The organism is uncultured Thiohalocapsa sp., from assembly GCF_913063425.1.
Classification (GTDB): domain Bacteria; phylum Pseudomonadota; class Gammaproteobacteria; order Chromatiales; family Chromatiaceae; genus Thiohalocapsa.
Window position 1 is genome coordinate 1 of the sequence record NZ_CAJXYK010000030.1, and the last position, 57,671, is coordinate 57,671.

General features: G+C 66.4%; 51 protein-coding genes (1 of these 51 running past the window's edge). 32 read left to right on the forward strand and 19 right to left on the reverse strand.

Annotated features, from left to right (window positions below):
* The 8 genes from QZ607_RS15870 to QZ607_RS15905 all read left to right on the forward strand — a co-directional run.
* Positions 1–291, forward strand: a 291-nt coding sequence (locus tag QZ607_RS15870; RefSeq protein ID WP_295884528.1) for a HupE/UreJ family protein, incomplete at its 5' end; no start/stop codon positions are given.
* Between the two features lie 32 nt (positions 292–323).
* Entirely contained in the window at positions 324–1,403 is a 1,080-nt protein-coding gene (locus QZ607_RS15875; RefSeq protein WP_295884531.1) for a hypothetical protein, read from the forward strand.
* A gap of 17 nt (positions 1,404–1,420) precedes the next feature.
* Positions 1,421–2,038: a HupE/UreJ family protein gene (locus QZ607_RS15880; protein ID WP_295884534.1), complete on the forward strand. Its 618-nt coding sequence runs from the start codon at positions 1,421–1,423 to the stop codon at positions 2,036–2,038.
* Positions 2,039–2,136: 98 nt separating this feature from the next.
* The gene (locus QZ607_RS15885; RefSeq protein ID WP_295884535.1) at positions 2,137–2,721 is read left to right on the forward strand and encodes a HupE/UreJ family protein; all 585 of its coding nucleotides are present in this window, start codon (positions 2,137–2,139) and stop codon (positions 2,719–2,721) included.
* A 215-nt stretch (positions 2,722–2,936) separates the two neighbouring features.
* Complete coding sequence (locus QZ607_RS15890; RefSeq protein WP_295884536.1) at positions 2,937–4,163, forward strand: cyclopropane-fatty-acyl-phospholipid synthase family protein; 1,227 nt, start codon at positions 2,937–2,939, stop codon at positions 4,161–4,163.
* On the forward strand, positions 4,160–4,366 hold the full coding sequence (locus QZ607_RS15895; RefSeq protein WP_295884538.1) for a hypothetical protein: 207 nt from the start codon (positions 4,160–4,162) through the stop codon (positions 4,364–4,366). Before QZ607_RS15890 ends, QZ607_RS15895 begins: the two co-directional genes overlap by 4 nt.
* A complete protein-coding gene (locus tag QZ607_RS15900; RefSeq protein WP_295884540.1) occupies positions 4,363–5,499 on the forward strand; it encodes an FAD-binding protein in 1,137 nt (378 codons plus the stop codon). Before QZ607_RS15895 ends, QZ607_RS15900 begins: the two co-directional genes overlap by 4 nt.
* A gap of 337 nt (positions 5,500–5,836) precedes the next feature.
* On the forward strand, positions 5,837–6,781 hold the full coding sequence (locus QZ607_RS15905; RefSeq protein ID WP_295884542.1) for a sulfur oxygenase reductase family protein: 945 nt from the start codon (positions 5,837–5,839) through the stop codon (positions 6,779–6,781).
* A gap of 373 nt (positions 6,782–7,154) precedes the next feature.
* Here the strand turns inward: QZ607_RS15905 and QZ607_RS15910 are convergent, their stop codons facing one another.
* On the reverse strand, positions 7,155–7,559 hold the full coding sequence (locus QZ607_RS15910; RefSeq protein ID WP_295884544.1) for an H-NS histone family protein: 405 nt from the start codon (positions 7,557–7,559) through the stop codon (positions 7,155–7,157).
* 351 nt (positions 7,560–7,910) lie between these two features.
* Here QZ607_RS15910 and QZ607_RS15915 point away from each other — a divergent pair, with 351 nt between their 5' ends.
* On the forward strand, positions 7,911–8,555 hold the full coding sequence (locus QZ607_RS15915) for a hypothetical protein (RefSeq protein ID WP_295884546.1): 645 nt from the start codon (positions 7,911–7,913) through the stop codon (positions 8,553–8,555).
* A 114-nt stretch (positions 8,556–8,669) separates the two neighbouring features.
* On the opposite strand, the gene QZ607_RS15920 is transcribed toward QZ607_RS15915, so the two are convergent.
* Positions 8,670–9,698, reverse strand: a complete 1,029-nt coding sequence (locus QZ607_RS15920) for a helix-turn-helix domain-containing protein (RefSeq protein ID WP_295884548.1) — start codon at positions 9,696–9,698, stop codon at positions 8,670–8,672.
* A gap of 131 nt (positions 9,699–9,829) precedes the next feature.
* On the opposite strand from QZ607_RS15920, the gene QZ607_RS15925 reads away from it, so the two are divergent.
* The 16 genes from QZ607_RS15925 to QZ607_RS16000 all read left to right on the forward strand — a co-directional run bounded on the left by QZ607_RS15925 (position 9,830) and on the right by QZ607_RS16000 (position 27,897).
* Entirely contained in the window at positions 9,830–11,815 is a 1,986-nt protein-coding gene (locus tag QZ607_RS15925; RefSeq protein WP_295884551.1) for a DUF3604 domain-containing protein, read from the forward strand.
* Positions 11,812–13,743: a DUF3604 domain-containing protein gene (locus tag QZ607_RS15930; RefSeq protein WP_295884553.1), complete on the forward strand. Its 1,932-nt coding sequence runs from the start codon at positions 11,812–11,814 to the stop codon at positions 13,741–13,743. Before QZ607_RS15925 ends, QZ607_RS15930 begins: the two co-directional genes overlap by 4 nt.
* 193 nt (positions 13,744–13,936) lie before the next feature.
* A complete protein-coding gene (locus QZ607_RS15935) occupies positions 13,937–14,794 on the forward strand; it encodes a phospholipase D-like domain-containing protein (RefSeq protein ID WP_295884554.1) in 858 nt (285 codons plus the stop codon).
* A gap of 234 nt (positions 14,795–15,028) precedes the next feature.
* Positions 15,029–15,610, forward strand: a complete 582-nt coding sequence (locus QZ607_RS15940; RefSeq protein WP_295884556.1) for a YSC84-related protein — start codon at positions 15,029–15,031, stop codon at positions 15,608–15,610.
* A gap of 363 nt (positions 15,611–15,973) precedes the next feature.
* Positions 15,974–17,527: an arylsulfatase gene (locus tag QZ607_RS15945; protein WP_295884558.1), complete on the forward strand. Its 1,554-nt coding sequence runs from the start codon at positions 15,974–15,976 to the stop codon at positions 17,525–17,527.
* 8 nt (positions 17,528–17,535) lie between these two features.
* A complete protein-coding gene (locus tag QZ607_RS15950) occupies positions 17,536–18,360 on the forward strand; it encodes an META domain-containing protein (protein ID WP_295884560.1) in 825 nt (274 codons plus the stop codon).
* Between the two features lie 98 nt (positions 18,361–18,458).
* A complete protein-coding gene (locus QZ607_RS15955) occupies positions 18,459–19,355 on the forward strand; it encodes a peptidyl-prolyl cis-trans isomerase (RefSeq protein ID WP_295884562.1) in 897 nt (298 codons plus the stop codon).
* Entirely contained in the window at positions 19,352–20,377 is a 1,026-nt protein-coding gene (locus QZ607_RS15960; protein ID WP_295884563.1) for a HupE/UreJ family protein, read from the forward strand. Before QZ607_RS15955 ends, QZ607_RS15960 begins: the two co-directional genes overlap by 4 nt.
* Entirely contained in the window at positions 20,374–21,483 is a 1,110-nt protein-coding gene (locus QZ607_RS15965; RefSeq protein ID WP_295884566.1) for a hypothetical protein, read from the forward strand. Before QZ607_RS15960 ends, QZ607_RS15965 begins: the two co-directional genes overlap by 4 nt.
* Positions 21,484–21,488: 5 nt before the next feature.
* Positions 21,489–22,127, forward strand: a complete 639-nt coding sequence (locus QZ607_RS15970) for a HupE/UreJ family protein (RefSeq protein WP_295884568.1) — start codon at positions 21,489–21,491, stop codon at positions 22,125–22,127.
* Positions 22,127–22,726 (forward strand): HupE/UreJ family protein, encoded by a 600-nt coding sequence (locus QZ607_RS15975; protein ID WP_295884668.1) that lies wholly within the window; start codon positions 22,127–22,129, stop codon positions 22,724–22,726. Before QZ607_RS15970 ends, QZ607_RS15975 begins: the two co-directional genes overlap by 1 nt.
* Before the next feature lie 99 nt (positions 22,727–22,825).
* Complete coding sequence (locus tag QZ607_RS15980) at positions 22,826–23,617, forward strand: neuromedin U (RefSeq protein ID WP_295884570.1); 792 nt, start codon at positions 22,826–22,828, stop codon at positions 23,615–23,617.
* Positions 23,618–23,694: 77 nt separating this feature from the next.
* Entirely contained in the window at positions 23,695–24,627 is a 933-nt protein-coding gene (locus QZ607_RS15985) for a transporter (RefSeq protein WP_295884571.1), read from the forward strand.
* Between the two features lie 274 nt (positions 24,628–24,901).
* On the forward strand, positions 24,902–25,480 hold the full coding sequence (locus tag QZ607_RS15990; protein ID WP_295884572.1) for a hypothetical protein: 579 nt from the start codon (positions 24,902–24,904) through the stop codon (positions 25,478–25,480).
* 252 nt (positions 25,481–25,732) lie between these two features.
* Complete coding sequence (locus tag QZ607_RS15995) at positions 25,733–27,055, forward strand: alpha/beta hydrolase (RefSeq protein ID WP_295884573.1); 1,323 nt, start codon at positions 25,733–25,735, stop codon at positions 27,053–27,055.
* 293 nt (positions 27,056–27,348) lie between these two features.
* Positions 27,349–27,897 (forward strand): hypothetical protein, encoded by a 549-nt coding sequence (locus tag QZ607_RS16000; protein ID WP_295884576.1) that lies wholly within the window; start codon positions 27,349–27,351, stop codon positions 27,895–27,897.
* 462 nt (positions 27,898–28,359) lie between these two features.
* On the opposite strand, the gene QZ607_RS16005 is transcribed toward QZ607_RS16000, so the two are convergent.
* From QZ607_RS16005 to QZ607_RS16035, 7 genes are all read right to left on the reverse strand, one after another.
* Positions 28,360–30,207 (reverse strand): V-type ATP synthase subunit A, encoded by a 1,848-nt coding sequence (locus tag QZ607_RS16005; protein ID WP_295884670.1) that lies wholly within the window; start codon positions 30,205–30,207, stop codon positions 28,360–28,362.
* A gap of 125 nt (positions 30,208–30,332) precedes the next feature.
* Positions 30,333–31,019, reverse strand: a complete 687-nt coding sequence (locus QZ607_RS16010; protein WP_295884578.1) for a hypothetical protein — start codon at positions 31,017–31,019, stop codon at positions 30,333–30,335.
* 19 nt (positions 31,020–31,038) lie between these two features.
* A complete protein-coding gene (locus tag QZ607_RS16015; RefSeq protein WP_295884581.1) occupies positions 31,039–31,743 on the reverse strand; it encodes a hypothetical protein in 705 nt (234 codons plus the stop codon).
* 26 nt (positions 31,744–31,769) lie between these two features.
* Positions 31,770–32,216, reverse strand: a complete 447-nt coding sequence (locus QZ607_RS16020) for an ATP synthase subunit C (RefSeq protein WP_295884583.1) — start codon at positions 32,214–32,216, stop codon at positions 31,770–31,772.
* Entirely contained in the window at positions 32,213–34,057 is a 1,845-nt protein-coding gene (locus QZ607_RS16025) for a V-type ATPase 116kDa subunit family protein (RefSeq protein ID WP_295884585.1), read from the reverse strand. The genes QZ607_RS16020 and QZ607_RS16025 overlap by 4 nt, the downstream gene beginning before the upstream one ends.
* Before the next feature lies 1 nt (position 34,058).
* The gene (locus QZ607_RS16030; RefSeq protein ID WP_295884588.1) at positions 34,059–34,676 is read right to left on the reverse strand and encodes a V-type ATP synthase subunit D; all 618 of its coding nucleotides are present in this window, start codon (positions 34,674–34,676) and stop codon (positions 34,059–34,061) included.
* Between the two features lie 13 nt (positions 34,677–34,689).
* Complete coding sequence (locus QZ607_RS16035) at positions 34,690–36,075, reverse strand: V-type ATP synthase subunit B (protein WP_295884592.1); 1,386 nt, start codon at positions 36,073–36,075, stop codon at positions 34,690–34,692.
* Between the two features lie 815 nt (positions 36,076–36,890).
* On the opposite strand from QZ607_RS16035, the gene QZ607_RS16040 reads away from it, so the two are divergent.
* A complete protein-coding gene (locus QZ607_RS16040) occupies positions 36,891–37,220 on the forward strand; it encodes a hypothetical protein (RefSeq protein ID WP_295884595.1) in 330 nt (109 codons plus the stop codon).
* 278 nt (positions 37,221–37,498) lie between these two features.
* Here the strand turns inward: QZ607_RS16040 and QZ607_RS16045 are convergent, their stop codons facing one another.
* From QZ607_RS16045 to QZ607_RS16075, 7 genes are all read right to left on the reverse strand, one after another.
* A complete protein-coding gene (locus tag QZ607_RS16045) occupies positions 37,499–37,951 on the reverse strand; it encodes a DsrE family protein (protein ID WP_295884596.1) in 453 nt (150 codons plus the stop codon).
* Between the two features lie 153 nt (positions 37,952–38,104).
* Positions 38,105–38,863: an AI-2E family transporter gene (locus QZ607_RS16050; protein ID WP_367268206.1), complete on the reverse strand. Its 759-nt coding sequence runs from the start codon at positions 38,861–38,863 to the stop codon at positions 38,105–38,107.
* Between the two features lie 3 nt (positions 38,864–38,866).
* A complete protein-coding gene (locus QZ607_RS16055; protein WP_295884598.1) occupies positions 38,867–39,232 on the reverse strand; it encodes an AraC family transcriptional regulator in 366 nt (121 codons plus the stop codon).
* A gap of 142 nt (positions 39,233–39,374) precedes the next feature.
* Positions 39,375–40,481: a transporter substrate-binding domain-containing protein gene (locus QZ607_RS16060; protein WP_295884599.1), complete on the reverse strand. Its 1,107-nt coding sequence runs from the start codon at positions 40,479–40,481 to the stop codon at positions 39,375–39,377.
* 237 nt (positions 40,482–40,718) lie between these two features.
* Complete coding sequence (locus QZ607_RS16065; RefSeq protein WP_295884601.1) at positions 40,719–43,856, reverse strand: efflux RND transporter permease subunit; 3,138 nt, start codon at positions 43,854–43,856, stop codon at positions 40,719–40,721.
* Between the two features lie 6 nt (positions 43,857–43,862).
* On the reverse strand, positions 43,863–44,987 hold the full coding sequence (locus tag QZ607_RS16070) for an efflux RND transporter periplasmic adaptor subunit (protein ID WP_295884603.1): 1,125 nt from the start codon (positions 44,985–44,987) through the stop codon (positions 43,863–43,865).
* A 262-nt stretch (positions 44,988–45,249) separates the two neighbouring features.
* Positions 45,250–45,375: a hypothetical protein gene (locus QZ607_RS16075; protein WP_295884605.1), complete on the reverse strand. Its 126-nt coding sequence runs from the start codon at positions 45,373–45,375 to the stop codon at positions 45,250–45,252.
* Between the two features lie 477 nt (positions 45,376–45,852).
* Here QZ607_RS16075 and QZ607_RS16080 point away from each other — a divergent pair, with 477 nt between their 5' ends.
* From QZ607_RS16080 to QZ607_RS16105, 6 genes are all read left to right on the forward strand, one after another.
* Positions 45,853–46,035 (forward strand): hypothetical protein, encoded by a 183-nt coding sequence (locus tag QZ607_RS16080; RefSeq protein WP_295884607.1) that lies wholly within the window; start codon positions 45,853–45,855, stop codon positions 46,033–46,035.
* 5 nt (positions 46,036–46,040) lie between these two features.
* Positions 46,041–46,643, forward strand: a complete 603-nt coding sequence (locus QZ607_RS16085) for a transporter substrate-binding domain-containing protein (RefSeq protein ID WP_295884610.1) — start codon at positions 46,041–46,043, stop codon at positions 46,641–46,643.
* 210 nt (positions 46,644–46,853) lie between these two features.
* Entirely contained in the window at positions 46,854–48,362 is a 1,509-nt protein-coding gene (locus tag QZ607_RS16090) for an alpha/beta fold hydrolase (protein ID WP_295884612.1), read from the forward strand.
* 178 nt (positions 48,363–48,540) lie between these two features.
* The gene (locus QZ607_RS16095; protein WP_295884614.1) at positions 48,541–49,041 is read left to right on the forward strand and encodes a hypothetical protein; all 501 of its coding nucleotides are present in this window, start codon (positions 48,541–48,543) and stop codon (positions 49,039–49,041) included.
* Between the two features lie 257 nt (positions 49,042–49,298).
* Positions 49,299–52,247, forward strand: a complete 2,949-nt coding sequence (locus tag QZ607_RS16100) for a caspase family protein (RefSeq protein WP_295884617.1) — start codon at positions 49,299–49,301, stop codon at positions 52,245–52,247.
* Positions 52,248–52,553: 306 nt separating this feature from the next.
* Positions 52,554–53,861, forward strand: coding sequence for a hypothetical protein (locus QZ607_RS16105; RefSeq protein WP_295884620.1), 1,308 nt, complete (start codon positions 52,554–52,556; stop codon positions 53,859–53,861).
* 39 nt (positions 53,862–53,900) lie between these two features.
* Here the strand turns inward: QZ607_RS16105 and QZ607_RS16110 are convergent, their stop codons facing one another.
* The 3 genes in view from QZ607_RS16110 to QZ607_RS16120 are tightly spaced (at most 11 nt apart) and all read right to left on the reverse strand, a layout consistent with a single transcriptional unit that may run on beyond the window.
* Positions 53,901–55,598: a hypothetical protein gene (locus QZ607_RS16110; RefSeq protein ID WP_295884623.1), complete on the reverse strand. Its 1,698-nt coding sequence runs from the start codon at positions 55,596–55,598 to the stop codon at positions 53,901–53,903.
* Positions 55,585–56,619, reverse strand: a complete 1,035-nt coding sequence (locus QZ607_RS16115; protein WP_295884625.1) for a caspase family protein — start codon at positions 56,617–56,619, stop codon at positions 55,585–55,587. Before QZ607_RS16115 ends, QZ607_RS16110 begins: the two co-directional genes overlap by 14 nt.
* Before the next feature lie 11 nt (positions 56,620–56,630).
* Positions 56,631–57,671, reverse strand: the 3' portion of a protein-coding gene (locus QZ607_RS16120) for an alpha/beta hydrolase (protein ID WP_295884629.1). It continues 420 nt past the right edge of the window; 1,041 of the gene's 1,461 nt are visible here — the last part of the coding sequence; its start codon lies beyond the right edge, outside the window; it ends in the stop codon at positions 56,631–56,633.

Consider the following 57,671-nt stretch of genomic DNA (forward strand, 5'->3'; position numbering starts at 1 on the left):
CGCCATCCCTGGGTGGTGGCCTTCGGCTTCGGTCTGCTGCACGGCTTCGGCTTCGCCAGCGGACTGTCCACGGTGGGTATGCCCCACGCCGAGATCCCGCTGGCGCTCCTGATGTTCAACGTCGGCGTGGAGCTGGGGCAGCTGGCCTTCGTGGCGCTGATGCTGCTGTGCCATCGGGCCGCCCGCACGCTGGAATTCCGCTGGCCGCGGCCGGCGGAGCTGGCACCGGCGTATCTGATCGGCACGCTGGGCGCCTACTGGACCATCCAGCGCACGGTGATGATGCTGTGACGAGGGCCGCGGGAATCCGCTGGATTGGGCTCGTGCTGGGGCTGGTCGCGGGCACGGCCGGCGCGTGCCAGGTCTGCATCCCGCTGCCGACCTCGACACTGGCGGATCGGTTGCTCGGCGCCAATGCCGTGGTACTGGCGCGCGAGGACCCGGCACGGCCGTTTCATTATCGCCCCACCGAGGTCCTCGCGGGCAGTCCGGGTGACGCGCCCATCGAGCTGTTCCTGAACAGCCACGCCCGCCGCAGCCTTGCCGCCGATCCGAACCGCGCCATGGTGCTGGCGCAGCGTCCGAACGATGGGCGCTGGTCCGCGCTCGGGATCACCCGCCCCGAGTACGAGCGCGTCGTGCGCGCCATCCTGGCACGCAGAGACATCTGGAAACCGCGCGAGACGGACAACGCAGAGCGTCTGGATTGGTTCGCGCCGCTGCTCGGCCATCCTGATGAACGGCTGCATCAGTTGGCCTATCTGGAGATCGGTCGTGCACCCTATGCGGAGATTCGGCGGCTGGCTCCGCGCATCCCGGTGGAGACGCTCTCGGTGATGCTCGATCATCCGCGCTACCTGGAATGGCGCAGCCTCGCGATCCTGATGCTGGGCGAATCCGGCCGGCCCGCGGACCGGGAACGGGTGCGCGACAACCTGGCAGCAACGGCACGCCTCGGCACCAGTCGGGACCTTGCCGCCTGGGCAACCGCTCTGGTCGCCATCGACGGCGTCGATGGTATCCGCCGGCTCCAGTCCTTGTATCTGTCCGACGCCGGCCGCGGTCGCGAGGAGCTGGACGCGGTGGTTCAGGCCCTCTCGCTCCACGCCGCGGCCGAACCCGATCTGCGCGACCCGGTAGCCGAGGCCTACTCGGCGCTGCTTAAGGCGCATCCCGGCATGGCGCCGAGTCTGGTACACGACCTCATGGCCTGGCGGCGCTGGGACTTTGCCGAGCGCATCCAGCAGGTGAGTGACCGTCTGGCTGAGGATCCGCTCGCACGCTATGCCCTCGGTCTCTACCTGCGCCTGGCTCGGGGCCAACGGGCCTTGCGACGCGCGACCACGGCCGGCCCATCCTCTGTCAGAGGGCCCGCTCAACCTGAAGAGGAAAACGCGAGATGAACCGATCCCGTGAGCGCATGACGACATCCGCAAACCGCATCCTACCGGCCTGTTCCGGCCTCGCGATCCTATGCGCCGCCATGCTGCTCCTACCGCTGCCCGCGTTGGCCCATGTCGAGGCCGGTGCCGCCGGCGGCTTCCTGAGCGGCCTCAGCCATCCGATCTCTGGTCTGGATCACATACTGGCCATGGTGGCGGTGGGTATCTGGGGCGCCCAACTGGGCCGACCGGCCATTTGGCTGCTGCCGGTGGTGTTCCCGCTGCTAATGGCCTTCGGCGGCTTCGCCGGGCTCGTGGGCTGGGAGCTGCCGGCCATCGAGGTGGGCATCGCCCTCTCGGCCGTGGTGCTGGGTGCGCTGATCCTGGGCCAGGCCCGGCTGCCGCTGGGCCTGGCCATCCTGATCGTCGCGTTCTTCGCGGTCTTCCACGGCCACGCCCACGGGACCGAAATGGCTGATGGCGACAGCGCGCTGCTATACAGCATCGGTTTCGTCATCGCCACAGGGCTGCTGCACGCCGCCGGCATCGCGCTCGGGCTGATCCACCACTGGGAGACCGGCCGCGTGCTGCTGCGCGCCGCCGGGTCGGTGGTGCTGGCCGGCGGGCTCTACTTTCTGTGGGGGGCGCTGGCTTGACGACCTGGCCATCGTCGATGCCGTCAGGGAGGCGGTTATGCGCACCCGGCGGGCAGTCCCGGCGGCAGGGGCGGTGCGCATCCTGCGGACCTCTAGCGGTGGCCCTGCTCCTGTTACCGGCCGCCGCACAGGCCCACCTCGTCAGCTCCGGACTCGGTCCCTTTTACGATGGCGCGCTGCACCTGCTGCTTTCGCCGCTGGACCTGCTGGTGCTGCTCTCGGTGGTGTTGTTGGCAGGGCAGAGCGGCAAGGCGCCGGCCCGCTGGACGGTGGTCATTCTGCCCATCGCCTGGGGCCTTGCCTGGCTCGGCGCGATCTGGGTCAGTGATGGGGCGCCCGAGGCCATCCCCGCCCTGGACGCGCTCAAGATCGGGTTGCTCACCCTGTCGGGTATCGCGGTGGCGTCCGGCTTGCGGGTCCCTGCGCCGGTGCTGGCGGCCATCGCTGCGGCGGTCGGGATGATCTGTGGGCTCGGCGGCGAGCTCGCCGCCGCCGATCCCGAAGGCAGGGCCGCCGCCTTCGCCGGCCGCTGGACGGCGGTGCTCATCCTCGGCCTGCTGGTCGCGGCACTGACGGTCTCGCTCAAGCGCCCCTGGATGCGTATCGCCCTGCGAGTCGCCGGCAGCTGGATAGCCGCCATCGGCGTGCTGACGGCGGGCTGGGTCTTGCAGGGTTTCGCTTGAACCTTGGGGCTATGTGTCGAGCGTTCGCTTCTTGGTAACGATCCAGCTCTGCTGCATGGCAATGCAAGGCATGGGGCAAACTTCGGCTGGGCTCGCTCGACGGATCGGAGCTCCTAGCCGCCCTGAGCGTCAAGATTGGCGCAAGACGGGACCCGACTCGATCGCGGCGCCTACAATGGGGTTAAGAAGGCCTGCATCGACCGTGAGAGGGCGCCATGTCGTCGATCCTCCGCCAGCGACTGGAGGCGCTCGGGCGCCGCGCCTCGGCCGCGTTCATGATCGTCTTTGCCGATGGCTCTGAGTACCGCAATCGTCCCGAGCCGCCCACGTTCATCCTGCGCTTCAGAAACCGGGGCGCCGAGCGCCGGGCGCTGCTGTTCGGGCATGTCGGGATGCTGGACGCCTACTTCGCCGGCACATTGGATGTGGACGGGGACTTCAACGCGCTGTTTCGGATCGGCATGGAGAGCGGCTACGACCGGCAGCCGAATCCGCTCATCCGGCTGCGGAACCACTGGCATGAGTGGCGCCACTCCAACCGGACCATCGCGCGGGCAAAGGCCAATGCCCGCTTTCACTACGGCCTCGGCACGGATTTCTACCGCCTGTGGCTCGATGATCCGCTGATGATGTACACCTGCGCCTACTGGAAGGACGGCACCCGGACGCTGGAGGAAGCGCAGCGTAACAAGGTCGAGCACGTCTGCCGCAAGATCCGGCTCCAGCCGGACGAGACCGTGATCGACATCGGCTGCGGCTTCGGCGGTTTCCTGTTCCATGCGGTGGAGCATTATGCCGCCCGGGCGACCGGTCTCAACACGACGACAGAGCAGGTCGATGCGGTCCGTGACATGGTCCGGGCGCGCCGCCTGACCGACCGGATCTCGTTGCGGGAGGCGGACTTCCGTGAGGTGGACCGCCAGTACGATAAGGTCGTGTCGATCGGTGTCCTCGAGCACGCCGGTCGCGACCAGCTGCGTCAGGTCGTTCAGGCACACGCCGATTTCCTCAAGCCCGGCGGTCTCGGCATGCTCCATTTCATCGGTCACGTCGGCGTCCGGGACACCGAGCTCTACATCCGCGATTATGTTTTCCCGGGCGGCTGGATCCCGAGCCTCGCCGAGGCGCTGACGGCCATGGAGGCGAGCGGACTGGAGGTCCTGGACGTCGAGAATCTGCGTCGCCACTACGCGCTGACCCTGGACGTCTGGGCCGAGCGCTTCGAGCGGCGCTGGCCGGAGATCCATGCCATCGATCCTCGGCGCTTCGACGAGCGCTTCCGGCGCATCTGGCGCACCTACCTGATCTCCTGCGCCGAGATGTTCCGCTCGCCGGCCTCGAGTACCTGCCTGTTCCAGGTCTTGTTCTCGAAGGGCAATGTCAGCGCAGACGGCTATCCGATGAGTCGAGCGTTTCTGTACAGCGCGGGGGAGGCGGCGTGAGCACGGCGGAGTACGCGGCGCGAAGGGACCGGCTCATCGAGCAGCTGCGGGCCGGCGGCGGCCCCGTGGGCCTTCGCAAAGGCACGTCGAACCTGTTCCGGGACCGCGCCCGGACGGGCAAGCGGCGGCTTGACGTGCGTGCCTTCCAGCATGTGCTGGCTGTGGAGCCGGCCGCCGGCGTCGTGGACAGCGAGGGCATATGACGACGTACGAGGCCCTGACCGACGCCACGCTCGCCGCCGGCGTCATGCCCGCCGTCGTGCCGCAGCTGAAGACCATCACCATCGGCGGTGCCGCCGCCGGTGTCGGTATCGAGGCATCCTCGTTCCGCTACGGCCTGGTGCACGAGACGCTGCTGGAGCTGGAGGTGCTCCTCGCCGACGGCAGCGTCGTGCTGTGCACGCCGGATAATGCGCACCGGAACCTGTTCTTCGGCTTTCCAAACTCCTACGGCACCCTGGGCTATGCACTACGGGTGAAGGCCGGCACGATCCCCGTAAAGCCCTATGTGCGGCTGGAGCATCGCCACCATGCCGATCCCGCTGCCTTCTTCGCCGACCTGGAAGCACAATGCGCGGGCGATGCGGACTTCGTCGACGGCGTCTGTTTCGGCCCGCGCGAGCTGGTGCTGACCAACGCCCGCTTCGTCGATGATGCGCCTTACACCAGCGACTACGGCTTCGAGCACATTTACTACCGCTCGCTGCGGGAGCGCGGTGAGGACTATCTCCGCGTCCGCGACTTCATCTGGCGTTGGGACACGGACTGGTTCTGGTGCTCGAAGAATCTGTTGGCCCAGCATCCACTGATCCGCCGTCTCTATGGCCGCCGCCGGCTGGGCTCGCGGACGTATACGAGGCTGATGCGCCTGAACAGCAAGTGGGGCCTGACGAAGGGGCTGGACCGCCTCATGGGGCGCCATCCGGAATCGGTGATCCAGGACGTGGACATCCCACTGGAGCACGCGCCGGAATTCCTCGCCTTCCTGCTGCGGGAGATCGGCATCCTGCCCATCTGGACCTGCCCGGTGCGGGCTCGTGACCCGAACGCCCGCTTCGACCTCTATCCCCTGTACCCCGGCGTCCTCTACGTCAACTTCGGCTTCTGGGACGTCGTGCGCAGCCGCGAACACCATCCCCCGGGCCATTTCAACCGGCTCGTCGAGCGGAAGGTCGGCGAGTTGGGCGGCCTCAAGTCGCTTTACTCCGACAGCTATTACCCGCAAGACGAGTTTTGGTCGGTCTTCGACCGCGACGCCTACCGCCGGCTCAAGGCCAAATACGATCCGGATCGGGTCTTCGGCGATCTCTATGAGAAATGCGTACTGCGGCACTGAGGTCGCCTGTCGTCGGTCCATCCGACCGGCGCTGTCCAGTCTCCCCTGCCGGGGGGCAAAGCCGCGAGACTGAACCGCGACGGATGGCAGCTTCACTCGCCGGCTTCAACATTCTGCTTTGACATGGTGGAGAATCGATACAGCATGGCGGCGGTAAGCGTTTGGTGGCAGGCGAGGCCCCCATCCTGAGCTGCGGGAAATGGGTTCGCAAGGCCGGTGCAGTGATGCGGGCGGAGCGCGCAGCCGAAGACCCGATGTCAACACTGCCGGGGAGCTGTACTTGTGCAAGCGGTTGCGCCGTCCGCCGGAATCCAGAGCCAATCTCAGAGGGGTTATCATGACCATTGATCTGAAGGCCGCCTATGAGGCCGAACCTGAATCCCTGCTCTATGTTGCCATCAATAAGGTGTTGGTGGAGAACGATCCGAACCTGATGCGGCTGATGCAGGAAGCCAGCTCGAAGATGTGTCTGGCCACGGCTCTGACCCCGGGGTTCAAGGGCTTTAATCTGATGCGCCAGATCGGCAGCTGTCCGATGGGTTTGCGCTGGGGAGCGGCCTCGGACATGGGGGCGGATCTCTCGCACATCTGGATCGATCAATTCACCTACTGGGACTCGGTCGAGGCGCACGAAGACTTCCATGAGACTTTCGAGGACGTGGTGGTCGACTCCTGCGCCAAGTGCGGCTCGGTGCTGCTCGACGGCCCCGAGGAGCCGGTCTACCGCATCGTCGAGAGCACGCTGCCGAAGCTGATCTCAATGAACCAGATGTGGAGACGCAGCCAATCCGGCGCCGGGACCGAAGGTTATGCAATCGACTCCGGCGAGGCCGTGATGGTGCTCGCCAGCCATATTGTTCGCCCGGGCAAAGAGGCCGAATTCGAAGCCGGCGAGATCAAGACCATGGCGATGCTGATGGAGACGGCCGGGATGCTTGGATACCAGATCCTGAAACGCATCGGCATGTCCACCCTGGGGTCGGGTCACGCCACGGTCGAGTCGATGATGGAGGATCTGAAGGACAGCTCCGGCAACAAATTGAAGCGCACTGCCGAGGTCTGGGAGGGCTATACGGCGCCGGCCGAGTATCTGGTGATGGTCGAGTTTGAGAACCTTGCCGCGGCCCAGCGCGGCATGCCGCACGTCAATGTCAAGCCGGAGATCCTCTTCGTGCACGGCAGCGAGGTGCTGAACAAATTGCTGCGGATCCCGTCCGTTCGGATCTCGAGCTCGATGTTCAGCGAGCACACTTACCGGGAGGTTCTCCAGGGTAACAAGTGACGGCGCCGCTGCTTTGCTGCCGTTGTTGATCGGTGGGCCGGCGACTATCCTGGGTCGCACGCAGGCACCGCCGGCAGTGTGCAAGGGTGGGCGGCGGGGGGCTGGAGACCTCGCCGCCCGAGGCACCACCTCAGAGAGGCGGGAGATCAACCGTGGCGGTGCTGAGGTGGACTGTACGAGCCAGGTAGGCCGACGGCAACCTATCGCCTGTGATGGGTCGTGATCACCCCGCCTACCTCCACTGTTCTCACTGACGTTCCCACGATCGCCCCCGGCTGGAGCTAGACTTTGCCGCAACCCCGGTTGCCGTCGCGGTTTCCATGTCCGTTCCTCTTGAGTATTCGCCCCGCCCCGCGGGGCATTCTGTTGCGTCTTAGGCCGCCAATCGCAGGTAGTTCGCCTTGAACTCGTCACGCTGCGACCTGTCCGCAGGGTCATAACCCGCGGATTCCATTTTCTCCCGTAGCCAGGCGGGCAGCGGTCCGCGTGAGTAGGTCTGTGCCGGGTTCTCCGGATCGACGTACCGCGGGTATCCGTCCGAAGCGCCTTTGGTGGACCGTCCGCGACGACCCTTTCCCAAGGAGGCAACCACATCGTCGAGGCTGTAGCCCCGCGCATCGATCTGCTCGCGAAGCTCGCCGATAAAGGCCGCGAACTCGGCGGCGTGTTGTTCCCGCAATGCCTGTCGCAACGCCGCCTCGTCGGCTTCGAGCTGCGCAAGTTGTGCCTGGATTTCTTCAACGGATTGGGGTTCGGATGTTGGCTTGTTGTTCGGCATGGTTGATCTTGTCAAAGTTCGATTGTTGGAACAGCGCAGATCGCGCGCGCTGTACGAACAGCAGGTCGGTCGTCTGCACTCAGCTTGTCATCAGGGGCTGGAGCAACCGGATGCTCGGATGGCTTGAGGTCGCAACCGATGCGGCCACGTTGTCTCGGCGCCTAAGCAGCGGCTTCGGTCGCCCCGCTGGCTTGTTACGCATAGACAACGATACGGTATATGACGAATTGCTGTCAAAGAAAGCCGCTTCCAACGGTGGGCTTCTGCCGCAGTCTGCCGGTGTTGATCGGCAACATCATGGCGGCTGGGCGTTCCGTCGGAGTCGGTGCAGCCGAAACGCCCGATCTGACGATGACCGTGGGTCCCGCTGCTGAGCTGAAGCGCGCCGACGAACCACCCGTCGCTGTCCCCGAACCTTCGGCGGAGACGTTACCCTACTACCGTAACGGGAATGTCCTTGGGGTCCTCGCGACGCTCTGGGGCCTACTCCCCCCGGCGGTGATCCTCTTCTCCGGCTTTTCGGCGCGGCCACGGGATTGGGCGCGGGCCGACGGCAGAAGCTGGTTCTTCACCATCGCCGTCTACGTGCTCCTGTATCTGGCACTCGTCTCCCTCATCGACCTGCCGCTCAACTGGTATCAGGACTTTGTACGTGCGCATGCCTATGGGCTGTCGAGCCAAACCCTCGGACAGGGGCTCGCCGACTCGCTGAAGGCACTGGCGGTGACCATGGTCATCGGCGTGTTGGTGCTCTGGGTGCCGTATCTGCTGCGGCACTTCTCAAGGCGTTGGTGGCTGTGGACAAGCCTTGCGGCGGTACCCTTTCTGATCCCGATGCTGTTCATGCAGCCGGTGCTGATTGGACCGCTGTTCGATGACGTCGGCTCCTGGCAGGACAAGGCGCTGGAGGCGCGGCTTCTGGCCCTGGCCGAGCGCGCCGGCATCGATGGCGGGCAGGTCTTCGTTCTCGGGCATATCTGGGTCCTGCTGGCGTGACTCTGCGCCCTCGTCTTGGCGATGCTGTACGCGGTGCACTGCAGTCTCGGCTTCCTGATCGCGCGCTTCGGTCACCGCTTCGGCTTCACCGTCCACTTAAGACTTCCTACTGCCTCAGCTCTTGCCGAGGAGCAGGGGACTTACCACCTGCGGCGGCGGCCGCGACAACGTCTGTGATGGCCTCTCGCCGAATAAACTGCCGTATTCGGCTGCGAAACGGCTATGGTGCAGAAGCCCGAAGCGATCGGCAATGTCCGCGACCGTGGTGGATCCACCTTGTGCCGCGGCAAGCTCACGGCGCGCCATGTGAAGTCGCAGGAGTCGCAGAAACCGCAAGGGACTGAGCCCTAGTTCCTCGCGGAAACCATATTCCAACGTACGCGGTGACACGATCGCCGCCCGACACAGATCGCCGACATCGACCGATGCAATGTCGGCATTGCGCAGAAACTCCATCGCCCGGTCGAGGGCTCGGCGCCTTGCGGGAACCTCCCTTCGCGATATGCAAGAGCTATCCACGAGGCAGGCACGTGCCAGCCGCCAGGGAAACTCCTCCTCAACGGCCCGCGAAAAAGCGCTGAGAGAAGCCGGGTCCCCTTGGCGTTTCGCCATATCGATCACGGTCAAGAGCCAACGGCCGAGGGCGGCGGACTCGTGGCCGAGAACCGGCAGCTGGCGCAGCACAGCGCCCTTTTCCAGGGAGTCCGCAACGTCGTCCGGCAGGCTGCGCCGCAGCAGCTCCAGGGCGACCAGGACCACCAGCTGCTCCTGTCCGGCATCCAGGACCACGTCGAGGCCACCCGGCAGGGTGGCCGGAAGGGTACTGCCTGCCGGCGATGTACCCCAGTATCTGGACTTGTCCCCGACGCGCATCGGCAGCGCCACGGCCAACATGCCCTGCGGCGACATGCCTCTGACATGGATCGGTCCGCTAAAGTCCTCTCGGTAGATGATCAGAGACGAGGTGACCAAAAAGTCCTTCCGGTTCGCGAACGACCCACGAGCGATCGGCTCCGCCAGGATCTCCCAGGGCGCGGAGGCGAACTCATACGCACAGGGATCATCGATCTCGAAGCGCCCTGCCGCTGCGGCAGCGGCGGGCGCGCGTTCGGCTGCATCGCTCTGTTCCGGCTTGAACATCATTTGCTGCCTAGTTTGGTGCGGAAACTGGCTAACCCCGACTACAGCAGTCAGCTATGTTTGCCAGTGAGATCGAGAAGGTTGTGGCCGAAGTCTAGCAGCCACATCAACCGATGCCGGAGGCGTAGACACCAATGAAACACCTTCCCAAGGCTGCTGCCATCTTGTTTGGTCTGCTTGCCGCGACCGTCGTCGTCGCCCAAGACGCACCCGGTCCAACCGATAAGAGGGTCGAGTATTCGCCCTATCTGCAAGAAAATTACCCGAACCGCGTCTTCTTCGGCGATACCCACCTGCATACCGCCTACTCGGCCGACGCCGGCATGGTCGGCTGTACGCTCGGTCCGGACGACGCCTACCGCTTCGCCAAGGGCGAGCAGGTAACGTCATCGCAGGGCGTCCCGGCGCGCCTGCAGCGGCCGCTCGATTTTCTCGTGGTCTCGGACCATGCCGAGAACCTCGGGCTGGCCGTCGCGTTGGCGGAGGACAGCCCGGTGCTCAAGGAGAACAACTGGGGTCGGGAGATCGCTGAGATCTATGCGTCGAAGACCACCGAGGCACAGATCAAGTCCTACGAGTTCTGGATGGAAGCGACGTACGGCGGCGAAGACCCGCTAGCGGGCACACCCTTCGGGCAGACGATGTGGCGGCGCGTCACCGAGGCGGCCGAGCGACACAACCAGCCGGGTGCTTTCACGGCCTTCATCGGCTTCGAGTGGACCTCTCAGCCAAACGGCACCAACATGCACCGCAACGTCATCTATCGCGACGGCAAGGATCTGGCGGACCAAGTCGTCCCGATCAGTTCCTACGACACGGATGATCCCGAAAAGCTGTGGGCGTGGATGCAGGACTACGAAGACAAGACAGGCGGCAAGCTGTTGGCTATCCCGCATGGCGGGAACCTCTCCAACGGCCTGATGTTCGACGACACGACGCTGTCCGGCAAGGCGCTGACCGAAGACTACGCCAAGCGCCGGATGAATTATGAGCCGCTCTACGAAATCACCCAGATCAAAGGTGACGGCGAAGCCCATCCGCTGCTGGCATCCAACGACGAGTTCGCGGACTACGGCACCTGGGACAAGGGGAGTTTCGGCCCGGAACCGAAGACCCCGGATATGCTGCCGAAAGAGTATGCGCGCTCGGCCTGGAAGCGCGGGCTCGCCTACGACGCCGAGCTCGGAGCCAACCCGTTCAAGTTCGGCGTCATCGGCTCCACCGATGCGCACACGGGGCTCTCGACGGCCGCCGAGAACAACTTCTTCGGCAAAGTCAGCCTGGTCGAGCCGACGGCGGACCCGATCCGCTTCGAGGAGGCGATCACCGGGCGCTTCACCCCGGACGACCCGAGCGACGACCTGACCCACTCGGACGCGATCGCGGCCGGCCTGGCAGCCGTCTGGGCACGCGAGAACACCCGCGAGGCGCTGTGGAATGCCATGAAGCGCAAGGAGGTATACGCGACCACCGGGACACGTATGCGCGTCCGGGTGTTCGGCGGCTTCGACTTCAGCGAAGAGGACATGGAGCGCTCCGACTTCGCCGAGCGCGGCTATGCCCAGGGCGTGCCGATGGGTGGCGATCTCGCGAATGCGCCAGAAGGGAAGGTGCCCACCTTTATGATTCGCGCCCTTCGGGACCCCGATGGGGCCAATCTGGATCGAATCCAGGTCATCAAGGGCTGGACCACGCAAGATGGCGAGCCGATGGAGAAGATCTACGATGTCGCCTGGTCGGGTGAGCGCAAGCCCGGACCCGATGGCAAGCTCCCGCCGGTCGGCGATACCGTCAATGTGGAGGAAGCCACCTACACCAACGCGATCGGCGCCCCCTATCTCGAAGCCTTCTGGGTCGATCCGGATTTCGATCCCGCCGAGCGGGCCTTCTACTACGTCCGTGTGCTCGAGATCCCTACGCCGCGTTGGACCACCTATGACGCCAAGGTCTTCGGTGTGGAGCGTCCCAAGGACCAACCCGCTTCTCAGCGGGAGCGCGCCTACACCTCGCCAATCTGGTACACGCCCGTGGCCAAGACCGGTGCCGCCGCGAGCGACAGGATTCGGCCATCGCCGACGGTGGCATTGGACCGCACCACCCCGGAGAGATCAGCGCTATGAGACCATACGGGATCATCGCGATTGCCGGCGCCCTCACGGTTTCGCCGTGCCTGGCGCAGGAATTCACGCTGCACGAAGACGACTATGCGGAAAGGGGCAGGAAGTATTCGCCCTACGTCGATGAGCACTTCCCGCAGAATGTCTACTTCGGCGATACGCACCTGCATACCTCATGGTCCGCGGACGCGGGGCTAGCCGGAGCCACGCTGGGACCGGAATTCGCCTACCGCGTCTCGCGTGGCGAGACGGTCACGAGCCAGACTGGGCTGCCTTTCAAGCTGGTCCGCCCGCTGGATTTCCTGGTCGTGGCCGACCACGCGGAGAACATCGGGATCTACGACTACCTCGACCGCGCCGATCCAATCCTCGAGCAGAGCGAGAACGGACGGAAGTGGCTCGAGTATTTCAGGAAGGGAGAGGGCATCAAGGCGGCCTACGAGTGGAGCGCGTTCAACGCCAAGGGGCAGGACCCTATCGACAGCCCCGAGATGAGGTCCCGGGTTTGGGAGCGCGTGATCGAGAACGCGGAGAAATACAACGAGCCGGGCGTCTTCACCACCTTCATCGGCTACGAGTGGACGTCCGGCCCCGGCAGCAACAACCTCCACCGTAACGTCATCTTCCGCGACGGCGGGGAGCGCGCCCGGCAGGTCGTGCCGTTCTCGGCCTTCGACAGCGATGACCCGGAGGACCTCTGGGCCTACCTCAAGGCCTACGAGGACAAGACCGGCGGAAGAGTGTTCGCCATCCCCCATAACGGCAACCTGTCGAACGGCATGATGTTCATGCTCGAGACCTTCGACGGGGAACCCTTCGACAAGGACTACGCAGAGCGGCGCCAACGCTTCGAGCGCGTCGTCGAAGTCACCCAGCCGAAGGGCACCGGCGAGGCCCACCCGCTGCTGTCGCTCGACGATGAGTTCGCCGACTTCGAGCTGATGGACAAGTCGAACCTCACCGGCACCGTCGCCAAGACACCGGAGATGATCAAGACCGAGTATGCCCGCGAGGCGCTGAAGCTGGGGCTGGCCGAGGAGGCCCGTCTCGGCGTCAACCCGTTCAAATTCGGCATGATCGGCTCGACCGACAGCCACAACGCGATCCCCTGGACGCGCGAGGAGAACTGGTTCGGCAAGATCCACTTCGTCGAGCCCTCCCCGCACCGCCGTGACGGCTATTTCATCGAAAGCGCGGTCGACCCCGCATATTCGATCCGCGATGTGGACCTGGGCGCCTCGGGTCTCGCTGCCGTGTGGGCGCCCGAGAACACGCGCGAGGCGATCTGGGACGCCTTTGCCAGACGTGAGGTCTTCGCGACCACAGGCAGCCGGCTCCGGGTGCGTGTCTTCGCCGGCTGGGACTTTGAGGAGTCGGAGGTTCAGCGACCCGACTTCGCCCGACAGGGCTACGCCCGCGGCGTACCTATGGGCGGCGATCTGCGTCCCGGCCCCGAGGGTGCAGCGCCCAGGTTCATGGTCCGCGCCCTGCGAGACCCCGACGGCGCCAATCTCGATCGTATTCAGATCATCAAGGGATGGCTCAATGCCGACGGCAAGACGCGCGAGCGGATCTATGACGTGGCCGTTTCGGGAGACCGAAGCATCGGCGCCGACGGCCGTTGCAAGGAGCCGGTGGGCAACACCGTTGATCTGGCCAATGCGACCTATACCAACGACATCGGGGCGGCCGTCCTTTCTGCGTACTGGAAGGACCCGGACTTCGATCCCACCCGCTCGGCCTTCTACTACGTCCGCGTGATCGAGATCCCCACGCCGCGCTGGACGGCTTACGACGCAAAGTTCTTCGGCATCGACATGCCCGAGGGCGCGGCCATGGAGGTCACCGACCGCGCTTACACGAGTCCCATCTGGTATACGCCCAAGGCGAAAAGTACGGCTGCAGCCCAAGGGGCGATCAGCAACGGCTGATGGATGACGCTGCGCGCCGTTACTGCGCAAGCCGCTGCAATAAGTCTGGTCCCCGGCAGCCCCGTACGCCAGGGTCGGGATCTGCTCCTGCGCCCAGGGATCCTTCCAACGATGTCCTCACCAACAACCGTGGTTGGCTAAATGAATGTGCGCTCGACAGCCTGATAGCGATGCGTCTTGGACTCGCCACCTGATGAGTGCGCAGCTCCGCTGGATAGGTGTCAGCCCGGTCTCGACCGTCCTTTTCTCCGCGGGCTGCGCGAGCGTGCCGAAGGACTATCCGCGGAGCCAATCGGCAGCCTTCCAGGATCATCAGAACACCACGATCGGCGCTTATGTCGCCAAGGCCGCCGCACGTTACCCAGGCGAGTCGGGCTTCGCGATCCTTCGCGATGGGCGTCCGGCCTTCACGGTACGGGTAGCCCTTGCCGAGCTTGCCGAGAAGAGCCTGGACCTGCAGTACTACATCTGGGAGCCGGACGCGACGGGACGCATCCTCGCCGAGCGCCTGGTGCAGGCCGCCGACCGCGGCGTGCGCGTGCGGATTCTGCTCGACGACATCAATATCGAGGGGCGCGACACGGTGGTGGCCGCGCTGGATGCCCATCCGAACATCGAGATTCGCCTGTTCAACCCCTTCGCAAATCCCTCTGCGCGCGCGCTTGATTTCATCGCCTATTTCAATCGCGTCAATCACCGCATGCACAACAAAGTGATGGTAATGGACAACGCCGTGGCGATCGTCGGCGGGCGCAACATCGGCAATCACTACTTTGGCGTTGCGACCGACACAAGCTACCGGGACCTGGATATCGCCGCCGGCGGCCCCGTGGTGCGGGAGGTCTCCGAGGTCTTCGACCGGTTCTGGAACGGCAAGTGGGCACTACCCGTCAGCGCCCTGATGGACCGCCCCTACACCCGGGCTCTATGTGGAGAGTCCGGAGCTTGCCCGTCAAGTCATCGCCTGGATGGACGAAGGCGTGCTCCCCGAGAACAGTTACCGCGTCCTCGTCGACGAGGATGGCGACCTCCAGTGGGTGACCGAAGTTGACGGTCAGGAGGTGCGCTTCGACACCGACCCAGAGAGCACCGGATGGCAGCGATTCAAGGCTGGCTTTATCGGCATTCTCCCAGTCGAGAATCAACTGTGAGCCAGAACGTGTCACACAATGCGTCACCCAGGCGCTTTTTGAAGCGAATGAATGGCTTCGTCATGCATCGAGCGACCGACCGGTGGGGGTCGTCGATGCCTTGTACCTACCGCAACCACTGAGGAGAGAGACCTATGTTCAATCGAGTGATCAATGCCGGCCTAATGGGGGCGGCCTTAACCTTCGGTCTGATGCTGTCCGGGCAGGCCTTTGCGGACCTGACGGACATCTCGGCAGAGAAGGCGGCCGAGCTAGAGGCCGAGGCGAAGGCGACCGTCTCGCAATTCCTCGCGGAAACCCAAGGCGCCAAGGAAGTGCTCGCCGATGCCAAGGGCGTTCTGGTATGTCCCAAGATCCGCAAAGGTGGCTTTGGCGTTGGCGCGGAGGGCGGCAAGTGTGTCCTGACCTCCGGGGCACCGGAGCCCCTCTATTACGGCTTGATCGCGCTCAAAGGCGGTTTCATCGTTGGGGTGGAGTCGCACTCGATGATCCTGGCGCTCAACACCGACACGGCGCTGGCCAAGTTCACGAAGGACAAACGGGAGTGGGAGATCGGTGTCGATGCCTCGGTGGCCGTGGCGAAGATCGGTGCCGGCGGTGATCTGGACACCACCAACCTCAAGAAGGACATCGTCTCGTTTATCTTCGGCTCCAAAGGCCTGATTGCGGATGCGACCTGGGAAGGCTCGCGGTTCAAGAAGCTGGATATCAAGTAACCGCGCGAAATTCGATCTGGAGCAGCCATGCCTGAGCATCGGAGGCCGGCTTATACGGCTTCGCGATGCTCCGGGACGCCCACGAATTGACCCAGGCGATGTCTGTCTATTAGGGCGGCGAGCGAACTGCGTCTCGCCTGCTCTGACTCGCCGTTGCGCTGGCGGCGTGTCCTTCTACGGTTTGCGCATGGTCTGCGGCTTTGTGCGGAAACTGGATAACGACCAGTACCACACTCAGGCTATCTTCTGCGGCACATCCTCTGGTGTGCATTGCGTTCGATGAAGGGCAATGACGCGACGCTTCGAAGCTGCCCGTGGATTTCGGCGCAACTTTTCTCTATCCGTCCAAAAAGGTACTAACGAATGGTTCAGCCGTGCTTCGCGAAAGGCCTGAGTATTGCTGCGCTGCTGTTGGCCGGCCTGTGCTTGGGCGTACCTGCCAGCGCTCAGCCCGACAAGCCGAACATCCTGATCATTTGGGGCGACGATGTCGGCATGTGGAACATCAGCGCCTACCATCGCGGCATGATGGGTGGCACGACGCCCAACATCGACCGCATCGCCAACGACGGCATGATCTTCATGGATCACTATGCGCAGGCGTCTTGCACCGCCGGACGCGCCGCCTTCATCACCGGCCAATACCCGCTGCGCACGGGGCTGAGCACGGTCGGCCTTCCGGGCGCGAAGGAGGGCATTCAGGAAAGCGACCCGACGCTGGCGAGCATGCTCAAGGCGCAGGGTTATGCGACCGGACAGTTCGGCAAGAATCACCTCGGCGACCGCGACGAGCACCTGCCGACCAACCACGGCTTCGACGAGTTCTACGGCATCCTCTACCACCTGAACGCCGGCGAGTATCCCGAGCAGTACGACTTCCCCAAGGACGAAGAGGTGCAGAAGAACCTCAAGCTCAAGCAGCGGGGCGTGATCCACTCGAAGGCGCTGGCCGACGGCTCTCAGCAGATCGAGGATCACGGGCCCTGGGGCCGGGAGCGCCAGCGCAACCTCGACCAAGAGGTGCTGGTGGAGTCGAAGCGCTTCATCACCGATGCGGTCAAGGCCGGAACGCCCTTCTTCGTCTGGCACAACACCACCCGCATGCACTACCGCACCAACCTCAATGAGGAGTACGACGGCAAGAGCGGCTACGGCCTCTACGCCGATGGCATGATGGAGCTCGACGACGACGTCGGCGAGCTGCTCGCGCTGCTCGACGAGCTTGGCGTCGCCGACAGCACCATCGTCATGTTCTCCACTGACAACGGCGCGGCCTCCAACAGCTGGCCCGACGGCGGCAACCAGCCGTTCCACGGCGAGAAGGGCGTCGGCGGCTGGGAAGGCGGTTTCCGCGTGCCGATGCTCGTGCGCTGGCCGGGCAAGATTCCTGCCGGCACCACGACGGGCGAGTTCATGACCATGGAGGACTGGTTGCCGACCCTGATGTCATGGGTCGGGGAGAAGAACATCAAGGAGGAGCTACTCACCGGCAAGACGATCGGCGGGCGTGAGTACAAGGTTCACCTGGACGGCTACGACCAGAGCGACCTGCTCCTGAACCAAGGCAAGTCCAAGCGCAAGGAGTTCTACTACTTCACGGAAACCAAGTTCCACGGGCTGCGCTACGGGGACTGGAAACTGCTATTCGTGGATCAGGAGAAATGGTTCCGCGCGCCGCAGCTGTCGTTGTCCACGCCGATCATCACCAACCTGAAGCTCGACCCGTTCGAACGTTTCCACGAGGCTCGCGGCTACGATGAATGGGCCGAGAATCGCAGTTGGATTTTGGGTCAGGTCGGGCCGAAGATGGCGCAGTTCGTACAGAGCTTCCAGGAGTTCCCGCCCAGCCAGAAAAGTATGTCGGTGCAGCTGGATGACGTCAGCAGCATGATCAATTCCCAGTCCATTGGCCGATGAGAGCGACGATGACTGAGACAGTGCTGCGGCCTGGCACTGTATTCCGTCGTTGGCTTCTGGCGGTCACCGTGACCTTGGCGGGCGTTGTGCCTGCCGCGGGGCCTGGCAGCAGCAATGCGCAGACCATTGACGGGAGCATCTGGTACCGGGATCGCTTTGCGCTGCCGCCGAGCGCCGAGATCCGCGTCTTGCTGGAGGATGTGGCGCGGATGGATGTCCCAGCGGACGTCATTGCCAGCACGCGCGTCGAACCCAAGGGCGGACCGCCTTGGTCTTTCAGCCTGCCCTACGACCCGGACAAGCTCCAGGAACGCGGTCGCTATGTCGTGCGTGTGAGGATCGAGGACGCCGGGCGCTTGCTGTTCGTCAACACGCAGAGCACGCCGGCGTTCGGCCGTGACCCCGAGACGCCTTTGGACATTCGCGTCTCGCGGGTGCCCTCGAATCGGCCTGACGACGGTAAGGGTTCAGGGATGTCCGATGTTAGTCTGACGGACACCTATTGGAAGCTGGTCGAGCTCGGCAGCCAGGGGGCCGAGCTCGGGGCAGGTAAGCGAGAACTACAAATGGTGCTTACGACCGGCGAGCGACGCGTGCGCGGCTTTTCGGGGTGCAATCGCTTCACGGGCAGCTACCAGCGAGATAGGGGTCGGCTACAGTTCGAACAGCTTGCGTCAACCCGGATGGCCTGTGCGGAAGGCATGGCGCAGGAGCAACGCTTCCTCAGTGCGCTCCGTGAAGCCCACCGGTACACGATCGATGCCGACGAGCTGGCCCTATACACTGGCGACGAGCGCCTCCTGATGCGCTTCGTCGCGGTTGCGTTGCCGTAGTCGTGTCGCCGCACTTGTTCTCTAAGACATCGACTGACATCGCAAACGCCTTGGCGATTGACGTTTCCCCTGCCGCTTTCAAAAGCAGGTGCAGGCTAGTGGCCGTGCGCACGGTGCTGCGTGAGCCGCTGCTGCACTTCCTGGTGCTGGGTGCCGGGCTGTTCCTGCTATTCGGTCTGACGCAGCAACTAGACCGGGAAACCACCCGCCAGATCCGCGTTACGGCGGCGCAGGTCGAGCAGCTCGCAGCCCAGTTCTCGCGCACTTGGATGCGCCCGCCGACCGAGGAGGAGCTTGCGGGCCTGATCGAGCGGCACATCCGCGGCGAGGTCTTCTACCGGGAGGCGCTGGCTATGGGCCTGGATCAGGACGACCCCTACGTACGCAATCGCCTGGGGCAGAAGCTCGAATTCCTGCTCGATGACCTGTCCGCCGAGACCGCGCCGAGCGACGAGACGCTGGCGCGCTATCTCCAGGAGCACGGAGAGCGCTACCAGGCGCCGGCGCGGGTCTCGTTCCAACAGGTCTACCTGAATCCGGATCGACATCCGCGGCTGGAGGCCGATGCGACTCGCCTGCTTCAGCAACTGCGCGGCGGCGCCGACCCGGCCGCGCTGGGTGATGTCAGCCTGCTCGGCCAGACCTTCGACGGCCTGAGTCAGCCGGAGGTCGCTCGGCAGTTCGGCGACGCCTTCGCCGAGGCCCTGCTGAACCTGGAGCAGGGCCGCTGGCTCGGGCCGATCCCCTCCGGTCTCGGTGCCCACCTGGTGCAGGTCGGTGGTCGGCAGCCGGCCCGGCGCCCGACGCTCGACGAGGTGCGGCCCCTCGTGCTGCGGGACTGGCAGGATCAACAGCGCCGGGCGCAGAAGGAGCAGGCCTATGCGCGGCTTCGGCAACGCTACGCGATCACGGTGGAGCCCGCCCCGGGGCTGGAGAATCTGTCCTCCAGCTCGCCGCCCAATTCGCCACCAGACCCGGTCGCCGACGCGCGATGAAATCCGCCTCTCGGCCCCTCGTCCTCTGGCTAGCCTGCGCTCTGTTGCTGATCGGGCTCGGCCCGGCGCCGGCGCTCGCCCATGAATCGCAGCCCGGTCTGCTGGAGCTGCGCCAGCTCACGGCAGGGTCTTCGGAGCAGACCTGGGAGGTCCTCTGGCGGGCGCCGATCTACTACGGCCAGCCGCACCCGGCACGGTTGCAACTGCCCGCCGCGTGGCAGCCGGTCGCCGAGCCGACGCTACAACGGCTGCTGAGCAGCGAGCTGCACCGGCAGCTGGTCCGCATCGGGCCCGAGACGCTGGATGGGAGCAGCATCGGCTTCCCGGGCCTGGAGCAGACCATCACCGACGTCTTCGTGCGAGTCACACGTCTCGACGGCACCGAGTCCTCCCAGTTGGTCCGGCCCACCAAGCCGCAGGCGACGCTCCGTGGCGAGCGGCCCTGGTCCCAGAGCGCCGTCGAATACTTGGCGCTCGGCTTCCATCACATTCTGCTCGGTATCGATCACCTGCTGTTCGTGCTGGGGCTCTTGGTCATCGTGCGCGGCGTGCGGGCGCTGGTCCAGACCATCACCGCCTTCACCGTCGCCCACAGCATCACGCTGGCGCTGGCAACGCTGGGCTATGCCAGCATTCCGGCCCCACCGCTGAATGCCGCCATTGCGCTGTCGATCCTGTTCCTGGGGCCGGAGATCGTGCGCGTCTGGCGCGGGCAGACCAGCTTCACCATTCGCCATCCCTGGGTCGTCGCCTTCGGCTTCGGACTGCTGCACGGCTTCGGCTTTGCAAGCGGGCTCTCCACGGTCGGTATGCCGCGGGCCGAAATCCCACTGGCGCTGCTGATGTTCAATGTCGGCGTCGAGCTCGGTCAGCTCGCCTTCGTCGGCCTGATTCTGCTGCTGCACCGGGCCTTGCGGGTGCTGGAGTTCCGCTGGCCGCGCTGGGCCGAGCTCGGGCCGGCCTACCTGATCGGGACGCTCGGTGCCTACTGGACCCTTCAGCGCACGGTGATGATGCTGTGATTGCGGCCATCCGATGCCTTTGGCCGGCATTGCTGCCGCTCCTCTGGGCCGGTGCGGCCAATGCCTGCCAGATCTGCATTCCCCTGCCGGAGCGAACCCTTGCCGACAAGTTGCTCGCCAGTGATGCCGTGGTGCTCGCACGTGAGGACGCGTCGCGCCCGTTCCACTATCAGGTGATCGAGACGCTGTTCGGCAAGCCAGGCAACGCACCGATTGAACTCTTTCTGCACAGCCAGGCCCGCCGCATGCTTGCGGCGGACTCGCAACGGGCGATGGTGCTGACGCACAGCGCCCGGGACGGCAGCTGGTCAACGCTCGGATTCACGACGCCTGAGTTCGATCGCGTCCTGCGCGGGGTCCTGGCGCAGGTCGGCCGCTGGCGGCCGCATGAAACCGAGAATCGGGAGCGCCTGGAATGGTTCGCACCACTGCTCGGCCACCCCGACAAACGCCTGCACGAGTTGGCCTATCTGGAGATTGGCCGTGCGCCCTACGCCGAGATACGTCGGCTTGCCCCGCGTATCGATGCCAAGAACCTGCGCCGAATGCTCGATGATCCGCGCTACCTGGAGTGGCGCAGCTTGGCCATTCTGATGCTCGGCGAGTCCGGCCGACCGCAGGACCAGATCCGGGTCCGCCAAACACTCGCGGACAAGGCTCGGGTCGCGAGCACGACCAACCTCACCGCCTGGGCGACGGCTTTGGTGGCGGTCGATGGCGTCGCGGGCATCGAGCAGCTCGGGCACCTGTATGCGTCCAAACCGGGACGCAGCCGCGACGAGTTGGATGCGGTGCTTCAGGCGTTGTCCATCCACGCCAAGGCCGACCCCGAGCTGCGCGGCGCGGTGGCAGATCTGTACCGGCGCATCCTGGCCCACGAACCCTCAATGGCGCCGGCGATGGTGCACGACCTCATCGCTTGGCGACGCTGGGACTTTCTCGAACCCATCCGACAGAGCCAGCAGGACCTGGCAGATGATCCGCTCGCCGCCTATGCGCTCGGCCTCTATCTGCGCTTAGCCATTTCCAACGAGTCACTTGGGCGCTCGCCCAAGGACCGCGCAACCACAGACAGGTCAGTGGCCGGAAATCCGGCTCAGGAGTAACGTCGATGACAGACAGACCAAGGCTTTTGCCGATTCACGCAAGCCGTCACCAACTGTCGATGGCCGTGCAGATTGTCCTGACCACCTGGCTGTTGCTTATTCCGCTGATCGCGCTGGCGCATGTCGAGGGCGGCGCGGCCGGCGGCTTCTTGAGCGGATTCGGCCACCCGATCTCAGGGCTCGACCACGTGCTGGCGATGGTCGCGGTCGGGCTCTGGGGCGCCCAGCTCAGCGCCCCAGCCATCTGGCTGCTGCCGGTGGCCTTTCCGATCATGATGGCCTTCGGCGGCCTGCTCGGTCTGTCGGGCGTCGAGCTGCCCGCCGTGGAAGTGGCCATCGCGCTGTCGGCGGTGATCCTCGGCGCGCTGATCCTTGGGGCGATCCGGGTACCGCTTGCTGCCGCTTTGCTGCTGGTCGGCTTCTTTGCCGTCTTCCACGGGCACGCCCACGGCACCGAGATGACCGCGGGTCAGAGCGCGATCCTCTACAGCATCGGCTTCGTCATCGCGACCGGCCTGCTGCACGCCGCCGGCATCGGCATCGGCTTCATCCACCGCTGGGAGCCCGGCCGTGTCGCGCTGCGCGGTGCCGGCGGGGTGGTCATGGCCGGAGGCGTCTTCTTCCTGTGGAACGCGCTCGCGTGATGCGCACCACCGCCTGGATCGCGTCGCTTGCACTGCTCGCGGGCGCGCCGGGTGCTGCCCACGCGCACCTGGTCAACTCCGGGCTGGGTCCCTTCTACAACGGCACGCTGCACCTGCTGCTGTCGCCCTCGGATTGCCTCGCCGTGCTCGCGGTCGGCCTGCTGGCGGGGCAGGGCGGCAAGGCGAGCGCGCGTGCAGCGGCAATCACGCTGCCGCTCGCCTGGGGTGGTGCCGTGCTCGCCGGCCTCACGCTTGAGCGCGCCGCCGAGCCGGGCTGGCTCGAGGTCGCGCTCCTGATCCTGCTCGGCGTCTCGGTCGCGGCCGGGGTTCGGCTACCTGCCTGGGTCCTGGCCCCGGTTGCCGTACTGATCGGCATCGTGCATGGCCTGGAGACCGCCGGCGCCCTGGTCGACAGTGACGGCGCGCTGGTTGCCGTCGCCGGTATTGCCACAGCCGTAGCGGTGCTGACCTTGCTTACCGGGGCACTGGCGGTTTCGCTGCAGGCCGCCTGGACCCGCGTTGCGCTGCAAGTGGGCGGTAGCTGGATCGCGGCCGTGGAGATGCTGATGCTGGGCTGGATACTTCAGGGGATCAGCTGACCTTAGGACATCCTGTCGCTCTTTCTTTCGACCTCTTACCAACTTTTGGACTATGCAGAGACCAACTCGATGATTAATTTGACCAGATTCGCTTGCCTCATGACGGCCGCCATCGTGCTCGGGTGGTCGGGTTCGGGGTTGGCAGAAGATCTCGCCAAGGCGTCGCAGAACCCGGTGGGAGACCTGATCAGCGTCCCCTTCGAGTTCTCCTACTACGGCGGCCTGCCAGGTGAGTCATCAGCGTCCGTGCTGCTGGCGAAGCCGGTGTTTCCGGTCAACCTCGGCGGCGTAAACCTGGTCAACCGGCTCATTGTTCCTGGTGCTTGGGTCGATGCAAACCTGAGCCGTTTGACGCTGGGTGGCGATTCGGTTCCAGCCGACGACGTCAACCGCAGTGGCTTCGCCAACGTTCAGTATCAGGGCTTTCTCACGCCGGCCAAGCCAGGAAAGGTCATCTGGGGCCTAGGTCCCGTCCTGGAGATGCCCACCAACACCAGCGACCTGGGGCCCGACAAATGGTCCGCGGGACCCGCCGCGGTACTTCTGGCGATGCCGGGCAACTGGGTGTTCGGCGTTCTGGCCCAGAACCTGTGGTCTTTCGCCGGCTCTGACCGCGCCGATGAGATCAACAAGCTCACGTTGCAGTACTTCATCAATTACAATCTGCCGAACGGCTGGTTCCTGACCTCCTCCCCCATCATCACGGCGGACTGGACTGAGCCAAGAGACAATCGCTGGACCGTCCCGGTCGGTGGCGGTATCGGAAAGCTGACTCGCTTCGGCAAGCAGCCCGTGAATTTGACCCTCAAGGCTTACAACAACGTGATTCATCCCGACGCGGGTCCTGAGTGGTCCGTCTTCGCTGGCGTGAGCTTCCTGTTCCCCAAATAACGAACGACTGCACTCCTCGAGCAACGGCGGAAACGCTAACCATGAGATCACCCAGAGACTCGGGCTTCATGCACAGGATGGCTGGCCTCGCCATCATCGGTTGTTCCCTCATCTCCCAGGGCGCTGTCGCCGCCGAGGGCGGCACCACTCATTACCTGCCGGGCGCGGTCGCGACGATGATCGACCTCGCGCCCACCCAGCCGGGCTGGGTGATCGAGCCGATCTACCTACACTACGAGGGCGATGCGGACACGAACAAGGAGATCCCGATCGCGGGCCTGAATGCACTGGGCCTAAAGGCGACCACCGACGTAGCGTTGCTTGGCGGCTTCTACACGTTCAAGCAACCGGTGCTCGGCGCTGACTACAGCGTCGGTGCCATGCTGCCCCATGTGTGGCTGACGGTCGAGGGACAGGTCGAGACCGCCCTTGGCACCTTCAAACAGCGGGATTCGGCGTCCGGACTCGGCGATCTGACCCTGGTCCCGGCCATGCTCGGCTGGAAGCGTGGACCGCTCCAATACAATGCGGCCGTCACCGTCTATGCACCGACCGGAGACTACGACGTCGGCGAGCTCGCCAATCCCGGCCTCAATTACTGGACCGTCAATCCCTGGGTCGGCGTCTCGTACAACAATGCCGAGAATGGTCTCAACGCCGCGCTGCACGGCGGCATCGCCTTCAATACCGAGAACCCGGATACCGACTACCGCAGCGGCATCATGACGCACGTGGAGGGCAGCGTGCAACAGCTGCTGCCGCTCGGCAAGGGCTTCCTCAGTCTTGGAGCCGAGGGCTTCTGGCTGGAACAGATCACCGCGGACAGCGGACAACGACCAATTCTCGTCGACTTCAAGGGGCGCACCGCCGGCATCGGGCCGGTGCTGGGCTACTTGCGGCCGCTAGGGGAGCAGAACTTCGTCGCGGAGATTCGCTGGCTACCCGAATCTGAGACCAAGAACCGGCTCCGAGGGGACTACGTTTGGCTCAAAATCGTCTATCAGTTCTGAATACATGTTCTGCGCATGGCGGCGGTTCCCACGTTCCGACCCCTGTCACGTGAGGCCGGCGCGCGAGAAAAACGTTACAGAAACAGGGCGAGTAATGACAGCCGTGCCTTATCTGGTGGACCTATGGCGTTCGGACGCTTGCTCAGCGATCTTTCGCTCCGAGGATAAGACGAATACGAGTAGTGTCGCTTTCTTCGCAATAGCCCACTACCGTTACCGAAGTCCGGGTGAAACTCGGGCTGATTTCCCTGCCTGACCATTGACGGAGTCAACGATGAACATCATTTACGCCTTGATCGTTTCATTTGGTGTTGCCACCACGCTTTGTTCATTCGCGCAAATGCAGCCGGCACCGCCGCCCGTCGGCGAGGTGCAGTCGATGGAACTGACCGCGACAGTTGAAGACATCGACGCCGACGAGCGTTTGCTGACCCTTAAGGGGCCGGAGAACCGGGTCGTCATCGTCCGCGTGAGTCCGGACGTGCCGAACCTCGACCAGATCGAGCCCGGCGACCAAGTCGACGTCCTGTACTATCGTGCCGCGCTGCAAGAGGCCGAGAAACTCGACCCAAGTGTCGAGCGAAGCGGGAGGGTCATCGAGCGGGGGTCGGCGACCGGTACTGTGGCGGGCATGCCGGCCGGTATCGCAGCGCGGACAGTGAGGGAAACGGTCGAGGTACTTGGCGTCGACGAGTTCAAGAAGGCCGTTGCGTTTCGCGACATGAACGGACGGTATCGGGAGGTCTCGGTGGATGCGCCGCACCTCGCGCACTGGTTGGACGATCCCGCCGAGGGTGACAAGGTGCGTTTAGCCTATACCGAAGCGGTAGCTGTGCAGGTCGAGCCGAAATAGCAACCCCTTCCCGAGTCGATTAAGTCATGGCGAGGGCTCTTACCGCCCTTACCATATGACGGTTAGACTGCGAAGTTCATCAATAACTGCCACGGCCCCGCGCCAGCGGGGCGGTGTGCGTCGCGATAGATTGGCCGGAACTTTATCTTGCCCGGCCACAAAAAAGGCGCACAGACGCCGCGTAGAATCCGGCGACGTTGCCACATAGACCGCAAAGTCCCCCTTCGACCAAACGCCGCCGAGCGAGGCAACATGAAACTTAGATATTCGATATGCCGGCTCGCTCTTGTTGTCCTTGCCGGCAGCCTGATCGGATGCGGAAGTACCAAGCCGCCTTCCGATCAGATCTTCCTCATGCCGGCCCCCGATTTGTATACGGAAGGACAGGTCGATCCTTTTTCGGATAACGCATTGATCGGGAGCGATCGCCAAACCGAGGTGCTGTTCGCAACGGATCGGAAGCCATCCGATGACACGCAGCGATTTGCGTTCTACGGGGACGACCGGGACAACGTATTGCACCTAGGTGAGGCGCGAATCCAGCTGGGCGCAGGTGCGCCGATCACCTGGGAAGAGGCGCGCCGGATCTCGCTGCTCAAGAGCCGAACGGACAAATACCCACTGAAGATAAAGAGTATCGAGGAATACGGCGTCCTCGAACGCACTGTGCCTCCGATTCGAACCGATGTCGAACGCAGCACGATACCCGGGCGGCAGTTCGCCGAGGCGATCAATGAGCGCTTGCGGGAGTCAGGCAGCAAGGACGTCTACATCTATGTACATGGATACAAAGTGGAGTTCGAGAACCCCATTCTGGTCGCCGCAGAACTTTGGCACTTTCTTGGCTACGAGGGTGCATTTGTCGCCTATAGTTGGCCGTCGACGCGAAAGACCCTTGCCTATTGGTCCGACTTTGATGATGCCATCAACTCCGCCCGACGTCTTCGGGCGCTGATCCTGCACATCGCCGAAACCACCGACGCCAAGCGTATCCACGTCGTCGGCTACAGTGCGGGGACCCGTCTGGTCGCCCGCATGCTCGCGGACCTTGGGCTTTATGGGTACTTGCTGGATGCGCAAGAGTTGCACCAGCGGACCAAGCTGGGACATGTGCTCTTGGTGGGCAGTGATATTGATCGCGCGATCTTGACGGGCTATTTGTTGGATGGGGCACTGCGCGTACCCGATAGCCTGACGATCTATCAATCATCGGAGGACTCCGCGCTCAGGCTGTCGCAGCGCGTTTTCGGGCGCAATCGCACGGGTGAAATCGTTAAAGGCGACCTGACTCGTCCTGGCGTGAAGGCGTTCCTGAGGGAGCATCCTGAGTTACGCATCATCGATGTCACGCGCGCAGAGGGCGGCACCGCCGGCAGTGGTCACGGCTATTTTCGCGAGAGCCCCTGGGTCAGCAGCGATATTTTGACGACGCTCTTGTACAACCTTGCGCCGTCGGAGCGTGGCTTGGTCCTGGAGCCCGATAGCCCCATCTGGACATTCCCGGGTGACTATATCGACCGATTACGCCGGGCACTCGGCAAGGAGAATCCGACTTTGGCAGTCTCGCAGCATTGAGGTGACCGGCTACACGCCCAGTTGCTGCGCCGATTTGCGGAGTTCCTTCCGCACCGTCGCCCCGCCGCCATTGGTGGCGTATACTACCGAATCTTCCGCTGCCCTATCACGAGTCGCTCATTCAGGTGGACGTTAATTGGCTCTACAGTTGGCCCCTGTGGCAAGCTGGCATTGCATTCCTGGTTCTCCTACTGCTCGCCGCCGAAATCGGGTTTACGCTGGGCGCGCGCGGACACAATCTCGCATCAGGGGATGCCAAGAAGACGCTCCGGGGGGACGTGACCTTGGGCTCCATGCTCGCGCTGCTGGGACTGCTTCTCGCCTTTACCTACGCATTCAGTCTCGGTCGGGCCGATATGCGTAAGCAGGCGATTGTCCAGGAGGCTAACGCCATCGGCACCGCCTTTTTGCGTGCCGACTTCGTCGCTCAGCCTGAGCGAAGCGAGTTGCGCCATGCGCTCCTTGAGTACGCGCGAACGCGGCTGGTGCGTGACGAGCTTATCGGGGAGGCGCAGCAGGTAGCGGTGCAGCGCTCCCTGGAAGCGCAGTCGCGACTCTGGCCCGCGACGGAACAAGCGTTGCGCGAGGACGTTCCCGGGCCGTTACAGGCGTTGCTCGTGCAAGCGATCAACGAAGTGCTGGACGCCCATGCGGTACGCATCTCGGCGGTCAACGACCGGATTCCGGGGGCCGTGCTGGCACTGTTGCTTCTCGTTGCCGGCGCATCCTTGGCACTTGCGGCGCACAACGTGGGACTGAACGGCTCGATCAGCCGCTGGCGGATGGCTACCTTCGCTGCCATTCTGGCCGCCCTGATGCTCGTCATTGTAGACTTCGATTGAGGACAGCGCGGCCTGATCCGCATTAGTCTCCAGCCGCTTGCAGCCGTTATCCAAGATCTGGAAGGGCGGATCAAGGAGTGAGGTCTCGCAGCAAAAGCGGCTAAGCGTGCAGCGACTGCCCGCCGCCGATGGCCACCAAGAGCGGAGATAGGGCTTTTTGTTCAGCCCTGCGGCTGCTGCAACTCGAGGCGGCGATTTGAACGGAAGATTTCGGCCCCATGGTTGTCGGAGAGCCAGGCAGTGTCTGCCCAGAGTCAGCTCCGGGTCGGAACCGGCCAGTGCGGACACCGACGCCCGATGTCTGGTTTTGATCGGCAGCGGACAAGCGAGAGATCCAAACGGCGGCTGGTGTAATGAGTGTTGGGTCTACCCTGTGTGCCCGAGCCGACGGATCAGCCGAATTCAGTCCGGGATCGGGCCGGGACCCTGGGGCCGCAGAGCATCCGGGGCCGTTGCGCCGGCTCAGCCGGCGGCGCCCTCGACGCCCGGTGCCAGAGCCGCCGCCCCCTGGGCCTGGCTGCGGGTGGCCTGGTCCGCCAGTTGCGCGATCTCGCTGAGCAGCCGGTCGTAATCCGGGCTCTCGGGCGCGGCGTAGTTGAAGTTCTTGAACAGGCCCGTGAGCTTGGTGAAGAAGTCCCGGGCGGCGGCCTTGCTCGGGAAGTCGTAGTCGCGGTGCACCAGCCCGTAGACGCGCTCGAAGGTGAGCTGCTGGCGCTCGATGGGTGCGGCGGCGTCCACCTTGTCGAAGGCGTCCTGCTGCAGGAAGACCATGTCCACGAAGAGCGCCTTCTGGTAGGTCAGGTAATCGGCGACGGTCACGCCTTCCTCGCCGGTGACCTGCATCATCTGCTGCACGGCGTCGCCGCGGCGCAGCAGGTCCTGGATCTGCTTGACCCGCGGCACCCAGCTCGGGTCGATGTGCCGGGCGTACCAGTCGGCGAGCTGGTCCAGATAGCGGGACCAGGAGATGAGCGGGTCGATGGCGGGGTAGAAGCGCTTGTAGGCGCGGTCGTAGGAGAGCCCGAGGAAGGTCTTGACCGTGGCCAGTGTGGACTGGGTCACCGGCTCCTCGAAATTGCCGCCGGCGGGGGAGACGGTGCCGATGAGGGTCAGGCTGCCCTCGGTGTCGTCGGCAGTGCGGAAGACACCGGCGCGCTCGTAGACACCGCGGATGGAGGAGTCCAGGTAGGCCGGAAAGGCCTCCTCGCCCGGGATCTCCTCCAGCCGCCCGGAGGTCTCGCGCATGGCCTGGGCCCAGCGCGAGGTGGAGTCTGCAAGCAGCAGCACGTGATAGCCCATCTGGCGATAGTACTCGCCGAGGGTGATGCCGGTGTAGATGGACGCCTCGCGCGCCGCCACCGGCATGCTGGAGGTGTTGCAGATGATGATGGTGCGGTCCATGAGCGAGCCGCCGGTCATGGGGTCGGACAGACCGGGGAACTCGGTGATGGTCTCCACCACCTCGCCGGCACGCTCGCCGCAGGCGACGACGATGACGATGTCGACGGCAGAATGTTTGGCGATGAGGTGCTGGAGCACCGTCTTGCCGGCACCGAAGGGGCCGGGGATGCAGCCGGTGCCGCCGCGGGCGATGGGAAAGAAGGTATCCACCAGCCGGATGGTGGTGATCATGGGCTCGTGTGGGTAGAGCCGCTCGATGGCGCGCTCGCGCAGCATGCGCTCGGTGAGCGGCCGGCGTACCGGCCAGCGCCGGGTCAGGTCCAGCGAGCGCTCGCGGCCGTGCTCGTCGCGGATGCGCACCACCGGGGTGTCCACGGTGACGCTGCCGGCGCGAATCCAGGTCACCTCCACCTCGCCGCGCTGCTCGAAGGGCACCATGATCTTGTGCGCGAAGCTGCCCTCCTGGACGGTGCCGAGCACGCCGCCCGCCCGCAGCCGGGCGCCCGTCTGCACCGCGGGCGTGAAGGACCACTTCCGGCTCAGGTCCAGCGCCGGCATCTCCACGCCGCGGGGCAGGAAGGTGCCGTGGCGCACCGCCAGGCTCTCCAGCGGGTTCTGCAGGCCGTCGTAGACCTGCCCCAGCAGGCCCGGGCCCAGGGTTACCGAGAGCAGGTCGCTGCTCTGCACCACCGGGTCGCCGATGGACACGCCGGCGGTGTCCTCGAACACCTGGACATCGGCGAAGCGCCCGCGCACGCGCAGCACCTCGGCCTTGAGGCGCTCCTCGACGCCGCTCTCGGACTCCCGCCGGGGCAGGATGTAGACCACCTCGTTCTTCACCAGGGGCAACGGGGCGCCGTCGGCGCTGCCGCCCTCGATGGTGACCAGGGATTCCTGCACCGCGACCACGCGGGTCGGGACGGCGGCCGGCGCTGGCTGCGGGGCGGCGCCGTTGGTCTCGGCGGCACTCGCGGCCGGGGTTGTCTCTGCCACGATCAGATTCCTCTTGGTGGTAGCTTGTCAGCGCGAGAGGCTCACGCGGCCGGCGGCAGCTCGACGCCCGCCAACGCCGTCTCCAGCAGCTCGTCGAAGCGCGCCAGCGCCGCGTCGGCGTCGTAGCGGGTCCAGCGGGCCACCAGGTCCCAGCGGGTGACATAGACGACGACGGCCTCGAAGTCGAACTCGTGTCCGGCGCCGATGCGCTCCAGGTGCGCCCAGACGGCGCCGAGCAGCAGCCGCTCCAGGCCCAGGGCGTCGCCGTCGTCCAGGAGCTGCTTGGCCTCAGGCAGCCAGGGGTAGACCCGCTCCAGGCGAAAGTGCGGCTCGGTCCAGTGACGGGCGATGTGCGGCACCCAGCGCCCGAAGCCCCAGCGGCGACGACCGGACGGCGCGGGCTCCCCGGCGCGGCGGCGGCGCAACGCGGCGACGACGGTGCGCAGCTCAAGGCGCCAGATGACGAGCTCGCGGGCGAAGGCGTTGCTGATCCGGTCGATCTCGGCCTGCGCCTCTCGCACCACGTCCTCGTCGTCCACGTCGAAACGCTGGTGGCGCCAGTCGATGACGCTCGCGAGCCGGGCCAGGTCCTCGGCATCCTCGGGCTCGAGCCAGTTGAGGCGCATGCGCAGGCGCAGGCGCGACAGGGGCGTCTGCCTGGCGCCGAACAGCGGGCCGTGCGCCGGCAGGGACGTGAGCAGCGTCAGGTAGCGGTCTTGCGGGGCCATGGGCTCGCTCGGTACCTGCTCACTTGACGGTGCCTTCCAGGATGGCGCGGAAGCGCGGCTGCAGATGCGCCAGAATCAGTTCCGCCACCTTCTCGTCCGTCAGGTCGATCTCCAAGTGCTTGTCCTGGAGGCGGATGCGGATGCCGCTCGCGTCGTCCTCGGCCACCGTGAAGCGCACCCCGTCGCCCAGCACTTCGGACGCCACCGCCAGCACGAAATGCGACAGCGAGCCTTCCCGCAGCTCCAGCGGGTTGCGGCGCAGCGCCTCGATGCTCACCAGCTCGTGCGGCAGTACGACTTCCATGGCTTCGCCCGGCTCGACGCCGGCCTCGTCGCGACCGCGGCGGGCGACTTCCAGGATCAGCTGCTGAAGGAATTCCTCGCGCTTCAGCTCCGTGGTGATGAGCCGATGGACCTTCTCGTTGACCTCGCGTGTCAGCACGGCCTTCAGCTCCAGCACCGTGTCGCGCATGGCGAGCCGCAGGGCATCCTCGCCGGCGGTCTTGAGCGCCGCTGCCTCCTGCCGCGCCGCGGCGAGCGCCCGCTCGGCCTCAGCCTCTGCGTCGCGCTTGATGCGCGCGGCGTCCAGCTCGGCCTCGTGCTGGATACGCGCTGCTTCCTCGCGACCGCGGGTGACGCCCTCGTCGCGCAGGCGGGAGATCAGGGCCTCCACCCCGGCGGCGGTGGGCGTGTCGGCTGCCTTGTTGCGGACTGGCTGATTCATGGTGCTGCCCCTCTGGTCGGGATGCTTCAGGCCGGAATGCTGCCGGCCAGCACCAGCGCGAAGACGAAGACGAAGACCGAGAAGCCCTCGACGATGGCCGCCGGAGCCAAGGACAGGCCGAAGATCTCGGGCTTCACCTTCATGGCCTGGATGGCGGAGGCGCAGGCACGCCCCTGAAGGATGCTGGCGTAGAGGAGCGCGATGCCCGCCAGCAGGCCGATGCCGAAGAGCCCCGGCGCGGAGCCCGCGGTGACCTCGCGTTGCAGCGTGAACATGATGACGATGCCGTAGATGACGCCGGTGGACGGCATCACCGAGACGCCCAGATAACGCCCCTGGCCGGACTCGGTGTCCACCATGGCGCCGATGGCCGCCTGGCCGGCGATGGCGCAGCCGACGATGCTGCCGATGGCGCTCAGCGCCAGGGCGCCGAACAGCCCCGACCAGCCGAGGGCGATGACGAACTCGTTCATTCCGCAGTCTCCGTTTTCTTGAAGGGCCGGAAGGGATAGCCCTCGCCGGACAGTGCCCAGTTGTAGAACTCGATGTAATTGAGCCGCAGCCCGTGCACGACGCCGCTCACCAGTCCCAGTGCCATGTTCAGCCCATGGCCGATGAGCAGCAGCAGGATCTGCAGCAGCAGCCCGAGCCCCGGCACCTGCTCGCCCACCTGCCGGGCCAGGTCGTTGAAGGTGAGCGCCAGCGAGGCCGACGCGAGCCCCAGCGCGAACAGCCGCAGATACGACAGCGTATCGCCGAAAATCTTGGTGACCTGGGTGAGGGCCATGAGCCCGTCCAGGCCGCGCATCAGCACCGAGCCGAGCCCGGTGACGGGCCGCGCGCTGCTGGCGAAGAACACCAACGCCAGGCCGAGGCCGATGCCGGCGTAACCGGCCGTCTGAGCGAGCAGGGCAGGGCCGGCGCCCGTGCTGCGGACAGCGTCCGTTGCACCGTCCAGCGCACTGATGGCGAGCCAGAGCGTGAAGCCCCCCAGCGCCACCAGTGTCCAACCCAGGGGCGCCAGCGCCTGGAGCCGTGGCCAGAGATTGCCCATCCGCACCAGGTTACCGAGCACCACGTGGAAGACACCGACGGCAACGGACAGCCGCATCATGGTGTCGAAGTCGTTGAGGTCGAGCACACGCAGTTGTGCCGGCAGGCTGCCCACCGGTGGCGAGAAGCCGAAATAGCTGCCCACGGCGACGCCCCAGGCGAAGGAGGCGCCGGCGATGGCGCTGGCGAGCACCCGGAAGCGGCGGCCCGCCGGCGACGAGCCGAGCTTCCCCCAAAACAAGAGCAGCCCGAGCCCAAGCAGCGCCGCATAGCCGGCGTCCGAGAGGATCATCGCGAAGAAGATCGCGAAGGAGAAGAACAGCACCCGGCTCGGGTCAAAGCTGTCGTACGCGGGCATTTGGTAGAACTGCACCAGGTCTTCGCCGGCGCCCAGGCGCTCGGGGTTGCTGAGCAGGGTCGGCGGGGCATCGTCGGGGGCCGGGTCTTCGATGAGCAGCGCCAGGCCCTGCTCCTGGGCCAGCGCCTCCACCGCCGGCAGCCGCGAGACGCCCACCCAGCCCTGCACCGCGAACAGGCCATCCACGTCCAGGGCCTGGCTCTGGGCATGGCGCAGCACGGCCTGGTCCTCGGCGCGGGCGAAGTGCTTGGTGAGCAGGTGTATCCAGCGGGTCAGGGCGCGCCGCTCGGCCTGGGCGTCTTCCAGCGCCAGCTCGGCGGCCTCCAACTGCCGCTCCACCTCGGCGAGCGACACCGCACCGGTGTGGTCGCGCGGTACGGGCAGGGCGTCGCGCGGGGGCTCTTCGGCGGCGATGACCACCAGATACGCCTGGCGGTTGTCGCGGCGGACGATCTGCCAGGGCAGCTCCAGGTCATCGAGTGCGGTGAGCTGGCGCAGCGGCAGGCGGTAGAACCAGAGCTTCTGGCCGTCCAGGTCCTCCGGCGGCGGCAGCTTGAAGTCGCCCCACTCGGCGAGGTCCCGGGCGCGCTGGGCCAGGGCATCGCGCCGGTCGAGGGCGGCGCGCAGGCGGTCCTTGGCGGCGAGCACCTGCTGCACGGTGGCGGCGATGTCGAAGCCGTCCTCGCCCCTGACCTGACGGCGCTTCTCGGGCTCGTCCAGCAGCCAGCGCAGGGCCTTGCGCGCGTCCTCGGCGTGTGCGGGCGGGCGCTTTTCGGGCTCCTCTGCGGGTGGCGCCAACGGCACCAGATGCGCGCAGCCGAGGGCCTGGAGGCGGTCCAGCAGCGCGTGCTTATCCGCGGCGCTGCCCACCAGCGAGATGCGCTTCAGGCGCTCGATGGTCATGTCAGGCTTGTCCCCCGGCGAGGCCTCCGGCGGCGCGCTTCTTCTTCGCGATCTTCGAGCGCACCACCGCGGCACGCTCGGCGTCGGAGAGCGCGATGCGGATGCGCTTGATGTTGGCGCGGGTCTGCGGGATCAGCACCTTGTCGAACAGGTTGACGCGCTGGGTGACGGTGCGTACTGCGCCTTCCAGCAGGGCGACGCGCCGTGCGGCGAGCATGGCCTCGACGCGCAGGCGGGCGCTTTCGGTGAGCGCGTCCACCAGCGGCTCCAGCCAATGCGGCTTGGAGATGCAGCCATAGGGGCGCACCGCGATCTTGAGCTCCGCGAGCGTCGGCAGCCAGGTGCCCATGACGTTCTCGCGGCCGAGCGCCACCTGCTCCACCCGCACCAGGCCGGTGAGGTCCAGCTCTTCGTTGCCGAGCATCGGCAGGGTGTCGGCGACCCGTTGCCGCGCCGCCGCCAGGCGCTCGTCCAGCGCCCGCTGCTCGGCCTGGGCGCGGGCGCGCTCGCCCATCAGCTGCTTGCGCTTCAGGTCCAGCGACGGCAGGAACTGCCGATAGGCCTTCAGCTGCTGTGTCTGCTGTGACAGCGAGGATTTGCTGAGGGAGACCTTGGCCACGTCAGCTCTGCTGTCAGGCGACGGCGGAGGCCGGTGCTGTCGCCTCCCCCGCATCCGTGCCGGCCTGGCGCGGATAGTAGCGGTCGATGAGCTGTTGCTTCATCAGCAGCTCCTCGGGCTCGAAGCACTCGGCCATGGTCTGCCAGCACAGATCCAGCGCATCTTCCAGCGGCAGGCTTACGTTGATGTCCATGAAGCGCTCGCGGAACAGCTCGCCGAAGCGCAGCAGCTTGTGGTCGAAGTCGCTCAGCTCGAAGGCCATGGCCTGCTTCTGTTGCGCATCCCGGGCGCCGGAATAAAAGCGGATCATGGTGTTCATGACCTGGCCGTGGTCCTCGCGCGTGACCTTGCCGATGACGTGCTGCTTGAGACGCGACAGGCTGCCGAAAGGATCCAGCACGCCGTCGTGGAGGTAGAACTGCCCCTCGGTGATGTAGCCGGTGTTGTCCGGCACCGGGTGGGTCACATCGCCGCCCGGCATGGTGGTGACCGTCAGGATGGTCAGCGAGCCGCCCTCGCGGTAGTCGGCGGCCTTCTCGTAGCGGCGGGCCATCTGCGAGTAGAGGTCGCCCATGTAGCCGCGATTGGACGGGACGGCCTCCATGGCGATGCCCACCTCTTTCATGGCGTCGGCATAGGCGGTCATGTCCGTCAGCAGCACGAGCACGCGCTTGCCTTCTTCGAGCGCGAACTTCTCGGCGACGGCCAGGGCCGTGTCCGGCACCAGGAGTCGCTCCACCACCGGGTCCGCGGACAGGTTCACGAACATGACCGTGCGCGGGAAGATGCCGGCGTCCTCGAACTCACGGCGGAAAAAGTAATAGTCGTCGAAAATCAGCCCGAGGCCGCCGAAGACGATGATGTCCGCATCCGCCTGAATGCCGATGCGCGCCAAGAGCTGGTTGTACGGCTCGCCGGCGACGGAGAAGATCGGGATTTTCTGGCTTTCGGCGAGCGAGTTGAAGACGTCGATCATCGGCACGTCCGTGCGGATCATCTTTGAGGCGAGCACCCGCCGGGCGGGGTTCACGGACGGACCGCCGGTGGCGATCTTCGGCTCGTCGGTGAGGTCCGGCCCTGTGTCCAGCAGCTCACCATCGCCGCGGAACACCCGGCCGAGGATGTTCTCGGAGTAGGTGGCGCGCATGGCGTGGCCCAGGAACTGCACCGTGGACGAGGTGGCCACGCCCTTGGTGCCGGAGAACACCTGCAGCGAGGCGGTGTCGCGGTCGATCCTGATCACCCGTGCGAGCGACCGGAAGCCGTCCACGCCCTCCACCAATGCGAGGTCATCATAGGCAATGGCCGGCGCGTCTTCACCCGCGGTGCCGATCCGCACCTTGAGGATGTCACCGACGATCTCGATGACATCGGTGAACCGCATCAGGGTCTGGGCCATGGAATCTCCTGCACCGCACTCATTCGGGACCGGATGGGGATCGCACTCGCGCTCCGACTGGCAGCGAGGGGCGTGACAGAGCAGCACGCGATCACGCTCAGGCAGACGCCCGACCGGCATGTGCCGGGCCGGTCTCCGAGGAGCGACAGCCCGTCTGAAACCGACCGGAGGAAGCGTTTTGCAAGGCGCACGCCCGCTTGCGAGGGCGCGAGACTATACAGGTCGCGCAGGGGGGTCAAGGCACCCCGAGTGCCGTCTGGCAGAAGATGTGCTCGGGTGCCGGATACTGGGGAATTCCCTTATTGCGGAGGACAGTAAGCACCGTTGACGCGCGGGCGCGGATAACCGCTTGTGCGATGGCCGATCGAGACGTGCATCCGCTCGCTGCGCACGGAGTAAGCGTGGCGTCGCTTTGCCCAGTGCCGAAGCCAGTGGCCAACCATGATTCGTTGCGTGGGTGCACAGGTCTATGCATACGCAGCTCAGTTTGGCGTTCGCCGCAGCGCACGCTGGTGGTCGAAGCTCAGACGTTGTGTCTGCCACTTGTGCAGCAACGCGTGCCGGCCTTGACAACGAGGGAATGCCGGATGACATCGCCGAGGTCCGTTGTGGTACGTTCTGCGGCGGCTCTCGGTAAACGACGGGACGACATGCGATCCAAAACTAGAGCTAGTCGGTCATGCTCACCGAATCCTTGCCCTCGCACTGTCCATGCAGGTGCCGCCTTCGCGCCGAGTAATGCAGCTGATCACTGTTTCTCCAGCAGCAGCGCCGAACCACGTCATTGTCGAGTAACCTGACACTGGAGTGCCACCATGTCATCGAAAACCCGCCGCGCCTTCCTCTCCGATTCGGGCAAAGTGGTCGCCGGGGCGATCGCGCTCGGCTCCGTCTCTGCGCACGCCCTGACCACCGAGCATGAACATGGTGGAGCCGGAGACGGCCACGCCATCGATGCATCCGCGGAGAATACCTGTGCGACCTGTCAGTTCTGGGGCGGCATGCGCAAGATCTCCGACGATAAAAGCGAGGTTGTGGCTCAGAGCATGGGCTGGTGCAACAACCCGGACAGTCCCAACCACATGAAGCTGACCGCTCCAGATCACCAGAAGACCGGTATCTGGAACAAATGGGCCGCGCTCTGACCTAGCGGGAGATGTGAAGGAACGGCGTCGCTTCCCCGACACGCGTGGCGCCCGCCGATCCCGCGAAACCTCGGGACAGGCAGGGACAGGCAGACACAGGAATACTGCTTGTCCGGGGCCTGGTCTGACAGAAGTTGAGGCCGGCGAGAACGGGCTTGCCGGCCTCGTGGCTGCGCCGACACGGGTCCTTGTGATCGAGCGCAGCCTCCATGCGGCGCGGGCTTCGGTGCTGCGCCCTCGTGGTGGTGTGCCGCGGTGCGGGCAGCCGTTGTCCTCAGCTACCAGGACAGCGTTTTGACCTGCGGGTCGAACAAGAGCCCCATCACGAGGTCCGGGTTACCCATCTGAACGCCGTCGATGAAGTCCTCCTCGGTGAGCCCGGCCGCTTGCGAGCAGGCCGCGCAGGCGATCACCACACCGCCGTCGTTCACGAACGCTTGGAGCATGTCCTGAATCGACTTGCCCCGCTCCTTCATCAGGCCGTGAATGTGTGACGGGCGCTTTTTGTCGGCGAGATAGATGGCACGCACGTTCAGCCAGATGGCCACCGGCTTGTGACCGCGCTTCAATACCTTCTCGTGCGCGAACAGAATGGCCTTGCCCGCCGCCCAGGTGTCATCCGTCGTCAGATTGACGAACAGTCCTCCCTTCTCCTCGGCAGCGGTGGCATTTGAAGCGAGGCCGCTCAAGAGCAGACTCAGCACGACAGCCAGGAATACAGCCTTCTTCATGGGCTCAATCTCCGGTCTTGGGTTGACGAGGCCGGGGAGAAGCTACGCGCAGTGGTCCGCGCACGCAATGACATCGTGCAGGAATGCGGTCACCTGCCTGTCAACGCAATCACAGGGTACGGGCTCGGCGCAAGCGACCCGCTGCCGCCTGCCTCAGTCCCGGCGTGTTGAATCGCCGCCCACGCTCGACGGCGCCGACGCTGCCGGCCCGTCGTCCGCTGTGCCGGGTGCATCCTCGTCCGCCTTGAGCTCCGGCCCGAGCATGATCGCAAGGGGGCGGGTTTGGGGGCTTGCATCGAGCGCGGCGATGAGCGCGGCGGTGAGCGGTACGGCCAGGAACATGCCCACCAGGCCGAAGATCCAGCCCCAGAAGAGCAGGGAGATGAAGACGGCGAGGGTGGAGATGCCGAGGCCGCGGCCCATGATGCGTGGCTCCACGAAGTTGCCGATGCCGATATTCACGACCATGAAGCCGATGGCGGCGAGCACCGCCTCCTGCAGCCCCAGCTGCACCAGGGCCATCAGCACCGGCGGCACGGCGGCGATGATGGAGCCGACGGTGGGGACGAAGTTGAGCAGGAACGCTAGCACGCCCCACAGGGGAGCGAAGTCGACGCCGAGGAAGGTGAGCCAGGCCCAGATGACGATGCCGGTGGCCAGGCTGGTGAGCGCCTTGATGGACATGTAGCGGTTGAGGCGCCCGAGCAGCTGGCTGATGCGCGCCTCGGCCTCGGGCGACGGCTTGAAGGCCACCTTGAGCTTGGTGCGCATGCTCGGCGCTTCCAGCAGGATGAACATGGTCGCGAGCAGCACCAGGAAGCCCGTCGCCATGACGCCGCTGGCGTTGGCGAGCGTGAGGCGCACCAGCGCCATCACGCGCTGGGGCGCCGAGAAGTTGACCTGAATGGACATGCCTCAGCTCTCCACTGAATTGTGCTGGTCGGATTCCGGCCGCCCGCGCCGATACTGGCGGGGCGTGACGCCGAAGTGGCGCCGAAAGGCGCGGGTGAAATCGCCGGCATTGCGATACCCGACCCGGTCGGCGATGAGCTGCACCGGAATCCCGGCGGTGCAAATGTCGGCCTTCAGGCGCTCACAGATGCTGAAGCTGACGTCGCTGACAATGGCGGGGCATCCTGCCCCGCACGGGAAGCACTGATAAATCAGCGCTTCCCTAGATCCAGGGCGGCTGCATGCCGGAGAGCTGCATCCGGGGGAACTGCATCCGAGCGCGCACAGCGCCGCCGGTGTGCCGTTTCCATACGCGAAGGATCGGTGCATCTGCACCGGACTCGCCATCCGTGCACCGGTTTTTGTGTACCCAAGCTCAGTCGATGGGTTTCTTCAGCTGGATGCTGTCAGCTCTCCATGCGGGGGTTCACCGTCCAATCGAGTCCGAGGGCGGAGGGGCGGTCCGGGCGAGTCAGTAGTCGGTTCCCAGATAGTCGCCCAGGATGCCGGGCCATTCGCTGGAGCCGATGACGCCGAGCAGCGCCACGTTGACCGGCTCCCGGATCGGGCTGCCGGCCGGCAATGCGATGCCGTAGACCTGGCGGGTGAGGGTAAAGGGCAGGACCCGCAGCCGCTGGGCGAAGGCCTCCGAGAGCTCGTAGCGCAGAATCGGCGCATCGTGCACCACGGCATCCGCCTGGCCGTCCGCGAGCTTGCGCAGGGCCTCGGTGAGGTCGCCCACCGTGCGGTGGCGGATGCCCTCGGCGGCGAGGAAGCGGTCGCTGGTGCTGTCCGCCAGGGCCAGCACCCGCTTGAAGCGCAGGTCTTCGATGCCGTCGATGGCGCCGTCCAGCTCATTGACCGTCAGGGCCGTGGTGATGGCTGCGGTGAAGGCGGAGATCACGATGAGCCCGGCGAACATCCACACCATCGCGAGCACGCGGCCAAGCACTGTCACCGGTGCCTTGTCGCCATAGCCCACGGTGGTCAGGGTCACCGCCGACCACCAGAGCCCGGAGCTGATGCCGGCGAGGGGCTCGCGACGGAACTGCGCGTTGGCCCGGCGCTCCGCCAGCCAGATCAGCACGCCGATGACGATCAGCAGCGCCAGCAGCGCGGCGACGATGCCCAGGAACTGCGGCGACATGAACCGCCCCAGCGCCGAGAGTAGGTTGGCGTTGCGCACCGGCACGGCAATGGCGAGTCCGGTGGTGTGGAAGCCGTGCGAAAAGTCGAAGCGCCGCTCGCGCTCGCCGGTGATGGTGAGCGCCGCCACGGCGGCATCTACGCGGCCGGCGGCGACGGCGTCCAGCAGCTCGGTGAGGCCGAGCTCGCGGTATTGGTAGTCATAGCCGTTCTGGGCCGCGATTCGCTCCCAGAGCTCGATGGCGATGCCGGTCCACCGGCCGTCGGCGGCGTCCTGGTACGCAAACGGCGGTGCCTGGCGGGTGGCGATGACCATGGCGTCGGTGGAGCCGGGCTGACTTGTGGCCGGCGGTGCGGAGCCGCCCGCGCCGGGGGGCCCGGCGCCGAGTGGGGCAATCCAGCAAAGCAGCAGGAGCGGCAACAGGCGCTTCATTGCGTCAAATACGAAGACCTACAGCAGGGACGAATCATCGTTCAGGATGACACGATAGTCGCAGCGGTCGGCGGCGGATGTGCGGATTGGGCATGCTGCCCGGTGGGGCGGCCGATTGCGTGGTCAGGGCATCCCGATCTGCCGGGCGTGGGGTTGAAAGCCCGGTCCATGAACGCCTGGAAACCGAGGGCATGATGCCGGGCTGGAAGCCCGGCCCACGGGCGGTTGGGCGCCGGCTCAGCTCTGCGCCGGTTTGGAGGCGGGGGCACCGGAGCCGGCTCCAGAGCCTTTCACCCGCTCGCGCAGGCTCTGCACAAAGACGTACAGCGGCGGGATCACGATGATGCCGAGGATGGTCGCCGCCAGCATGCCGCCAAAGACCACCACACCGAGCGAGACCTGGCTCGCGGCGCCGGCACCGGTGGCGAGCAGCAGCGGCAGCATGCCGAGGATGAAGCTGAAGGCCGTCATCAGCACCGCGCGGAAGCGGATGCTCGCCGCGTCGGCTGCGGCCTGCTGGATGGGCCGTCCTTCCTCGCGCAGCTGCTTGGCGAACTCGACGATGAGGATGGCGTTCTTGCTGGCGAGGCCGATCAGCATCACCAGGCCGATCTGGGTGTAGACGTTGTTGTCCAGCCCCACCGCCCAGGTGGCGGCGAGGCCGCCGGCGCCGGCGATGACCACCGATAGGATGACCGAGGTGGGTACCGTCCAGCTCTCGTACTGCGCCACCAGGAAGAGGTAGACGAACAACAGCGCCAGCGCCAGCACGACGGCCGCCTCGCCGCCCGCCTGCACCTCCTGGAAGGTCGTCCCGCTCCAGTCGATGGCATAGCCGGTGGGCAGGTTGTTGCGCTCGATCTCGCGCAGGGCAGCGATGCCCTCGCCGGTGCTGCCGGTGGGCGTGACGTTGACGCTGGCGGCGCGGAACATGTTGAACCGCCGCGTGCTCTCCGGACCGAGCACCGGCTCCACCGTCACCAGTGACGCGAGCGGCACCATCTGCCCGCGGTTGTTGCGCACATGCAGCTTGGCGAGGTTCTCCGGGCTCATCCGGAAGGGCGCGTCGGCCTGCAGGAAGACCCGGAAGGTGCGCCCGAACAGGTTGAAGTCGTTGACGTAGAGGGAGCCCAGATTCGCCTGAAGCGTCAGGAACAGGTCCGAGATGGGCACGCCCATAGTCTCCGCCCGTTGCCGGTCGATGTCGAGGAAGAGCTGCGGCGTGCGCGCGCTGAAGGTGGAGAAGGCGCGCTGGATCTCCGGATTCTGATTGGCGTTGATGAGCAGGCCCTGGAGCGATTGCGCCAGCTCCTCCGGCGAGCGGCCGGCGAGGTCCAGCAGCTCCGCCTCGATGCCGCCGGCGGTGCCGAGGCCCTGGATGGGTGGTGCGGCGAAGGCAAACACCGTCGCCTGCGGGATGGACAGGAGCTTCGGCTGCACCCGCGCCAGCACGGCGTCCGCGGTGGAGTCCGGTCCCGGCCGGTCGTCCCAGTGCTTGAGTACGGCGATGGCGAGGCCGCCGCTGGAGCGCACGCCGGCGAGCAGGCTGAAGCCCGCCACCGTCAGCACGTGGTCGATCTCTTCTTCCGCCGCCAGCGTCTGTTGCACCTGGTCCAGCACCGCGCCGGTGCGCGCCACCGACGAGGCATCGGGCAGCGACACGTCGACGAAGAAGTAGCCCGTATCTTCGCTTGGGATGAAACCGGTGGGTACCTTGTCGAACAGCCAGCCGGCGGCGACGCCGCTGGCGACGATGATCAGCACCGCGACGATGGAGACCTTGCCGAGCCCGGCCACCAGCCCCTTGTAGCCCTTGCGCGTCCAGTCGAGTCCGTTGTTGAACCAGCGCAGCGGGCCGCGCGGTGTGCGGGACGGCCGCAGCAGGAGACCGCAAAGCGCGGGGCTCAGGGTCAGCGCTACCACCGAAGACAACGTGACGGCCACCGAGATGGTCACCGCGAACTGCAGATACAGCTGGCCCGTGATGCCGGGCAGGAAGGCGGTGGGTACGAACACCGCGTACAGCACCAGGGTGGTGGCGACCACCGGCCCGGTCACCTGCTCCATGGCGCGCTTGGCGGCCTCTTTGGCACGGAGTCCTTCCTCATCGATAAGCCGCTGGGTGTTCTCCACCACGACGATGGCGTCGTCCACGACGATGCCGATGGCGAGGATGACCGCGAACATGGACACCGTGTTGATGGACAGCCCCGCGGCGAGCAGAATCGCGAAGGTCCCGACAATGGACACCGGAATGGCCAGCACCGGCACCAGGGTGGAGCGCCAGTCGCCGAGGAAGACATAGGTCACCAGGATGACCAGCCCGAGCGCCTGGAGCAGGGTGACCACGACGTTACGCATGCTGATGCGTACGAAGTCCGTGGTGTCGTAGTAGATGGCGTATTCCAGGTCATCCGGGAAGCGCTCGGCGAGCTGGTCCAGGGTCTGGTAGACAAGGTCTGCGGTTTCCAGCGCGTTGGCACCAGGCGAGAGATAAATGCCGAGCGCCGCCGTGGGCGCGCCGTCGATCCAGGCATTGGCGTCATAGGTCTGCGCACCCAGCTCGATGCGCGCGATGTCACCCAGGCGGATGGTGGAGCCGTCGGGGTTGGTGCGCACCAGGATCTGCTCGAACTCGGACACCTCGGTGAGCCGGCCCTGGGCCTGGAGGCTGTAGGTGAAGGCGCGCCCTTCGTTGCCGGGCGGGGCGCCGAGCCGGCCCACGGCGGCTTGGAGGTTCTGGCGGCGGATGGCGCTCACCACCTCCGCCTCGCTCACACCCAGCGCGGTCATCTCCTGCGGGTCCAGCCAGACGCGCATGGCGTAATCCAGCGGCCCGAACTGGCTCGCCTCGCCGACGCCAGGCAGCCGTGCCAGGGCGTCGCGGAGGTTGATCTCCATGTAGTTGGAGAGGAACAGCCGGTCGAAGGTGCGGTTGGGCGACTGCAGGTTCACCGTCAGCAGCATGCTGGTGGACTGCTTGCGCACCGACACGCCCTGCTGGGTGACCTCCGCCGGCAGCGTCGGCAGCGCCAGCGCGACCCGGTTCTGCACGTTCACCGCGGCGATGTCGGGGTCCGTGCCCACCGCGAAGGTCACGTCCAGGCGATATTGCCCGGTGTTGTCGCTGGTGGAAGTCATGTACAGCATGTCGTCCACGCCATTGACCTCCGCCTCGATGGGCGCGGCGACGGTCTCGGCGACCACCTCCGCGTTGGCGCCCGGATAGAACCCCTGCACCGAGACCTGGGGCGGGACGATGTCCGGGAACTGCGCCACCGGCAGCACGCGGATGCCGATGGCGCCGGCGATGATGATCACCACGGAGATCACCATCGCGAAGCGCGCGCGGTTGATGAAGAAGGCGGAGAACATGGCGGCTCAGTCCTCCGCGTCCACGGCCGCCGGCGTCGGCTGCACCACAAGGCCGGGACGCGCCTTCTGCACCCCCTCCACGATGACGTCCTGCCCCAGCTGAAGCCCGGACTGGACGATCCAGTCCGTATCCACGCGTGCACCCAGCTCCACTCGGGCGAGCTGGACGTCGTTCTCCGGCGAGACCACCAGCACGAAGCGGCCCGCCTGGTCCTGCTGCACGGCGATCTGCGGCACCACCATGGCCATCTCGGGCTGGGTGGCGCGGGAGATGACGGTGACGAACTGGCCCGGCAGCAGCAGCTCCTGCTTGTTGTCGAAGCTGGCGCGGACACGCACCGTGTCGGTGGTCGGATCGACTTCGGGATCGAAGAACTCGAAGCGGCCGGGCTCGTCCAGCATGGAGTTGTCCGCCAGGCGGACATAGGGCCGGAATTGGTCGCTGCTGTCCTGCATGCGCCGCACCGCGAGCATGGTGCGGTCATTCACCGGGACGTTGACGTAAATGGGATCGATGCGCACCAGCCGTGCGAGCGGACCCGACCCCGGGCCGACCACTGCGCCCTCGGCGAAGGCCACGCGGCCGATGCGCCCGGTGAAGGGCGCGCGGATCTCGGTGTAGCCAAGCTCGATCTGCGCGCGCTGGAGCGCCGCCTCGGCGGCATCCCGCGCGGCCTGGGCTTCCTGCTCAGCGGCGATGGCGGCGTCGAGCTGCGCCTGGGTGGCGCCACCGCGCTCGATGAGCGGCTCCAGGCGCTGGCGCTGAAGACGGGCGTTGGTCAGGGTCGCCGTGGTGCGCTCCACATCGGCCCGGCGCGCGGTGACACTGGCCTCGTAGGGCTCGCGCTCGATGCGGAACAGCAGGTCGCCGGCGTTGACCATGGCGCCCTCCTCGAAGGCGCGCTCTTCAAGGAAGCCCTGGACCCGCGCCACCAGGTCCACGGCGTCGATGGCCTCGACGCGGCCGACGAATTCCATGCTCGGTGTGATCTCGCGCTCGCGCACCGTGGCCACACCGACGGCCGGCGGCGGTGGTGGTGCCGCAGCGGTGCCGGCCGTCTGCGCACCGGGCTCGCAGCCGCCAAGACCGATCATGCTGGACAAGACGAGGAGACCGAGGGATCGGCGCATGACAGCTCCATGAAAAAAAGGGAAAGAGGTGTTACAGAAGCCGCCGCTGCGCCGAGGCCGCAACGCGTCTGCGTCAAGGCTGCGGCGCCGATGGTAACCCCGGCGACCCTGGCAGGACAGCGTGCGGATGCCGCGGACCTCAAGCGGGACTTCAAAGGGAGCCGCTGAAAAATGGGCTTCCTGCCCATTGTCAGCACGCGCAGCGAAAACGCGATTTCCGCTTCGCTTCATTGTCATCGACTTTCGTCGCCCAAGGCGCATGTCACCGATCCAGCAGATCGATTTGAAAGGCCGCTTCCAGCTTGTCCACCTCGCCGTCTTCGTCGTCGTTCAGCGCCGTGAACAGCGGTTCGAAGGGCGCATTGTTGGTGCGGCTCTGGTAGCGCACCGGCGCGAGGTCGCGCCCTGTGCCCGGCGATGGACCACCGAGCCCGTTGGCGCGTCTGACCTGGAACGATGTGCGCTGAAGGGGCCGCCGCGGGATCAGTGGGGGCTTCTGCGGGCAAGTGGTCCTGCCTACGCATGATGGCTGTATCGGGTTTGGGTCATTGTGAGTCGGCGCCTCGAGCGGACCGCACCTGTTTGCCGATCGTCAGCCCGCCAGAATGCCTGCGCCAGCGCCCGTTTCACTAAGCCATGACGATGAAAAACTTGGCTTGGACGACACGCGGTATCGCAAGGTGCCGAGCGCGTTGACCGCTCCGCCGGGTCGGGTGGATGATCCGGAGGTCATCCGCCTGCCGGTGCGCGGGGCAGGGGATGGCGGACGCGGGCGGCTGCCGTTGCCGGTTCGGCTGCGGCGGCTGGTGGTCGCGCAGCTCCGCCGGTATTGCCCCAGTCCGTGCCCCAGTCCGTGCGCCAGTCTGTGCCACCTCTGGCCGCCACCGGCGCGGCCGCGGCGGCGGCGGGCGGCGCTGCCGAGGCCGACCTGCTGCTGCCGGTGCCCGGGCAGGGGCATCGTTATCGGCTCAGGCTGTCGGCGGACGGGCAGGGCACCGACCTCGCCGTCGCCATCAGCGAGCAGCCCGAGGGTCCGCTTGCGGCGTAGGCTCGGTGGCCGACGCCGGCCGGCACCTGGACGACGCCAATTGCGACATCTTCATGTCGCTGCTGCCCATCGCGCCGGAGACGAGGCTCGGCTTCACCCTGACGCAGCCGGTGCTGAGCGGCGCCGTCGGCCTGGTGGTGGAGGACTGGCGCCGGCGGGCCTTCCGCACCTGGGCCGGCATCCGCGAGCAGGGCGCGCTGCGTGTCGCGGTGGCCGGCGAGCGCGCGCAACTGCGCTTTTTGTCGCAGGTGCTGCCGCAGGCGCGGCCGGTGGTGTTCGAGGATACTGCGGAGCTGAACGCGCTGTTGGCGGCAGCGCCCCCGGGCTTCGACGCGCTGATGATGTCAGCAGAGGAGGGCGCCGCCTGGAGCATCCGCTTCCCGCGCTATACCCTGGTCACGCCAGCGCCCGTGCTGTTGGCGCCCTTCGGCTATGCCGTCGCACCCGGCGATGCGCAGCTGCTGGCCTTCGTCGACGCCTGGCTCGACAACGCCCGCAGCGGCGGCATCGTCGATGGGCTTTATCGCTACTGGATGCTGGGTGAGACGAGCTCCACCCGCCCGCCGCGCTGGTCCATTGCCCGGGACTTGCTGGGGTGGCTGGACTGACGCAAGCCTATCGCGACCCGGCTCGGCACACGTAGGGTGGATGAAGCGAAGCGCAGCCACCAATGGCAAAAAACCAAGGGCTGCGCCCAAGCGCTGAACCCAAGCGCGGAAAAGTCAGCCCGACAGCCCACGTCTCCAAATACCAAGGCAGGCCGGCAACCACTCGACCCTCGTCCCGGCCGCACACCTCAACCCGCCAGGCTCAACACCATGCCAATGCTCAGGCTCGCCCAGCGCATTCTCAGCAACCTCGGCATCGCGCTGCTCGGCGCCGTCGTCGCCGCCGTGCTGGCCTATGTGCTCTGGGCGCGCTCGCAGCCGCCGCTCCAGCGCTGGCACGAGGTGGATCTGGACACCGAATTCACGGCCGCGCAGGCGGACGCGATCGTCACCCTGGACGACTATCTCGCGCTGGAGGCACGGGTGTTCGACGAGATGGACGTCGAGGTCTATGCCAAGACGCCCACCGGCCCGGCGCAGCGCCTGAACCGCTTCAGCCCGGGCAGCGCCTCGGACCCGCGGCAACGGGAGCCCAACTGGAACCGCACCTTCGAGCTGATTCCGGACGACCCCGTCGGCGGCGTGCTGCTGCTGCACGGCATGTCCGACGGGCCCTACAGCCTGCGCGCCCTGGGCCTGGCCCTGTACGGGCGCGGCTACCGGGTGCTCGGGCTGCGCATGCCCGGCCACGGCACCGTGCCGGCTGGGCTCCTGGACGTGACCTGGGAGGCCATGGCCGCGGCGACCCGCCTGGGCGCCCGCCACCTCGCCCGCAGCCTGGACGGCAAGCCCCTTCACATGATCGGCTATTCCACCGGTGCGGCGCTGGCGCTGGACTACACGCTGGTGGCGCTGGACGCGGCGGGGGCGCCGGACGCCGCAGATCTTGCCGTGCCGGCGAGCCTGGTGCTGGTGTCGCCCGCCATCGGCATCACGCCGCTCGCCGAGCTCACCCGTTGGTTTGCGCTGCTCGCCCACCTGCCGGGGCTGGATCGGCTCGCCTGGACCAACCTGGTGCCGGAGTTCGACCCCTTCAATTACAACGCCTTCAGTGCCAATGCGAGCCTCCAGGTGCACCGCATGACGCGCTCCACCACGCGTCGCATCCGCCGCCGGGCCGCAGAGGCGCCCATTGCAGGTTTTCCGTCGACCCTGGTGCTGCTGAGCGTCGTGGACGCCACCGTGTCGCCGCGGGCCGCGGTGGACAATCTGCTGCGCCATCTGGCGCCGGGCCCGCATGAGCTGCTGCTCTACGACATCAACCGCCAGGCGGTGATCTCGCCGCTGATCGTCACCGACACGGCCGCCCTCACCGAGCAGCTGATGACCGACGCCACGCTGCCCTTCGCCATCACGCTCATCGGCAACGAGTCCGCGTCGAATCGCCGGGTCATTGCCCGCTACAAGGCGCCGCATTCAGCGGAAGCGGTCCGGGGAGACAGCCTCTCCGGCACCTGGCCCGACGACACCATCGCGCTGTCCCATGTGGATCTGCCCTTTCCGCCCGATGATCCGCTCTACGGACGCTACCCGCCAAAGGCACCGGGGCAGGTGTTCCTGGGCCAGCTCGCCATCCGCGGCGAGCGCGGCGTCTTGAAAGTCCCGGCCCAGTGGCTGCTCCGTCTGCGGCACAATCCGTTCTACGACTACCAGGAGCGGCGGGTGCTGGACTGGATCGGGCAGGCCAACGCGGCGGACGCCGGCCCGGGCGGCAACTGACACCGCAGCCGACCCAAATCTTCCGACAAGAGCAGCGAGCCATGCTGAGCCAGATCAAGCGATTCTTCCGGGACAACCTCGCCCCCAGCAGCGCGGGCACGGCGGTCGAAGCCGAGCACCGCTTCATTGCGGCCAAGCATCGTGCGGAGGGCGACGTGTGACTTTGAGAGGAGCCAGCATGAGAACGTCATTCCATCCGGACAGCTCCGCGGGCCGGCGCGCGGCTTCGGTTGTCCTCGCCGCCATGGTGCTCTGCCTTACAGGCTGCGCACAGCAAGAGACGGCGGGCGGTGGGGATCAGTCAGGCGAGCCGCGCATCGTCCGGCAGATCGAGCGGCCTTTGCTGCCGGCCACCGGCGGCGACGCCGACCGTGCATTCCTGGGTGGCTTCGCCCGCGGCAGCCTGGACGCCGACGGCACATGGCAAGTCCGGGCGGACATCATGCATCCGCGCCTGCGCTGCGCGACCTATTCGGTGGGGGTGCGATTCGGCAGCGGCGATGCAGCCTGTGACGAGGTTCAATGGCAGACGGACGCCGAATTCTTGCCGGCACGCCGCCAGTGCAACAACGCCAGCGCCATCCACAGCGGCCAGGGCAGGCTCGATCTCCCGCCCGAAGCCATCGCCGCCTTAAGCTGCGCGCGGGTCATGGTGCGCTGCACCGGCGCCTGCGGCTGACGCCACGCTCGTCAAACGCAAAGGCGCTCGTGATGCCGCGGCGTTGCATCACGACGCGACTGGTTCAGCTGGCTCCCTTTCCGGCTCGCGCAGTGATCTCCCGATGACCTCGATCAGGCGCAGCCTCTGGTAAGCGTCTCACGGCGGCTTCGACCTCGGTGAGGTCTACATCCATCGCTGCACCGAAAAGGTTGCACTACCCTTTGCTCGGCGATAAGCATCGGTGAAACACCGAACAGTGCGAGGACGCAGACATCATGACACGCAAGGCCCTGCTGCTCGGGATCGACGCCTACGAGGAGGAAACGCTGCGACTGGACGCCGTCGCACGGGATGTGCGGGAGCTGGCGAAGGCCCTGGAGCTCGCCGGATTCCGCGGGGAGCAGGTCCAGGCCATTGTCGGCAGCCACGGCCTGTATCTCAGCACCGCCAATCTGCGCAAGCGCATCAAGCGCTTCCTGGAGGATGCCCGGGCTGGCGACGAGCTGCTGGTGTACTTTTCCGGGCACGGCATCGAGCGGGCCGGTCGCCGCTTGCTGCTGCCTCAGGACGTCGACTCAAGCGAGTCCGCGGACCCTTCGCAACTGATCAGCGACACGGAGCTGTACCAGCTCGCGCGCGCGGCGGAGTGCCGGGCCGACGCGGCGGTCTTCGTCATTGACGCCTGCCGCAACGACTCGCCACTTCCGACGCTGCTTACCAAGTCACCCGCCGCGGCAGCATCCCCGGCGGCTGCTTCGGTGGCTGATTTGGGCGCCGAGACGCCCAGCATCGCCTTCCTGTTCAGCTGCGCCGCCGGGGAGGTCAGCCACGCCCTGGAAGGCGACAACGCCATGAGCTGCTTCACCCGCGCGCTATGCGAGGCGCTGACCGCCGACGACGAGGTCAGCACCCTGGGCCAGCTGAAAGCTGCACTCCAGACGCGCCTGGATATGGCCTTGCATGCCCTGGCGAAGCAGCAGACCGCGACCTTGGGCGAGCTTCAATGTGCCGGCCGCGGCGGCGAGCCGCTGGCGCTGATGCTGAAGGACAACCCCGCAACGCGGCTGCGCCAGCGCATGGAGCGCAGCGCCTGGGTGCGTGGCATCGAACAGGGGCCGCTGATGCATCTGGTCGCCACCGCCGGAGCCGGCCTCAGCATTCAGCTCAAGACCCTGATAACCGAAGCAGAGGACCTCTGGCGCACCCAGCGCGAGGCCCTGCCCGAGCAACGCTGGCGCGACGCGTCCATGCCGGCGCGGGCGGTGCAGCGCCTGGAGCTGTTGCTCGGGGGCGAGCCCGAGCCCTGGCTGACGCCGGCGGAGGCGGCCTGCGCCCTGGCCATCCCCCACGTCTACGAGGCCATCCTCGCCGCCGCCGAGCAGCGCCTGCAACTAGACGGTAACCCGCTGGCGCCCGACGGCTATCCGCCGGAGGCAAGCCGTATGGCGCTCGCGCTGCGCAACCGCTTTGCGTCCGAGGCCGCCCACCAGCGTCGCCGCGAGCTGCTGCGCCGCCGCGGGCTCGACGCCGCCGCGAACGACCTGGCCGCCTGGCAGTTGCTGCACTTCCTGCACGAGAGCGGGGAGGTCTGGGACTACACCGAGCCGGCCCGCCGTGAGCGACCCGGCTGGATCGGTCGGGCGCTGGACCCACTGTTCGCGCCGGCCCCCATGGCCGAGGTCGCAGCCGACCATCGCGTGCCGCGGGTGCTGGACGGCGGCCGGCTGGTGGCCCTGGCGCGGCTCGCCTTCGCCGGCTTCGACGACATCCAGCTGGAGGCCGGCCGCGAGCGCGGCCGGCAATTGCGCCGGGACCGCTGCTTCGGTGAAGGGCCGACACAGCTCTGCGTGGACGAGGTGAAGCTCGCCCACCTGATGAACCTCGCCTTCGGCTTGGCGCTGGACGCCCGCCGGCTGCCGTCGCTGCTGGCCGAGCATCTGGGCGTGGACCCGCAGGTCTCCGCCGAGTCTCTGCACGGCACGCTGCGCACCGCCGAATGGCATCGCGGTGACGACGGCCTGTCGCTGCACCTGGACTGCCCGCATGAAGCCCTCGACGCGGCGCTGGAGACCCATGTGCGCGACCTGGACGAGCAGCTAAGCCGGCTCAGCCGGGAGCAGGTGCTGGCGCAGGATCTGCTGGGTCAACTGCCGAGGCGGCTGACGGACAAGGTCTCGCCCCAGCGCGACGACGACCTGCCCCGTTTCGCCCGACCGCACCTGACCTTCACGCTGGACCAGGCGCGGGTGCGGGAGCTGCTGATGGGCGAGAACCTCTATGGCGACCCGGCGCTGGCCCTGCGCGAGCTCTACCAGAACGCGCTGGACGCCTGCCGCTACCGCCGCACCCGCGAGCGCTGGCTGCGCCACGAGGGCCAGTTCGACAACCGGGAGCCCCACTTCAAGGGCCGCATCATCTTCCGCGCCGGCTCCGCCAGCGGACGCGCCTATATCGAATGCGAGGACAACGGCATCGGCATGGCCGAGCGCCATCTCCGGGGCCTGTTCGCCAAAGCCGGCCGGCGCTTTGCGGACAGCCACGAGTTCCACCTGGAGCAGGCGGACTGGGACGCCGCCGGCATCCCGTTCTTCCCGAACAGTCGGTTCGGCATCGGCGTGTTCAGCTACTTCATGCTCGCCGACGAGGTGCTGGTGGAGAGCCGGCGGCTGGCGGCGGATGGCCAGGATCGCGAGACCGGTATCCGTGCCCGGGTGGTGGGCAGCGGCAGCCTGTTTCGGCTGCAGCCCTTCAACGGTGAGCCCCGCGGGACCCGTATCCGGCTGTACCTCAACCGTGAGGACCAAGACCCCGCAGAGCTGCTCGACGGCATCACCAAATGGCTGTGGTTGCCGGAGTTCGATGTCGAGATCCAAGGTCGCAGGCTGGTCAAGATGTCTGCTGGAGAGCCTGGACCCGCGATGGTGCGCAAATGCGGGCCGCTGGTCCCGATCCCGGAAAGTGCCGGCGAAGCTGGCCAAGTGCGCGTTTGGTGGGGAGCGGGACTCCTTTCCTGGAAACAGCATTTTCATGGGAGGATCGAGGCGACAGCTCAGCTCATGAGTGACGGCATCGCAACCGAGCATCAGGAGCATGACAACGCCGCCGGATTGGTCATCAACCTCTGCGAGCAGTGGCAGGCGGGCCTGTCGGTCGAGCGCAACAAAATCATCTGCTGGACCGAGGCGGCCAATTGGGTGCGCGACCTCCTGCGAAGCCACGGCTAGCTGGCCCTGCGGGACCGCCCGGAATGCCCACTAGCCGCTCTCGGCGGCCTCTCGGAGAAGCATCCGAGCCTCGTCTACAGACTGGATCGGGACCTGCGTGGCGGTCGCGGCGTCGAAGACGGGCGCCCGTGGAGCGAGAACCGTGACAAAGTATCGGACACGGTCGGGCTTTTCGAGGCAGACCCTCTGATTCGGTCGATCTATGAGCCAGGGGAGCGCTTCCTCAGCCCAGCGACATATCTGGGTCCGGTTGCTGCGAGACTGCTGCGGGGGCGCTCCAGTCAATTGCGTAGGGGCGGGTTCGCAATGCCGCGCCCGTTCGAGTCTTTGGCGAAATTCGACAATGAGCTCGGCAACCCGGCTATCGGCGCATGGACACTGCTGACGAGATACCTGCCCCGTGTTTCCGAAACCGACGGGGGCGCGGCGACGATTGCAACCCGCAGCGATGTCTACTGCGCCGTGAACGCGATCGCGACGCACCTCGATATCAGCTGCTCGGAAGCGGCGGCAATTGCAGAATCCCTAGCGGCGTGCGGACTGCAACTTCATCACCTCGATGAGGTAGCCGCCCTTCCGCCGCTTACCGCGAACCAGCTTCGGTTGTTGTCACTGCGCGGCGATGGTGAAGCGCCTTGGGACGAGGTCATCACGCCCGCTCGAATCATCATCAAAGCAGTGGGGGCCAACTCAACGGTTGCAGAAATACATGAGCAGGCCGGGTTGCTAAAGGAGCTCATCGGTGAGCTGCCGGACCTGGCTGCCACGTCGGCCCTCAGGGATCGTCTGACTCAAGTGCAGGTGTTCTTGCTTCGAAACAGTCAATTTGCCCCGCTTTCTGGCGATTTATCGATCAAATGCATCGCCAGCATCGCCAAGGAGGGGAAGATACCGATCAAAGAGGTCGTTGCAGAGGCGCGCCCGTTGCTCGGCGATGTTGTTCAGGCTGAACAGGCCGAGCGCCTGGAGCGATTGGCTGCCCTCCCGGACGCGGCGGTCGAGCTGTTGAACGAGGTGAATCTCAACCCTGACCGCTGGACCGGTCGTCTTCCAGCAGGCCGTTTGATCGGCAAGGCACGGGACTGGTCGATACCGCTCGCTGAGGCAATCGAGCAGGCGGAGCCGTTGTCGGCTCTGGGCATCAAGATTCCCCGACTGAATCCCGCCGGCGCGGTGGAATCGCTGGATGAACGTTGCCTGAAACTGCTGTCGGGGAACCTAGACACCCGCTATCTAAACCGCGACAGCGTTAGTAGGGTTCAACTGCTGCAAGCGGCCCTGGAGTGGTCCATCTCCATCGAGCGCGTCAGCGAAATTGCGGAACCACTGCGTGTCCTCGGCGTCGAGGTCGCGAAGATCGATAACCTGGACCCGTCGATGGCGCGGAATGAGGCCCTCGTGCTCGCCGCAGAAACGCTGGGGCGCTACATCGATTGGGAACGCGCCAGGCTCGACCCCTGGTGGCTCGCAAGCTGCTGTGTCGAGCGCAACAAGTCGCCTGCCGACTTCCGCGAGTCGCTGGCGCTGTTGCAAGCCGTCGGCATCGACGCGGAGGAGTGTCTGCGCTTCGTGGACTTCTGCGCCGCAGAGGGCGGCGGCGCAGGAGGGCAGTGACGCCGATCGCGCGGAGTCGGTTCGGCGCGCCGGCTCCGGCTAGTCGCGGATGGCGCTGATCCGCGCCTCGATCACTGCCCGCGGCAGGTTGGCGGCGCGGGCGAGGCCCGCCACATCCAGATCGCGCTTGGTTCGGCGGGCGGTGTCCAGGGCCTCTTGGACCAGGCTGTCGATCCAGTCCGGTCCGCTGTCGTCGGCTGGGGCTGCCTGATCCTCCGGCAGGGCCACGGACAGGCTGGGTCCGAGGGAGGCGGGCTCGGCGTCTGCGGGGGATGCCAGAGACTTGGTGACCAGGCTGTCGAGCTGGAGCTGGTCCAGCTGCCGGCGCAGCCCTTCCACCGGTCGGCCGACGATGGCGCCCAGCATGTCCGCGCTCGCCCAGGAACCGCTGCCGCGCAGGGCGTCCACCACACGCGATATCCGGGCCGTGCGGGTCTTCGCCTCCTGCCACGGGCGTTGCGGCGCCCTGGACAGGTCCGGGTCTTCGGCGGTTTCGAGGAAGACCAGGTCGCGCTTGCCGGGGAGCAGGTAGGGCCGGGCGGTGCGCTCCGGCCGGGGCTCGGCATGCACCTGCACCGGCGGGCTCCAGGTGGTCCAGGCACTGTCGGCGCGCTGATACAGGCTGATCCAGCTCAGAATGCCGTCCGCCGGCACCAGACCGCCCACCTCTGCATCGGCGTCGATAACGGCGCGCAGGCCGGCACGGAGCATCGGTGGCTCGATGAAGGGCTCCTGCGGCGGCCGATCGCCACCCAGACGCTGCCAGGCGCGCCATTCCAGCGCGCGCACGTCCGGCACATCGCCGAGCAGGTTCCAGCGCAGGTTGCCGAGGACCATGTCCACGTAGTCGCGCTTCGGCTCGGCGGCCATCAGCAGCAGGTGGGCACCGATGAGCCCGAGCATCGGGTTGTGAAACTTGCCATAGAGCAGCTCGCTGCGGACCTGCCCCGGTACCAGGTCGCGGCCCAGACGCAGGCCGAGCAGACCCATGTCGGTGCTCTGCGTGTCGGAGCTGTCGGGGTCGAAGGGCTCGCCGTGGTGCGGCAGCAGGATGCTGGCGCGCTCCACCCGCGGGCGCCCGTCGAAGGGCACGAACACCTGGGTATCCCAGTCGCCGAACAGGGTGAGCGCAATGGCGCGGCTGCCGGATGGGTCCACCCAGCGCAGCCGGTAGAAGCCCGGCGGCAGCCGGCGCGAGAAGGCGAGCCAGCCGTCGACGGCATCGGCCTCGGTGTGCTCCTCGCCGAACAGGGACAGGATGGCGCCGTCGCGGTCGCAGAGCTCCAATCCGTTGCCGACCCAGGCACCGGCGGCGGCCTCGCGGGATGCGGCGCGCACGAAGATGAAGAGCCGCGGATCAGCGTCGCCGGCGGTGACCGGTAATGGACCGCTGCCGGTGTCGCTGGTGCTGTGCGCATGGGCGGGCTCGCGGTAATAGTCCGGCCCGGTGCTGCTGTCGGTGGTGGGCAGCGCGGTGTTGCGCTGCGGCGCTGGGATGACCCGGTCCACCGGCGCCTCGGCGCTGTGGCGCAGGACCAGGTCGACGATCTGGCCGCCGCGCTCGACCCGCACCGGATACAGTCCCGGCGGCAGCTCCAGCCACAGGCTGCCATCTTGCTGCGCCAATGGCCGCTCGCGGCCGTCGCTGACGTGGATGCGGCTCAGCCAATCGACCTGGCCGTCCAGCTCGACCCGGACCTGGAAGGGGTGTCGTGCGGGCTGCTCAGAAGTGGACATCGTTGACCCCGTCCAGCGCGCGCTGCACGAAGAAATGCTCCTCGCCGGTGGCGAGATCGGCGAGGCGGTGGTAGCCGATGCCGAGCCGCAATGCCCAGGGTGCGGTGTCGACCGCGCCCTCCCGCAGGACCTGAAGCGTCGGCGCCTCGAGGCGGATGGGACCCCGCCGCCGGGCGGAGAAGCGGATGCGGCAATTGGCGGTGGCCGCAGGCTGCACACCCGGCAGCCGGGCGCCGAAGCGGGCCGGGGGCTCGGTCGGCAGGCTGGAGACGACCTCCACCTGCTGGCGCTGGCCGTTGCGGTCGGCCATCTCCGGCACGCGCCGCTCCAGGTAGGCCTTCAGCTCCGCCGCGGTGACGCCGCCGTCCGGATGCAGCGGCGCGGCCCCACGCACGGCCTCCAGCAGCGCCGCGGTGAGATGGCCACGCACGCGCTCGCCGGTCCTGCCCTCGAAAGCGGCCTGCTGGAACTCGGTGGCGTAAGCGATGAAATGGCGGCTGCCGCCGGCGGTCGCGTCGTGACGCGGGCAGTTCAGCTCGCTGCCGCGGCCGGCAGCGGCGTATTCCCGCAACCGGCAGCAGTCCAGGAAAACCACCACCTCCTGAAAGCGCAGGCAGTGGTGGATCAGGCGCCGGTACTCGCTGCTGCTGAGGGCGGCCTGGCGGCGCCGAAAAGACCAATTGGCCATGCACAGCGAGACGTCGTCGATCTGCTCCGCATGGCCGTGGCCGCTGAAATAGAAATAGAACCGCCGTGGCTGCGCCACGTCGTCCGCTGCCTGCCAGAGCCGATCCAGCGCGTCGTCCACTTGGCCCTGCTCGGGGCGCAGCGGGGAGGGGGTGGACAGGACCAGCTCGCAGTGGCTCTGGGGCAGGCCGCCGCCGGTGTCCTGATCCGTGAGCCAGGCGGCAAACTCGCGGGCGTCGTCGATGGCCCCTTCGAGGTCGTTGCCGCCGACGCCGTAGGCTGGATAGTCGTTGACGCCGATCACCAGCGCGAAGTCGTTGGACTGCTCCACCATGGCGCCCTGCCTCAGGCGTCGATGAGGCTGCGGACGCTCAGCATGGTCGCCCGGTCCTGGGCGAAGCCGCCATGCTTGATGGCTGCGGAGCGCAGTCCTGGCGGGGCCGCGTCGTCGGTGTCCGACAGCACCAGTCGGTCCGCGCCGGGAGCCTTGAGGCAGTCCGCGACAGCGACGAGGAGCTTGTCGTCGTAGGGCGCCTTGCCGCTGAGGAAGCGCTCCATACCGAGTATGGGGCAGTCCGCCTGATCCGGCTCCAGCACGCCGGAGATCAGGTACAGCAGCGAGCGGGTGTACACGAAGGGGACCAGGTTGTCTTCGCGTTCGCGGGCGTCCTGCATGGTGAAGATGCGCAGCCGCCTGCAGCGCTCCGGCGCCTGCACCACCGCGTTGTGGAAGAGGTCGCTGCGCACCGCCGGCGCCAGGAAGATCACATTGCGGATGCGCACGCCGATGTTGCGGGCCGCATTGGCCTCGAGCAGGTGGCAGATAGCAATGGAGCCGGCGCTGTGGCCCACCAGGTCCACCTTGAAGTCGGGGCGCTCGCGCTGAAGGGCCGCCAGCTCGTCGAGGAAGAGCCTGCCCGGATGGCTGTCAGGGCCAAGCTCCGGGCCGTTCGGCAGCCACATTTGCTCGGCGACGGACTTCATATTGCCCCACATCCAGGCCCCGAAGTCGTCCAGATACAGCTCGCGCACGGCCTCTTCCATCAGCGTCGGATAGAAGCCGTGGTCGCGTCGCTGCATCCAGCGCCCAATGCAGCGGGCCAGCACGCGTGCGAGCGCGGCGGCTGCCGCGGCAGTGCTGATGATCCCTTTGGCACCGGGTGCGGCGGGCTCGGCGAGGCCCTCGCGCAGTCGCTCTGCGCCCTGATCGCGATCATGCAGCATGCGCCGCAGCTCAGGGTCTGCGCTGAGCTCGATGTCGATCTCGTGCTCGAGCTGCTGTGCCAGCTGGCGCTCCGGCAGCGCCGCCCCGCCCCGCGCGCCGGTGGCTGCGGCCGTGTCCAGGTCCTCGAAGGGGCGCTCCTTCGCAAGCTCGCTCGCAATGTC

What these genes read in the sequence shown, in the direction of transcription:
- QZ607_RS15880 (WP_295884534.1), top strand. Translation starts at nt 1,421, where the DNA reads ATGACGACATCCGCAAACCGCATCCTACCGGCCTGTTCCGGCCTCGCG.
- QZ607_RS15890 (WP_295884536.1), top strand. Translation starts at nt 2,937, where the DNA reads ATGTCGTCGATCCTCCGCCAGCGACTGGAGGCGCTCGGGCGCCGCGCC.
- QZ607_RS15900 (WP_295884540.1), top strand. Translation starts at nt 4,363, where the DNA reads ATGACGACGTACGAGGCCCTGACCGACGCCACGCTCGCCGCCGGCGTC.
- QZ607_RS15905 (WP_295884542.1), top strand. Translation starts at nt 5,837, where the DNA reads ATGACCATTGATCTGAAGGCCGCCTATGAGGCCGAACCTGAATCCCTG.
- QZ607_RS15910 (WP_295884544.1), bottom strand. Translation starts at nt 7,559, where the DNA reads ATGCCGAACAACAAGCCAACATCCGAACCCCAATCCGTTGAAGAAATC.
- QZ607_RS15915 (WP_295884546.1), top strand. Translation starts at nt 7,911, where the DNA reads ATGACCGTGGGTCCCGCTGCTGAGCTGAAGCGCGCCGACGAACCACCC.
- QZ607_RS15920 (WP_295884548.1), bottom strand. Translation starts at nt 9,698, where the DNA reads ATGATGTTCAAGCCGGAACAGAGCGATGCAGCCGAACGCGCGCCCGCC.
- QZ607_RS15925 (WP_295884551.1), top strand. Translation starts at nt 9,830, where the DNA reads ATGAAACACCTTCCCAAGGCTGCTGCCATCTTGTTTGGTCTGCTTGCC.
- QZ607_RS15930 (WP_295884553.1), top strand. Translation starts at nt 11,812, where the DNA reads ATGAGACCATACGGGATCATCGCGATTGCCGGCGCCCTCACGGTTTCG.
- QZ607_RS15935 (WP_295884554.1), top strand. Translation starts at nt 13,937, where the DNA reads ATGAGTGCGCAGCTCCGCTGGATAGGTGTCAGCCCGGTCTCGACCGTC.
- QZ607_RS15940 (WP_295884556.1), top strand. Translation starts at nt 15,029, where the DNA reads ATGTTCAATCGAGTGATCAATGCCGGCCTAATGGGGGCGGCCTTAACC.
- QZ607_RS15945 (WP_295884558.1), top strand. Translation starts at nt 15,974, where the DNA reads ATGGTTCAGCCGTGCTTCGCGAAAGGCCTGAGTATTGCTGCGCTGCTG.
- QZ607_RS15950 (WP_295884560.1), top strand. Translation starts at nt 17,536, where the DNA reads ATGACTGAGACAGTGCTGCGGCCTGGCACTGTATTCCGTCGTTGGCTT.
- QZ607_RS15960 (WP_295884563.1), top strand. Translation starts at nt 19,352, where the DNA reads ATGAAATCCGCCTCTCGGCCCCTCGTCCTCTGGCTAGCCTGCGCTCTG.
- QZ607_RS15970 (WP_295884568.1), top strand. Translation starts at nt 21,489, where the DNA reads ATGACAGACAGACCAAGGCTTTTGCCGATTCACGCAAGCCGTCACCAA.
- QZ607_RS15975 (WP_295884668.1), top strand. Translation starts at nt 22,127, where the DNA reads ATGCGCACCACCGCCTGGATCGCGTCGCTTGCACTGCTCGCGGGCGCG.
- QZ607_RS15980 (WP_295884570.1), top strand. Translation starts at nt 22,826, where the DNA reads ATGACGGCCGCCATCGTGCTCGGGTGGTCGGGTTCGGGGTTGGCAGAA.
- QZ607_RS15985 (WP_295884571.1), top strand. Translation starts at nt 23,695, where the DNA reads ATGGCTGGCCTCGCCATCATCGGTTGTTCCCTCATCTCCCAGGGCGCT.
- QZ607_RS15990 (WP_295884572.1), top strand. Translation starts at nt 24,902, where the DNA reads ATGAACATCATTTACGCCTTGATCGTTTCATTTGGTGTTGCCACCACG.
- QZ607_RS15995 (WP_295884573.1), top strand. Translation starts at nt 25,733, where the DNA reads ATGAAACTTAGATATTCGATATGCCGGCTCGCTCTTGTTGTCCTTGCC.
- QZ607_RS16000 (WP_295884576.1), top strand. Translation starts at nt 27,349, where the DNA reads ATGCTCGCGCTGCTGGGACTGCTTCTCGCCTTTACCTACGCATTCAGT.
- QZ607_RS16010 (WP_295884578.1), bottom strand. Translation starts at nt 31,019, where the DNA reads ATGGCCCCGCAAGACCGCTACCTGACGCTGCTCACGTCCCTGCCGGCG.
- QZ607_RS16015 (WP_295884581.1), bottom strand. Translation starts at nt 31,743, where the DNA reads ATGAATCAGCCAGTCCGCAACAAGGCAGCCGACACGCCCACCGCCGCC.
- QZ607_RS16020 (WP_295884583.1), bottom strand. Translation starts at nt 32,216, where the DNA reads ATGAACGAGTTCGTCATCGCCCTCGGCTGGTCGGGGCTGTTCGGCGCC.
- QZ607_RS16025 (WP_295884585.1), bottom strand. Translation starts at nt 34,057, where the DNA reads ATGACCATCGAGCGCCTGAAGCGCATCTCGCTGGTGGGCAGCGCCGCG.
- QZ607_RS16035 (WP_295884592.1), bottom strand. Translation starts at nt 36,075, where the DNA reads ATGGCCCAGACCCTGATGCGGTTCACCGATGTCATCGAGATCGTCGGT.
- QZ607_RS16040 (WP_295884595.1), top strand. Translation starts at nt 36,891, where the DNA reads ATGTCATCGAAAACCCGCCGCGCCTTCCTCTCCGATTCGGGCAAAGTG.
- QZ607_RS16045 (WP_295884596.1), bottom strand. Translation starts at nt 37,951, where the DNA reads ATGAAGAAGGCTGTATTCCTGGCTGTCGTGCTGAGTCTGCTCTTGAGC.
- QZ607_RS16050 (WP_367268206.1), bottom strand. Translation starts at nt 38,863, where the DNA reads ATGTCCATTCAGGTCAACTTCTCGGCGCCCCAGCGCGTGATGGCGCTG.
- QZ607_RS16055 (WP_295884598.1), bottom strand. Translation starts at nt 39,232, where the DNA reads ATGCACCGATCCTTCGCGTATGGAAACGGCACACCGGCGGCGCTGTGC.
- QZ607_RS16060 (WP_295884599.1), bottom strand. Translation starts at nt 40,481, where the DNA reads ATGAAGCGCCTGTTGCCGCTCCTGCTGCTTTGCTGGATTGCCCCACTC.
- QZ607_RS16065 (WP_295884601.1), bottom strand. Translation starts at nt 43,856, where the DNA reads ATGTTCTCCGCCTTCTTCATCAACCGCGCGCGCTTCGCGATGGTGATC.
- QZ607_RS16070 (WP_295884603.1), bottom strand. Translation starts at nt 44,987, where the DNA reads ATGCGCCGATCCCTCGGTCTCCTCGTCTTGTCCAGCATGATCGGTCTT.
- QZ607_RS16090 (WP_295884612.1), top strand. Translation starts at nt 46,854, where the DNA reads ATGCCAATGCTCAGGCTCGCCCAGCGCATTCTCAGCAACCTCGGCATC.
- QZ607_RS16095 (WP_295884614.1), top strand. Translation starts at nt 48,541, where the DNA reads ATGAGAACGTCATTCCATCCGGACAGCTCCGCGGGCCGGCGCGCGGCT.
- QZ607_RS16100 (WP_295884617.1), top strand. Translation starts at nt 49,299, where the DNA reads ATGACACGCAAGGCCCTGCTGCTCGGGATCGACGCCTACGAGGAGGAA.
- QZ607_RS16105 (WP_295884620.1), top strand. Translation starts at nt 52,554, where the DNA reads ATGCCGCGCCCGTTCGAGTCTTTGGCGAAATTCGACAATGAGCTCGGC.
- QZ607_RS16110 (WP_295884623.1), bottom strand. Translation starts at nt 55,598, where the DNA reads ATGTCCACTTCTGAGCAGCCCGCACGACACCCCTTCCAGGTCCGGGTC.
- QZ607_RS16115 (WP_295884625.1), bottom strand. Translation starts at nt 56,619, where the DNA reads ATGGTGGAGCAGTCCAACGACTTCGCGCTGGTGATCGGCGTCAACGAC.